The organism is Pseudomonas sp. FR229a, assembly GCF_030209115.1.
Lineage (GTDB): Bacteria > Pseudomonadota > Gammaproteobacteria > Pseudomonadales > Pseudomonadaceae > Aquipseudomonas > Aquipseudomonas moraviensis_A.
The window spans coordinates 1-49864 of sequence record NZ_JARVSP010000019.1 but is presented as its reverse complement, the minus strand read 5'-3'; the positions used below and the strand labels follow the sequence as shown (position 1 = coordinate 49864).

At 61.7% G+C, this 49864-nt stretch carries 45 protein-coding genes; 30 read left to right on the top strand and 15 right to left on the bottom strand.

The genetic code is table 11. The annotated features are described in order from the left end of the window. Window positions 1–166: 166 nt before the first annotated feature. Complete coding sequence (locus QRN33_RS14980) at window positions 167–1660, bottom strand: CoA-acylating methylmalonate-semialdehyde dehydrogenase (protein ID WP_285409213.1); 1494 nt, start codon at window positions 1658–1660, stop codon at window positions 167–169. 75 nt (window positions 1661–1735) lie between these two features. Then, window positions 1736–3085, bottom strand: a complete 1350-nt coding sequence (aptA, locus tag QRN33_RS14975) for an omega-aminotransferase AptA (RefSeq protein WP_042609779.1) — start codon at window positions 3083–3085, stop codon at window positions 1736–1738. 137 nt (window positions 3086–3222) lie between these two features. On the opposite strand from aptA, the gene QRN33_RS14970 reads away from it, so the two are divergent. From QRN33_RS14970 to QRN33_RS14940, 7 genes are all read left to right on the top strand, one after another. Next, entirely contained in the window at window positions 3223–4143 is a 921-nt protein-coding gene (locus QRN33_RS14970; protein ID WP_042609778.1) for a LysR family transcriptional regulator, read from the top strand. A 140-nt stretch (window positions 4144–4283) separates the two neighbouring features. Further along, window positions 4284–5672, top strand: a complete 1389-nt coding sequence (locus QRN33_RS14965) for a uracil-xanthine permease family protein (protein ID WP_285409210.1) — start codon at window positions 4284–4286, stop codon at window positions 5670–5672. A gap of 88 nt (window positions 5673–5760) precedes the next feature. Continuing rightward, window positions 5761–6411 (top strand): TetR/AcrR family transcriptional regulator, encoded by a 651-nt coding sequence (locus QRN33_RS14960; protein ID WP_024011475.1) that lies wholly within the window; start codon window positions 5761–5763, stop codon window positions 6409–6411. A gap of 7 nt (window positions 6412–6418) precedes the next feature. Beyond that, on the top strand, window positions 6419–7000 hold the full coding sequence (locus QRN33_RS14955) for an IMPACT family protein (protein ID WP_252881252.1): 582 nt from the start codon (window positions 6419–6421) through the stop codon (window positions 6998–7000). Window positions 7001–7596: 596 nt separating this feature from the next. Then, a complete protein-coding gene (locus QRN33_RS14950) occupies window positions 7597–9144 on the top strand; it encodes an ABC transporter ATP-binding protein (protein ID WP_285409206.1) in 1548 nt (515 codons plus the stop codon). A 13-nt stretch (window positions 9145–9157) separates the two neighbouring features. Then, window positions 9158–10264, top strand: a complete 1107-nt coding sequence (locus tag QRN33_RS14945; RefSeq protein ID WP_285409204.1) for an ABC transporter permease — start codon at window positions 9158–9160, stop codon at window positions 10262–10264. Then, window positions 10264–11190: an ABC transporter permease gene (locus QRN33_RS14940; RefSeq protein ID WP_285409202.1), complete on the top strand. Its 927-nt coding sequence runs from the start codon at window positions 10264–10266 to the stop codon at window positions 11188–11190. The genes QRN33_RS14945 and QRN33_RS14940 overlap by 1 nt, the downstream gene beginning before the upstream one ends. A 91-nt stretch (window positions 11191–11281) precedes the next feature. Here the strand turns inward: QRN33_RS14940 and QRN33_RS14935 are convergent, their stop codons facing one another. Then, window positions 11282–11701, bottom strand: coding sequence for a hypothetical protein (locus QRN33_RS14935; RefSeq protein ID WP_116659176.1), 420 nt, complete (start codon window positions 11699–11701; stop codon window positions 11282–11284). A gap of 83 nt (window positions 11702–11784) precedes the next feature. On the opposite strand from QRN33_RS14935, the gene QRN33_RS14930 reads away from it, so the two are divergent. From QRN33_RS14930 to QRN33_RS14920, 3 genes are all read left to right on the top strand, one after another. After that, entirely contained in the window at window positions 11785–12141 is a 357-nt protein-coding gene (locus QRN33_RS14930) for a MerR family transcriptional regulator (protein ID WP_083354145.1), read from the top strand. Window positions 12142–12160: 19 nt separating this feature from the next. Then, window positions 12161–12847, top strand: coding sequence for an SDR family oxidoreductase (locus QRN33_RS14925; protein WP_016771812.1), 687 nt, complete (start codon window positions 12161–12163; stop codon window positions 12845–12847). 252 nt (window positions 12848–13099) lie between these two features. Beyond that, window positions 13100–14458, top strand: coding sequence for an 8-oxoguanine deaminase (locus QRN33_RS14920; protein ID WP_016771813.1), 1359 nt, complete (start codon window positions 13100–13102; stop codon window positions 14456–14458). 124 nt (window positions 14459–14582) lie between these two features. On the opposite strand, the gene QRN33_RS14915 is transcribed toward QRN33_RS14920, so the two are convergent. Continuing rightward, complete coding sequence (locus QRN33_RS14915; protein ID WP_042609771.1) at window positions 14583–15674, bottom strand: calcium:cation antiporter; 1092 nt, start codon at window positions 15672–15674, stop codon at window positions 14583–14585. Between the two features lie 287 nt (window positions 15675–15961). On the opposite strand from QRN33_RS14915, the gene QRN33_RS14910 reads away from it, so the two are divergent. The 3 genes from QRN33_RS14910 (at window position 15962) to QRN33_RS14900 (ending at window position 19177) form a co-directional block, all read left to right on the top strand. Further along, window positions 15962–17035 (top strand): BMP family ABC transporter substrate-binding protein, encoded by a 1074-nt coding sequence (locus tag QRN33_RS14910; protein ID WP_285409197.1) that lies wholly within the window; start codon window positions 15962–15964, stop codon window positions 17033–17035. A 142-nt stretch (window positions 17036–17177) separates the two neighbouring features. Continuing rightward, window positions 17178–18143, top strand: coding sequence for a 2-oxoglutarate and iron-dependent oxygenase domain-containing protein (locus tag QRN33_RS14905; RefSeq protein ID WP_285409195.1), 966 nt, complete (start codon window positions 17178–17180; stop codon window positions 18141–18143). Between the two features lie 80 nt (window positions 18144–18223). After that, window positions 18224–19177, top strand: coding sequence for an adenosine deaminase (locus QRN33_RS14900; RefSeq protein WP_065615564.1), 954 nt, complete (start codon window positions 18224–18226; stop codon window positions 19175–19177). Between the two features lie 119 nt (window positions 19178–19296). On the opposite strand, the gene QRN33_RS14895 is transcribed toward QRN33_RS14900, so the two are convergent. From QRN33_RS14895 to vimR, 3 genes are all read right to left on the bottom strand, one after another. Beyond that, window positions 19297–20679, bottom strand: coding sequence for an MFS transporter (locus QRN33_RS14895; RefSeq protein WP_064362919.1), 1383 nt, complete (start codon window positions 20677–20679; stop codon window positions 19297–19299). Window positions 20680–20806: 127 nt separating this feature from the next. Continuing rightward, window positions 20807–21541: an ArsR/SmtB family transcription factor gene (locus QRN33_RS14890; RefSeq protein ID WP_285409193.1), complete on the bottom strand. Its 735-nt coding sequence runs from the start codon at window positions 21539–21541 to the stop codon at window positions 20807–20809. 316 nt (window positions 21542–21857) lie between these two features. Then, the gene (gene vimR / locus QRN33_RS14885; RefSeq protein WP_042609767.1) at window positions 21858–22787 is read right to left on the bottom strand and encodes a transcription regulator VimR; all 930 of its coding nucleotides are present in this window, start codon (window positions 22785–22787) and stop codon (window positions 21858–21860) included. A gap of 137 nt (window positions 22788–22924) precedes the next feature. On the opposite strand from vimR, the gene QRN33_RS14880 reads away from it, so the two are divergent. Beyond that, window positions 22925–23938 (top strand): zinc-binding alcohol dehydrogenase family protein, encoded by a 1014-nt coding sequence (locus tag QRN33_RS14880; protein ID WP_227973618.1) that lies wholly within the window; start codon window positions 22925–22927, stop codon window positions 23936–23938. A gap of 152 nt (window positions 23939–24090) precedes the next feature. Further along, window positions 24091–24264, top strand: coding sequence for a hypothetical protein (locus QRN33_RS14875; protein ID WP_285409190.1), 174 nt, complete (start codon window positions 24091–24093; stop codon window positions 24262–24264). A 12-nt stretch (window positions 24265–24276) separates the two neighbouring features. On the opposite strand, the gene QRN33_RS14870 is transcribed toward QRN33_RS14875, so the two are convergent. Together QRN33_RS14870 and QRN33_RS14865 are read right to left on the bottom strand one after the other, a co-directional pair. Further along, window positions 24277–25479 carry a multidrug effflux MFS transporter gene (locus QRN33_RS14870; protein WP_065615561.1) on the bottom strand — a complete coding sequence of 401 codons (1203 nt, stop codon included), beginning with the start codon at window positions 25477–25479 and terminating at the stop codon, window positions 24277–24279. Between the two features lie 87 nt (window positions 25480–25566). Further along, window positions 25567–25764, bottom strand: coding sequence for a cation transporter (locus QRN33_RS14865; protein ID WP_285409187.1), 198 nt, complete (start codon window positions 25762–25764; stop codon window positions 25567–25569). A 148-nt stretch (window positions 25765–25912) separates the two neighbouring features. On the opposite strand from QRN33_RS14865, the gene QRN33_RS14860 reads away from it, so the two are divergent. From QRN33_RS14860 to cueR, 3 genes are all read left to right on the top strand, one after another. Then, the gene (locus QRN33_RS14860; protein WP_042609763.1) at window positions 25913–26296 is read left to right on the top strand and encodes a hypothetical protein; all 384 of its coding nucleotides are present in this window, start codon (window positions 25913–25915) and stop codon (window positions 26294–26296) included. A 174-nt stretch (window positions 26297–26470) separates the two neighbouring features. After that, window positions 26471–28864, top strand: a complete 2394-nt coding sequence (gene cueA / locus QRN33_RS14855) for a copper resistance metal-translocating P1-type ATPase CueA (RefSeq protein WP_285409185.1) — start codon at window positions 26471–26473, stop codon at window positions 28862–28864. Continuing rightward, a complete protein-coding gene (gene cueR / locus QRN33_RS14850; protein WP_016771827.1) occupies window positions 28861–29274 on the top strand; it encodes a Cu(I)-responsive transcriptional regulator in 414 nt (137 codons plus the stop codon). The genes cueA and cueR overlap by 4 nt, the downstream gene beginning before the upstream one ends. Here the strand turns inward: cueR and QRN33_RS14845 are convergent. From QRN33_RS14845 to QRN33_RS14835, 3 genes are all read right to left on the bottom strand, one after another. Further along, on the bottom strand, window positions 29228–30436 hold the full coding sequence (locus QRN33_RS14845) for an MFS transporter (protein ID WP_285409181.1): 1209 nt from the start codon (window positions 30434–30436) through the stop codon (window positions 29228–29230). The genes cueR and QRN33_RS14845 overlap by 47 nt on opposite strands. Window positions 30437–30602: 166 nt before the next feature. After that, complete coding sequence (locus QRN33_RS14840; protein ID WP_016771829.1) at window positions 30603–31499, bottom strand: PA4780 family RIO1-like protein kinase; 897 nt, start codon at window positions 31497–31499, stop codon at window positions 30603–30605. Between the two features lie 430 nt (window positions 31500–31929). Further along, complete coding sequence (locus QRN33_RS14835) at window positions 31930–33207, bottom strand: acetyl-CoA C-acetyltransferase (protein ID WP_285409178.1); 1278 nt, start codon at window positions 33205–33207, stop codon at window positions 31930–31932. Window positions 33208–33488: 281 nt separating this feature from the next. On the opposite strand from QRN33_RS14835, the gene QRN33_RS14830 reads away from it, so the two are divergent. From QRN33_RS14830 to QRN33_RS14815, 4 genes are all read left to right on the top strand, one after another. Then, a complete protein-coding gene (locus QRN33_RS14830; protein ID WP_285409176.1) occupies window positions 33489–34841 on the top strand; it encodes a 3-oxoacyl-ACP reductase in 1353 nt (450 codons plus the stop codon). A 2-nt stretch (window positions 34842–34843) separates the two neighbouring features. Next, window positions 34844–35698, top strand: coding sequence for a MaoC family dehydratase (locus tag QRN33_RS14825; protein ID WP_285409175.1), 855 nt, complete (start codon window positions 34844–34846; stop codon window positions 35696–35698). A 303-nt stretch (window positions 35699–36001) separates the two neighbouring features. After that, window positions 36002–37594 carry a collagen-like triple helix repeat-containing protein gene (locus tag QRN33_RS14820; protein WP_285409173.1) on the top strand — a complete coding sequence of 531 codons (1593 nt, stop codon included), beginning with the start codon at window positions 36002–36004 and terminating at the stop codon, window positions 37592–37594. 134 nt (window positions 37595–37728) lie between these two features. Continuing rightward, window positions 37729–39399, top strand: coding sequence for a ShlB/FhaC/HecB family hemolysin secretion/activation protein (locus tag QRN33_RS14815; protein WP_285409171.1), 1671 nt, complete (start codon window positions 37729–37731; stop codon window positions 39397–39399). Between the two features lie 834 nt (window positions 39400–40233). On the opposite strand, the gene QRN33_RS14810 is transcribed toward QRN33_RS14815, so the two are convergent. Both QRN33_RS14810 and QRN33_RS14805 read right to left on the bottom strand, forming a co-directional pair. After that, window positions 40234–40641: a response regulator gene (locus QRN33_RS14810; protein ID WP_285409169.1), complete on the bottom strand. Its 408-nt coding sequence runs from the start codon at window positions 40639–40641 to the stop codon at window positions 40234–40236. A gap of 71 nt (window positions 40642–40712) precedes the next feature. Next, a complete protein-coding gene (locus QRN33_RS14805) occupies window positions 40713–40919 on the bottom strand; it encodes a Flp family type IVb pilin (RefSeq protein WP_042609780.1) in 207 nt (68 codons plus the stop codon). A gap of 338 nt (window positions 40920–41257) precedes the next feature. Here QRN33_RS14805 and cpaB point away from each other — a divergent pair, with 338 nt between their 5' ends. The 8 genes from cpaB to QRN33_RS14765 are packed head-to-tail and all read left to right on the top strand — an operon-like array spanning window position 41258 to window position 48706. Next, the gene (gene cpaB, locus QRN33_RS14800) at window positions 41258–42199 is read left to right on the top strand and encodes a Flp pilus assembly protein CpaB (RefSeq protein WP_285409167.1); all 942 of its coding nucleotides are present in this window, start codon (window positions 41258–41260) and stop codon (window positions 42197–42199) included. A gap of 20 nt (window positions 42200–42219) precedes the next feature. Beyond that, window positions 42220–43437: a type II and III secretion system protein family protein gene (locus QRN33_RS14795; RefSeq protein ID WP_123419954.1), complete on the top strand. Its 1218-nt coding sequence runs from the start codon at window positions 42220–42222 to the stop codon at window positions 43435–43437. After that, on the top strand, window positions 43434–44624 hold the full coding sequence (locus QRN33_RS14790; protein WP_083354129.1) for a CpaE/TadZ family protein: 1191 nt from the start codon (window positions 43434–43436) through the stop codon (window positions 44622–44624). The genes QRN33_RS14795 and QRN33_RS14790 overlap by 4 nt, the downstream gene beginning before the upstream one ends. Further along, on the top strand, window positions 44621–45889 hold the full coding sequence (locus tag QRN33_RS14785; protein ID WP_042609751.1) for a TadA family conjugal transfer-associated ATPase: 1269 nt from the start codon (window positions 44621–44623) through the stop codon (window positions 45887–45889). The genes QRN33_RS14790 and QRN33_RS14785 overlap by 4 nt, the downstream gene beginning before the upstream one ends. A gap of 17 nt (window positions 45890–45906) precedes the next feature. Beyond that, a complete protein-coding gene (locus QRN33_RS14780) occupies window positions 45907–46791 on the top strand; it encodes a type II secretion system F family protein (protein ID WP_285409165.1) in 885 nt (294 codons plus the stop codon). 1 nt (window position 46792) lies between these two features. Then, on the top strand, window positions 46793–47677 hold the full coding sequence (locus tag QRN33_RS14775; protein WP_227973614.1) for a type II secretion system F family protein: 885 nt from the start codon (window positions 46793–46795) through the stop codon (window positions 47675–47677). A 23-nt stretch (window positions 47678–47700) separates the two neighbouring features. Further along, window positions 47701–48423 carry a tetratricopeptide repeat protein gene (locus QRN33_RS14770; protein WP_064362957.1) on the top strand — a complete coding sequence of 241 codons (723 nt, stop codon included), beginning with the start codon at window positions 47701–47703 and terminating at the stop codon, window positions 48421–48423. A 10-nt stretch (window positions 48424–48433) separates the two neighbouring features. Beyond that, complete coding sequence (locus QRN33_RS14765) at window positions 48434–48706, top strand: DUF3613 domain-containing protein (RefSeq protein ID WP_083354125.1); 273 nt, start codon at window positions 48434–48436, stop codon at window positions 48704–48706. Window positions 48707–48811: 105 nt separating this feature from the next. Here the strand turns inward: QRN33_RS14765 and QRN33_RS14760 are convergent, their stop codons facing one another. Beyond that, window positions 48812–49174, bottom strand: a complete 363-nt coding sequence (locus QRN33_RS14760) for a DUF6124 family protein (protein WP_064362961.1) — start codon at window positions 49172–49174, stop codon at window positions 48812–48814. Between the last annotated feature and the right edge of the window lie 690 nt (window positions 49175–49864).

Here is a 49864-nt window from a genome sequence, read left to right as displayed (position 1 = left end):
GAATCTCAAGGAGTTTTCCGTTTCGACTGCGCCGGAAGTGGGGCGAATTATAGACTTCTGGAATCTGCCGTCAACACCTATTTTCATATTTCTGTCATATCAGTCAAAAAAGCCCCGTAAACGCGAAGGCCGACCTGCGAGGTCGGCCTTCTGCACTTCCAGCTACTTATAAGCTAGGGAATGCAAACTGCGACGCCTCATGGCTCGCACGCTGTGGCCAGCGCTGGGTGATCGCCTTGCGACGGGTATAGAAGCGTACGCCATCCGGACCATACGCATGCAGGTCGCCAAACAGCGAACGCTTCCAGCCGCCGAAACTGTGATACGCCACCGGCACCGGTAGCGGTACGTTGACGCCGACCATACCGACTTCGATCTCGTCGCAGAATAGCCGCGCCGCTTCGCCGTCGCGGGTGAAGATGCAGGTGCCGTTGCCGTATTCGTGATCGTTGATCAGTTGCATCGCCTCTTCCAGGCTGTTGACGCGAACGACGCACAGTACCGGTCCGAAGATTTCTTCTTTATAGATGCGCATCTCAGGGGTGACGTTATCGAACAGGCAGCCGCCGAGGAAGAAGCCTTCTTCATGACCGGCCACGCTCAGACCACGACCATCGACCACCAGGGTCGCGCCCGCCGCCACACCGTCGTCCACGTACCCGCTGACCTTGTCACGCGCCTGACCGGTAACCAACGGCCCCATGTCCAGGCCGCACGACGTACCGGCACCGATTTTCAGCGCCTTGATCTGTGGGACCAGTTTCGCCACCAGCGCGTCCGCGACCTGGTCGCCAACACACACGGCTACCGAAATCGCCATGCAGCGTTCGCCGCAGGAGCCGTAAGCCGCGCCCATCAGTGCGCTCACCGCGTTGTCCAGATCGGCGTCCGGCATCAGCACCGCATGGTTCTTCGCGCCGCCCAGTGCCTGCACGCGCTTGCCGCGCTTGGTGCCTTCGGCGTAGATGTATTCGGCAATCGGTGTCGAACCGACGAAACTCAGCGCTTTGACTTCCGGCGCTTCGATCAGCGCGTCCACCGCAGTCTTGTCGCCATGGACCACGCTCATCACGCCTTTCGGCAACCCGGCTTCCAGCAGCAACTGAGCAATCAGCAGCGTCGAGCTTGGATCGCGCTCGGATGGCTTGAGGATGAAGCAGTTGCCGCAGACGATCGCCAGCGGATACATCCACAGCGGCACCATGGCCGGGAAGTTGAACGGAGTGATACCGGCAACAATCCCCAACGGCTGGAAGTCCGACCAGGCGTCGATGTTCGGGCCGACGTTGCGGCTGTACTCGCCCTTGAGGATTTCCGGGGCGGCGCAGGCGAACTCGACGTTCTCGATACCGCGCTTCAATTCACCGGCCGCATCTTCCAGGGTCTTGCCATGCTCTTCGCTGATCAGTTGCGAGATGCGTGCTTCGTTCTGCTCCAGCAGTTGCTTGAAACGGAACATCACTTGCGCGCGCTTGACCGGTGGCGTGTTGCGCCATGCCGGAAACGCGGCTTTGGCGGCATCGATGGCTTTCTGAATGGTGGCCTGGCTGGCCAATGGCAGTTTGTGGATCGCCTGGCCGGTCGACGGGTTGAAGACATCCACCGCGCGACCGGTTTCGGTCACCAGTTCGCCATTGATCAAATGCGGGATAACGCTCATCGAACACTCCTGAATTCTGGTCCACGGGCACCCGTAAAGGAGCGCCCGGTTGTGTAGGTATATATAGAAGGAAAATCAGTCGAGCTTGTTCAGCACTTCGCCGACCGCGTCGAACAGACGATCGAGGTCTTGCGGCTTGCTGTTGAAGGTTGGGCCGAACTGCAGGGTGTCGCCGCCGAAGCGTACGTAGAACCCGGCTTTCCACAAGGCCATGCCCGCTTCGAAAGGACGCACGATCGCGTCGCCGTCGCGCCCGGCAATCTGGATCGCGCCGGCCAGACCGTAGTTACGGATGTCGATGACGTTCTTCGAGCCTTTCAGGCCATGCAGCGCGTTTTCAAAATGCGGCGCGACTTCGGCGACGCTCTGCACGAGGTTTTCCTTCTGCAGCAGGTCGAGTGCCGCCAGGCCAGCGGCACACGCCACCGGGTGCGCCGAGTAGGTATAGCCGTGAGGGAATTCCACCGCGTATTCCGGCGTCGGCTGGTTCATGAAGGTCTGGTAGATCTCGGAGCTGGCGATCACCGCGCCCATTGGAATCGCGCCGTTGGTGACTTGCTTGGCGATGCACATCAGGTCCGGGGTCACGCCGAAGCTGTCGGCGCCGAACATCGAGCCGGTACGACCGAAACCGGTGATCACTTCATCGAACACCAGCAGGATGTTGTGCTGATCGCAGATCTCGCGCAGACGCTTGAGGTAACCCTGCGGCGGAACCAGTACGCCAGCCGACCCGGCCATCGGCTCAACGAACACCGCAGCGATGTTGGAAGCGTCGTGCAGTTCGATCAACTTCAGCAGTTCATCGGCGAGGGCGATACCGCCCTGCTCCGGCATGCCACGGGAAAAGGCATTGCTCGCCAGCAGTGTGTGCGGCAGGTGATCGACATCCATCATCGCCTGACCGAACAGTTTGCGGTTGCCGTTGACGCCCCCGAGGCTGGTGCCGGCGATGTTCACGCCGTGGTAGCCACGGGCACGGCCGATCATTTTGGTCTTGGTCGCCTGACCTTTCAGACGCCAGTAGGCACGGACCATTTTCACCGCAGTGTCGGCGCACTCGGAGCCCGAATCGGTGAAGAACACATGGTTCAAGTTGCCCGGGGTCAGCTCGGTGATCTTCTCAGCCAGCTGGAACGACAACGGATGACCGTACTGGAAACCCGGCGAGTAATCGAGGGTGCCCAGTTGTTTCGAAACGGCTTCCTGAATTTCCTTGCGGGTGTGCCCGGCGCCGCAGGTCCACAGACCGGACAAGGAGTCGTAGATCTTGCGGCCCTTGTCGTCGAACAGCCAGCTGCCTTCAGCGCCGACGATCAGACGCGGGTCGCGCTGAAAGTTGCGGTTGGCGGTGTACGGCATCCAGTGCGCGTCCAGCTTCAGTTGGCTGGCCAGTGGCGACGGCGCGTTTTCAGGCATGTTCATCGGGCAAAACCTCGCAGGGCATAAGCGTCAGGGAGAGGGAAAGCGTTGTTGCAGCTAAATTGCCACGGCGATAAAGTCGGTGAAATTCAACTCTTCTAACCTTCAGTTAGATCTTTGCTAAACAAAGAGAACAATAAATGAGCAGCCGCCGCCCCGATCCGCTGGCCCAGGTCAGTGATTTTGATATACGCCTGCTGCGGATTTTTCGCAGCGTCGTGGAATGTGGCGGCTTCTCAGCAGCGGAAACCGTGCTCGGCATAGGACGCTCGGCGATCAGCCAGCAGATGAGCGATCTGGAACAGCGCCTTGGCCTGCGCTTGTGCCAACGCGGGCGGGCCGGGTTTTCCCTGACCGAGGAAGGTCGCGAGGTGTATCAGTCGGCACTGCAGCTTTTGAGTGCGCTGGAAAGTTTCCGCACCGAGGTCAACGGCCTGCACCAACACCTGCGGGGTGAATTGATCATTGGCCTGACCGACAACCTCGTCACCCTGCCGCACATGCGCATCACCCACGCCCTCGCGCAACTGAAGGAGCGTGGGCCGGATGTACAGATCCAGATTCGCATGATTGCGCCAAACGAAGTCGAACAAGGTGTGCTCGACGGACGTTTGCACGTCGGCGTGGTGCCGCAGGCCAGTGCGCTGTCGGGACTGGAATATCAGCCGTTGTACAGCGAGCGTTCGCTGCTTTATTGCGCGGTGGGGCATCCGCTGTTTTATGTCGACGATAAACAGCTCGAGGATCAACGTCTCGACAGCCAGGACGCGATTGCGCCGACCTTCCGGTTGCCAGCAGAAATTCAGGCGCATTATCAGGCGCTCAATTGCACCGCCAGTGCGTCGGATCGAGAGGGCATGGCGTTTCTGATTCTGACCGGGCGCTATATCGGTTATCTGCCGGATCACTACGCCAGCCTTTGGGTGCAGCAAGGGCGGTTGCGTGCGCTCAAGGCTGACACGCGTTTTTATGATTTGAGTCTGGCATCGGTCACGCGCAAGGGGCGGCGCCCTCATTTGGTGCTGGAAAGCTTTTTGGAGAGTCTGGCGGCTACGCGTTGATAGGGACCGCAACATTGGTGAAGTACAGCAAGATCAAGGGATCGCAGCCTTCGGCAGCTCCTACAGAGAGAATAAGTTGAGCAAGTGGACAGCTTTTTGCAGAGCAGGATCAAATCCGATCCTTGAAGAAGCCCAGCGCCATGCAGCCAGATTCCGATTCGTCCAGTGAACTGATCTACGGCCTCAACGACCGTCCCAAACCACTCGCCGCGATCCTCGCCGCGTTGCAACACGTGCTCGCCAGTTTCGTCGGCATCATCACCCCGCCGCTGGTCATCGGCTCGGCGCTCGGGCTGACGGCGCATCTGCCGTATCTGATCAGCATGGCGCTGATGGTTTCGGGTGCCGGCACCTTTATCCAGGCGCGGCGGCCATTCGGCATTGGCGCGGGGATGATCTGCCTGCAAGGCACCAGTTTCGCTTTTCTCGGCGCGGTGCTATCCGCCGGGTTTCTGGTCAAGCAACGCGGCGGCAGCCCTGAAGATATTCTGGCGATGATTTTCGGCGTGTGCTTTTTCGGCGCGATCGTACAAATCGTGCTCAGCCGTTTCATCGGCCAGTTGCGCCGAGTGGTGACCCCCCTGGTGACCGGTATTGTGATCACGCTGATCGGCATAAGCCTGATCAAGGTCGGCATTACCGATCTGGGTGGCGGCTTCAATGCGCCGGACTTCGGCGCGCCGGGCAATCTCGCCCTGGGCGTATTTGTGCTGCTGACGATCATTCTGCTCAACCGCTCGAACACGCCGTGGGTAAGGCTGTCGGCGATCATCATCGGACTGGTGCTCGGCAGTCTCGCGGCGTGGCTCAGCGGGAAATTGCTGCCGCAGCCATTGCCTGACTTGCCGCTGGTGAGTTTTCCTACGCCGTTCAAGTTCGGATTCAACTTCGACTGGACAGCTTTCCTGCCGGTCGCGCTGATTTATCTGATAAGCACCCTCGAAACCGTCGGTGACCTCACCGCCAATTGCATGCTCGCCCGCCAGCCCATCAGCGGCCCTTCTTATATAAGTCGCCTGCGTGGCGGCGTGCTCGGTGACGGTGTGAGCTGCATGATCGCGGCGACCTTCAGCGCGTTCCCCAACACGACCTTCGCCCAGAACAACGGTGTGATTCAGCTGACGGGCGTCGCCAGCCGCTACGTCGGCCTGTACATCGGCGCGATCCTGTTCTGCCTCGGCCTGTTCCCGATGATCGGCGCGGTGCTGCAACAGATACCGAAACCGGTGCTGGGCGGTGCGACGCTGGTGATGTTCGGCGCGGTGGCGGCGGCGGGCGTGCGCATTCTCGCGCAGTCACCGCTGGACCGGCGCAGCATGCTGATCATCGCCACTTCGTTCGGCGTTGGCCTCGGCATCGCTGCGCAACCGAACCTGCTGCACCTGCTGCCGAAACTGGTGCAGAACCTGTTCGACTCGGCGATCACCAGCGGCGGGCTGACGGCAATCTTCCTGTGTCTGCTGTTGCCGGAAGGCAAAACTGCGGCGGCCAAAAGCCCCGCGCCATTGAACAAGATCGAACAGGCGTAACTGTTTTTCCGCGCAAGGACTTGTCGGATGCCTGTGGGTGCGCTATCAACGCAACTGGTTGCACCCACAGACAATCCCGGAAGTGCCTATGACCTTTGAAGTCCCAGCCCACGGCGGCAAACCCGCCAGCCGCATTCGTCAGAAGAACGAAGAGACCATTCTCAAAGCCGCCGAAGACGAGTTCGCCCGTCACGGGTTCAAAGGCACCAGCATGAACACCATCGCGCAGAATGCCGGGTTGCCCAAGGCCAACCTGCATTACTACTTCACCAACAAACTCGGTTTGTATGTGGCGGTGCTGAGCAACATCATCGAGTTGTGGGACAGCACCTTCAACACCCTCACCGCCGAGGATGATCCGGCCGAAGCGCTGACCCGCTACATCCGCGCGAAGATGGAGTTCTCCCGGCGCCAGCCCCAGGCCTCGCGGATATTCGCCATGGAAGTGATCAGTGGCGGCGAATGCCTGAGTGAATATTTCAATCAGGATTACCGCGCCTGGTTCACCGGGCGCGCGGCGGTGTTTCAGGCGTGGATCGATGCAGGCAAAATGGACCCGGTCGATCCGGTGCATCTGATCTTCCTGCTGTGGGGCAGCACGCAGCACTATGCCGACTTCGCCACGCAGATCTGCCGGGTCACCGGGCGCAGCAAGTTGACCAAGCAGGACATGGAAGACGCCGGCAACAACCTGATCCGCATCATTCTCAAAGGCTGCGGCCTCACTCCTTCTCTATAAGACGTTTATGCCTTTCACCCTCAGCGGTCTTTGCGAGTACCGCGAAGAGATTCGCAAAAGCCGCTTCATCACCCTGGCGACGCCGATCGGCAGCCCCGCCGACGCGCAGGCATTTTTCGAGCAGCACAGCGATTTGAACGCCACGCACAATTGCTGGGCGTGGAAACTCGGGGCGCAGTATCGCAGCACTGACGACGGCGAACCGGGCGGCACCGCCGGGCGCCCTATTCTGGCAGCGATCGAAGCCCAGGACTGCGATCAGGTCGCAGTCCTGGTGATCCGCTGGTACGGCGGCATCCAATTGGGCACTGGCGGCCTGGCCCGAGCCTATGGCGGCGGCGCCAACAAGTGCCTGCAAGCGGCGGAAAAAGTCGAATTGATCAGCCGCGTGCCCCTGAGCTGCGCCTGCGGATTTGCCGAATTGGCACTGGTGAAGTTGCGCGTGGCGGACCTGGGTGGGTTGGTGGTGGAGGAAAACTTTACCGCCAATGGCGTTGAGTTGAGGTTGGCGGTGGGTGAGGCGCAGATTGAATTGCTGCAGAGCCAGTTGGCTGATCTGAGTCGTGGGCGGATTCTGTTGCAGCGTTGAGAAGATCAAAAGATCGCAGCCTTCGGCAGCTCCTACGGGGGTCCCGCATTCCAACTGTAGGAGCTGCCGAAGGCTGCGATCTTTTAGGGCATTCCCCAATTAGCAAGTTGCCCACACCTGCTGTGCACCCGACTGTGGATAACCTGAGTACATACCGCTGTAACCCTTCTGTCATGCGGCTTTGCGCGATTTGTTCACTTTTCGTTCAATTGATCCGACGAAACGGAAATCCACCGTAAAAACAAACAGTTACTGTCGTTTATCACCATTAGAAGAAAGCAGTGCAGTGCTTATGCCCGGCCTCAACGCTTGCGCACAATTACTGTGGAGCAACCTGTGGATAAGCCGTTCATGACCGCCGCAGGCGCTGGATTTGCCTAGCCCAGGGACAATTGCTCGTTTTTTAACCAACCTGACGCGAGCAAAACTGGAGCCTGATCAACGGCTTTGCGCTGAATTGGTGCCTCGGAGCATGTCAAAAAGAGCGCCGATGCGCTGTCATCGGTGCCTGCGGGCGGATGCGCAAAGCGTTCCTGACTCAATGGCCAGGAAATTGCTTTATCCACAGGCACAAGTCCAAGTCAGTCGAGCCTGCCATGTCCATCGCCCCTTCCCCACCGCGCCTGCAGCTGCGCCAGATCAGCAAACGCTACCCCGGTTGCCTGGCCAACGATGCCATCGACCTGAGCATCGCGCCGGGTGAAATCCATGCCCTGCTCGGGGAAAACGGCGCGGGCAAAAGTACGTTGATGAAGATCATTTACGGTGTCACCCAGTGCGATAGCGGTGAAATGCTCTGGCAGGGGCAGCGCGTGCAGATCCGCAATCCGGCGCAGGCGCGGCAGTTGGGCATTGGCATGGTGTTCCAGCATTTCTCGCTGTTCGAAACCCTCAGCGTCGCGCAGAACATTGCCTTGGCGATGGGCGCGGCGGCGGGCACGCCCAAGCAACTGGAGCCGAAGATTCGCGAAGTATCACGGCGTTATGGCATGGCGCTGGAACCGGAGCGACTTGTCCACAGCCTGTCGATTGGCGAGCGGCAGCGGGTAGAAATCATTCGTTGCCTGATGCAGGACATCCGCCTGTTGATTCTCGATGAGCCGACCTCGGTGCTGACGCCGCAAGAGGCTGACGAATTGTTCATCACCCTGCGTCGCCTGGCCGCCGAGGGCTGCAGCATTCTGTTTATCAGCCACAAGCTCGGTGAAGTGCGCGCCTTGTGCCACAACGCCACGGTGCTGCGCGGCGGTCGGGTTGCCGGGCATTGCCTGCCGGCGCAATGTTCGGATCAGCAATTGGCGCAACTGATGGTCGGCGAAGCGGCGGCGTTGATTGGCGACTATCCGAAGGTCAGCGGTGGCGCGACTTTTCTACAGGTTGACGGGTTGAGTTGGCACAATCCGGATCCGTTTGGTTGCTCGCTGCACGACATCGACTTGCAAGTACGCAGCGGTGAAATCGTCGGCATCGCCGGGGTCGCTGGCAATGGGCAGGACGAGTTGCTCGCCCTGCTCAGCGGCGAACAGCCCTTGCCTCGTGCGCAAGCGGCGACCCTTCGCTTCGCTGAGCGCAACGTCGCTGATCTGCGCCCGGATGCGCGGCGCAAACTGGGCCTGGCCTTCGTCCCCGCCGACCGACTCGGCCACGGCGCGGTGCCGGAGTTGAGTCTGGCCGATAACGCCCTGCTCAGCGCTTTCCAGCAAGGCCTGGTCAGCCACGGGCTGATTCAACGCGGCAAAGTCGAAGCCCTCGCGCAACAGATCATCCAGCGTTTCGGCGTTAAAACTCCAGGCACGCAAACCGCCGCGCGCAGCCTCTCCGGCGGCAACCTGCAGAAATTCATCCTTGGTCGGGAGATCCTTCAGCAGCCGAAATTACTGATCGCCGCGCACCCGACCTGGGGCGTCGACGTCGGCGCCGCCGCGACCATCCATCGCGCCTTGATCGCCCTGCGCGATGCCGGCGCGGCGATCCTGGTGATTTCCGAAGACCTCGATGAACTGCTCCAGATCAGCGATCGCCTCGGCGCGCTGTGCAGCGGGCGTCTGTCGGCGCTGCAAGACACCTGCGCGACACAACTGAGCGATGTCGGCGCGTGGATGGCTGGCCAGTTCGATCACTCACCCTGCGCCGCCTCGGTTTAACGGAGTTTCAACCATGCTGCTTTCTCTCGAACCCCGTGGTCAGCAATCGCGCCTGATGCTGTGGTGCTCGCCGTTATTGGCGGCGGTGCTGACTCTCGGCTGCGGCTCGCTGTTGTTCATCGCGCTGGGCCACGATCCATTGCAAACCTTGCACACGCTGCTGATTGCACCGCTCAGCGATCTGTATGGTGTGTCCGAATTACTGGTCAAGGCGCTGCCGATTCTGCTCTGCGCACTGGGACTGGCCGTGGCCTATCAGGCACGGATCTGGAACATCGGCGCCGAAGGCCAGTTGCTCCTCGGCGCGCTGGCCGGCAGTGCTGTGGCGGTGAACATTATCGATGTGCAAAGTCGTTGGGCGCTGGTGCTGATTCTGCTGACCGGCACCTTTGCCGGTGCCGCATGGGCCGGGCTTACCGCGTGGCTGCGCACACGCTTCAACGCCAACGAAATCCTCACCAGCATCATGCTCAACTACATCGCATTGAACCTGCTGCTGTTCTGCGTGCACGGGCCTTTGAAGGATCCGGCGGGCTTCAATTTCCCCGAGTCGGCGATGTTCGGCGATGCCAGTCGTTTGCCGCTGCTGCTGGAGGACGGGCGGGTTCATGCCGGGGTGTATTTCGCCCTGCTCGCGCTGGTCGCGGTGTGGGTGTTGCTGCAGAAAAGCTTTATCGGTTTCCAGATCAAAGTGCTGGGTCTGGACAAGCGTGCGGCAGGCTTCGTCGGCTTTCGCGAGAAGCGTCTGATCTGGCTGGCGTTGTTGATCAGCGGTGGTCTGGCCGGGCTTGCGGGTGTCTGCGAAGTGACCGGGCCGATCGGCCAACTGGTGCCGCAGGTGTCGCCGGGTTATGGCTACGCGGCGATCACCGTGGCGTTTCTCGGGCGCCTCAATCCGCTCGGCATTCTGTGCTCGAGCCTGCTGATGGCACTGCTGTACATCGGCGGCGAGAGTGCGCAGATGTCGCTCAATCTGCCGCAGGCAATCACCCAGTTGTTCCAGGGCATGATGCTGTTTTTCCTGCTCGCCTGTGACGTGCTGATTCTCTATCGGCCACGCCTGAAACTGCGCTGGACCCGGCGCGCCTCGACCCCTGCCGTAACCGCCGGAGCGCTGTGATGGACATCGATCTGTTGAGCAATATTTTCTACGCCATGGTCCGCTGCGGCACGCCGCTGCTGCTGGTGGCATTGGGTGAATTGATCTGCGAGAAGAGCGGCGTCCTCAATCTGGGTCAGGAAGGCATGATGCTGTTTGGCGCGGTGATCGGATTCATCGTCGCGCTGAACAGCGGCAACCTGTGGCTCGGCGTGCTGTTGGCGATGTTGGCCGGGATGTTGTTGTCGTCACTGTTTGCTCTGGTCGCGCTGGTGTTCAACGCCAATCAGGTGGCGACCGGGTTGGCGTTGACGATTTTCGGTGTCGGACTTTCGACCTTCGTCGGCGCGGCCTGGGTCGGTAAACCGCTGGCGGGTTTCGAGCCTTTGGCGATTCCGTATCTGAGTGAGATTCCGCTGATCGGGCGGATGCTGTTTGCTCAGGACTTGCTGGTGTATCTGTCGTTCGCGCTGTTTGCGCTGGTGGCGTGGGTGATCATCAGAAGTCGTGTCGGGCTGATCATTCAAGCGGTCGGTGAAAACCCCGATGCAGCGAGTGCGATGGGCTTGCCGGTGCTGACCGTGCGCACGTTGGCGGTGTTGTTTGGCGGAGCCATGGCCGGGCTGGCCGGGGCGTATCTGTCGCTGGCCTACACACCGATGTGGGCAGAAAACATGACCGCCGGACGCGGCTGGATCGCCCTGGCGCTCGTGGTATTTGCCAGTTGGCGGGTCTGGCGTTTGTTGCTCGGGGCGTATCTGTTCGGCCTCGCCAGCATCCTGCACCTGGTGGCACAGGGGTTGGGGCTGGCGATTCCGTCGAGCCTGCTGGCGATGCTGCCGTATGTGGCGACGATTGTGGTGCTGGTGTTGTTGTCCCGCGATGCCGTGCGGACGCGGTTGTATGCGCCGGTTTCGTTGGGGCAGCCTTGGCAGGCGGGGCATTAGGCATACACAGGAACTGTGGCGAGGGTGCTTGCTCCCGCTGGGGCGCGAAGCGGCCATCAACAGTGAGCCTGGACGATCTCGCACTCAGGCTTTACGACTGCTGCGCAGCCGAGCGGGAGCAGGCTCCCTCGCCACATATGGGGAGTGCCTGAACCACACCCCACGCCAGTTCAAAGACAAGAAAAACCACAAGAATCGAACTGGCCCCATGCAACAGGGCATACCCCTGCCACGCCGCAAACAGAAACCGCGCCACCGCGTCATAACGTCCATACAGCGCCTGCGGATCACGAATCCGCAGCACCGCCCAAACGCACACCACCGAGCCCAACAGATTCGCCATCAACATATGCAGCGGTTGAAACGCCGGTAGTTCTCCCGGCCAGTTCAGTGCCGTCAGCAACTGATGCACAAGCGCAAAACTCCACGGCGTGACAAACGCTGCCGTGACGATCAGGTCATACCAGGCGCTGCCGCGCACCACGTTGCGATATTGCGTTGCCGTCCACATCGTTCCAGCTCCAAAAATTCGGGGAGCACGCACGGTAAAGCCTGGGGTATGCTCCAAGGTCAATACCTCCTTTGAGATCCAGCATGCGCATCGGTGAATTAGCCCGGGCCAGCGCCGTCAGTCGTGACACCTTGCGCTTCTACGAGCAGCGCGGGCTGATCGCGGCACAACGCAGCGCCAACGGCTATCGCGACTATCCGCCGGAGATGCTGCAACTGGTGCTCTATATCAAAACCGCGCAACGCCTTGGCTTTAGCTTGGGCGAGATCGGCAACAGTGTCGCCGCCCTCTGGCATGCCCCCGACCCGGGAAATGCCGTGGCGCAATTGCTGCGCGACAAACTGCAATTGATTGAAACCCGCATGAGCGAACTCGACACCCTGCGCCAGGAGCTGAAACTCCGGCTCGGTCAGGCGTGTCCATTGAATCCTGAACGCTGACTTTCAAGGAAACCCCATCATGTCTCAGGCAAAAAACGCACTGATCATCGGCGCCTCTCGGGGCTTGGGCCTCGGGCTGGTGAAGACGTTGCTGGGCGACGGCTGGCAAGTGACCGCCACCGTGCGCAATCCGCAGAAGGCCGAGGCGCTGCAAGCGCTGGGTGATGTGCGCATCGAGAAGCTCGACATGGACGATCAGCAAGCGGTGATCGCCTTGAGCCAGAAACTCAAGGGCGAAACATTCGATCTGTTGTTCGTCAACGCCGGGGTCAAAGGCCCGGACGTGCAGACCCCGGGCGGCGCGACCCTGGCCGAGGTCGGCCAGCTGTTTTTCACCAACGCAGTGGCGCCGATCAATCTGGCTCAGCGCTTCGTCGGGCAGATCCGCGACGGCAGCGGCGTGCTGGCGTTCATGAGTTCGGTGCTCGGCAGCGTGACCATGCCCGACGCGCCGGAACTTGCGCTGTACAAGGCGAGCAAGGCAGCTCTCAATTCGATGACCAACAGTTTCGTCACGCAACTGGGCGAGCAGAAACTCACCGTGCTGTCGCTGCACCCGGGCTGGGTGAAGACCGACATGGGCGGCGAAGGCGCCGATCTCGATGTCGAGACCAGCACACGCGGGCTGATCGATCAGGTCAATGCGTTTACCGGCAAGGGCGGGCATCACTTCGTCAATTACAAGGGTGAAACCATTCCCTGGTAAGTCTACAAATCTCCTGTGTAGGAGCTGCCGAAGGCTGCGATCTTTTGATTTTCAAGATCAAGATCAAGATCAAAAGATCGCAGCCTTCGGCAGCTCCTACACGGGACCGTGGTGTCCGGTCGGGTTGGGCTTGCCCGATGCGGCGATTTGTTTGAAACTGCGCGCCTCGTCCTTCGCGGCGACCCTGGATCAGCAGACAGGGCAACACTGAGCTGGCAACCCTGAACCCAACTTTCAGAGGAGCCGGCCACAATGCCTGCGACCCGTACCTGGTTAAAAAATCCCCTCGCCATTTTCACCTCCAACGAACTCGACGCCCGTGGCGGTCTTGTCGTGCAAGATGGTGTCATCGTCGAAGTGCTCGCTGCCGGTCAGCAGCCGTCGGCGCCGTGCAATGAAGTGTTCGATGCCCGCGAGCATGTGATCCTGCCGGGCCTGATCAACACTCACCATCATTTCTATCAAACCCTGACCCGCGCCTGGGCGCCGGTGGTCAATCAGCCGTTGTTTCCGTGGCTGAAAACCCTGTACCCGGTATGGGCGCGTCTGACGCCGGAAAAACTCGCCCTCGCAACCAAAGTGGCGCTGGCCGAATTGCTGCTCTCAGGCTGCACCACTGCTGCCGACCATCACTATCTGTTCCCGGACGGTCTGGAAAACGCCATCGACGTGCAGGTCGAAACGGTGCGCGAACTGGGCATGCGCGCCATGCTCACGCGCGGTTCGATGAGCCTCGGCGAGAAGGACGGCGGCCTGCCTCCGCAACAAACGGTGCAGGAAGGTCAGGTGATTCTCGACGACAGTCAGCGGCTGATTCACGAGTACCACGAGCGTGGCGACGGCGCGCAGATCCAGATCGCCCTGGCGCCGTGTTCGCCATTTTCGGTGACCCCGGAAATCATGTCGGCCAGCGCTGATCTGGCGAACAAGCTCGACGTGCGTCTGCACACCCACCTGGCAGAAACCCTCGATGAAGAAGACTTCTGCCTGCAGCGCTTCGGCCTGCGCACCGTCGATTATCTGGACAGCGTCGGCTGGCTCGGCCCGCGTACCTGGCTGGCCCACGGCATCCATTTCAACCCCGACGAAATCGCCCGCCTCGGCCAGGCCGGCACCGGTATCTGCCATTGCCCAAGCTCGAACATGCGCCTGGCTTCCGGCATCTGCCCGAGCATCGAGCTGACCGACGCCGGCGCGCTGTTCGGTCTCGGTGTGGACGGTTCAGCGTCCAACGATGCTTCGAACATGATCCTCGAAGCGCGTCAGGCTCTGTACATCCAGCGCCTGCGTTACGGCGCCGAAAAAATCACCCCGGAGCGCGTGCTGGGCTGGGCGACCAAAGGTTCGGCGAGCCTGCTCGGCCGTAGCGACATCGGCGAAATCGCCGTGGGCAAACAGGCGGATCTGGCGTTGTTCAAGCTCGATGAACTGCGCTTCTCCGGTAGCCATGATCCGATTTCAGCGTTGCTGCTGTGCGGTGCCGATCGGGCCGATCGAGTGATGATCGGGGGCAAGTGGCGTGTGGTCGATGGCCAGGTTGAAGGGCTGGACCTGAAAGGTCTGATTGCCGATCACAGTCAGGCGGCTCGCCAGTTGATCGCCGGGACCTGACTCACCGTCGTTCAAAACTGTGGGAGCGAGCCTGCTCGCGAAGAGGGAGTGTCAGACAACATGTTTGTTGGATGACACACCGCTTTCGCGAGCAGGCTCGCTCCCACGTGGGTATCTGCCAGCCCTAAAGGCCTAGTAGCGACAGCATGATAAAGGTCGCAAACAGCACAAAGTGCGTCATGCCCTCGATGGCATTGGTCTCGCCGTCATTGAGGTTGATCGCGCTGACGATCAGGGTAATGAAGATCATCACTGTCTGCACCGGGGTCATCGCCATTTGAAATGGCTGGCCGGTGTACAGCGCCATTGCTTCCATGACCGGCACGGTGAGGATTACTGTCGACAGTGACGCACCCATCGCGATGTTGACCACCGACTGCATACGGTTCGCCAGTGCGGCACGCAATGCGGTCAGAATCTCCGGCGCTGCCGAAATCGCCGCCACCAGAATCGCCGTGATCACCGGCGGCGCGCCCGTGCCTTCCAGACCCAGATCAAGCGTCTTCGACATGACCTCGGCCAGCGCGCCGATGATCACCACTCCCGACACCAGAATGCCGATCGACAACGCCAGGCTGACCGGTTTCGGCTCCTGCTCGACCGGCTCCTTGCGGCGGCGTTTGTCCGGGTAGCTGTAGCTGAAAAAGTAACTGTGCGGGCCGACCTGCATGCGCAGGAACAACGCATAGAGCACCACCATCGCGCCGATGGTGAACGCCGAATAAATCTTCCAGTTGGCCTGGGGAATGAACTCCGGCACCACCATCGACACGCCCATCGCAGTGAGGATCATCACACTGTAACTGCGCGCCGAATCGTCGTTGTAGGACTGCTCGCCGTGTTTGATCCCGCCCATCAATGCGGCAAGGCCGAGGATGCCGTTGATGTCGAGCATCACCGCCGAATAAATCGTGTCGCGCACCAGGGTCGCCGAGGCTTCGTTGCTCATCATGATCGCCAGGATCACCACTTCGACCAGCACCGCCGAGAGCGTGAGGATCATCGTGCCGTAGGGATCGCCAACCTTTTCCGCGAGCAGTTCGGCGTGATGAGCGACGCGCATCGAAGCGGCGACGATGAAGGCGATCAGCAGCAGACCGCCGACCAGCGCGACGATCTGGCCGCTGTGCAGCAGCCAGTGTTCCAGTGGATAAGCGACGCAGGCGGCAAGGACTGCCAGCAGCAGGAAGCTTTCTTGTTTGAGGATCGAGAGCATGACGGGCCTTTTGCCGAAAAGAGCTGATGAAGCTACTGACTGCCAGGCGGCGCTAACGTTTCGTTACATCTTCGCGCACCAACCCATGGCGGTGCTTCGTCAGGTGCACCTTTATTGGCCTTGAGGGCCCTATCGCGAGCAGGCTCACTCCTACAGTTGAAATGCATTCCCCTGTAGGAGTGAGCCTGCTCGCGATAGCCATCACGCGGTTCTCGAAAGTTTGTTGTCCTGTTGGTCAGCAATTTGCATTGACCCCGAACACACACAACAAAACGGGGTTCGGGTTCATGCCAATACGTCTGCTGCACAAACTGCTGTACGCCGCCATCGGTCTGGGAATCAGCCTGAGCGCCAGCGCTGCCGATCCGCTGAAGGTCGGTTTCGTCTACATCGGCCCGATCGGTGACCACGGCTGGACGTATCAGCACGAACAGGGGCGCAAGGCGCTGGCGGAGAAATTCGGCACGCAGATCACCACCAACTACGTGGAAAACGTCGCCGAAGGCGCCGACGCCGAGCGGGTGATCCGCAACATGGCCAAGGACAAATACGATCTGATCTTCACCACGTCATTTGGCTACATGAACCCGACGGTGAAAGTCGCCAAGCAATTTCCCAAGGTGACGTTCGAACACGCCACCGGCTACAAGCAGGACAAGAATCTCGGCACCTATCTCGCGCGCACTTACGAGGGCCGTTACGTCAGCGGATTCCTCGCGGCGAAGATGACCAAGACCAGGAAGATCGGCTACGTCGCCTCGTTCCCGATTCCGGAAGTGATCCGCGACATCAACGCCATTCAGCTGGCGTTGAACAAGTACAACCCTGGCACCGAAATCAAAGTGGTCTGGGTCAACTCGTGGTTCGATCCGGGCAAGGAAGCCGATGCCGCCAACGCGCTGATCGACCAGGGCGTCGACGTGGTGTTCCAGCACACCGACAGCCCGGCGCCGATCCAGGCTGCCGAGCGACGCGGCGTGTATGCCGTGGGTTACGCCTCGGACATGGCCCACTTCGGACCGAAAGCAGTGCTGACCTCAATCGTCAACGACTGGGCGCCGCACTACATTCAGGCAACGCAAGGGGTGATCGATCACACCTGGAAATCCCAGGATTACTGGGGCGGGTTGAAGGAAGGCACGGTGGAACTGCCGATCAGCGACCTGGTGCCGGCGCCGGTAAAAGCCGAGGCCGAGCAGTTGATTGCCGACATCAAGAGCGGCGCATTGCAGCCGTTTACCGGGCCGATCAAGGATCAGGCCGGCGCCGAAAAAATCCCCGCAGGCGTGAGTGCCACCAACGCGGAACTGGCGTCGATGAATTACTACGTTGAAGGCATGAAGGCCGAAATGCCGAAGTAGTCCCAGCCCCACCACCATCCCCTGTAGGAGTGAGCCTGCTCGCGATAGCGGTGTTTCATTCAGCAAATGTGTTGCCTGGTACACCGCTATCGCGAGCAGGCTCACTCCTACATTTGATCTTCTGTGTCCTCAAGGATTGTGTATGGATCAGCTCCCCATCATCGACATCAGCCCGCTCTACAGCACCGACGAAAACGCTTGGCCCGCCGTGGCCGAGCAGATCGACCACGCCTGTCGCGAGTGGGGCTTTTTCTATATCAAGGGCCATCCGGTTTCCCCACGGCGCATCGACGCCCTGCTCGATCACGCCCAGCGTTTCTTCGCCCTGCCCGCCGCGGAAAAACTCCAGATCGATATCACCCAGACCCGCCACCATCGCGGGTACGGTGCGATTGCCACCGAGCAACTGGACCCGGACAAACCCAGCGATCTCAAAGAAACCTTCGACATGGGCCTGCACCTGCCGGCCGAGCATCCCGAGGTGCTCGCGGAAAAACCCTTGCGCGGCCCCAATCGCCATCCGACGCAACCCGGCTGGGAATCGCTGATGGAGCAGCATTACCTCGACATGCAGGCGCTGGCGCAAACCCTGTTGCGGGCGATGACCATTGCGCTGGGCATCGAGCGCGATTTCTTCGACACGCGCTTCGTCGAGCCGGTCAGCGTGTTGCGCATGATCCATTACCCGCCGCGCCACACCGCCAGTTCCGCCGAGCAGCAAGGTGCCGGCGCCCACACCGATTACGGCTGCATCACTTTGCTCTACCAGGACAGCGCCGGTGGCTTGCAGGTGAAGAACGTCAACGGTAAATGGATCGACGCGCCACCGATTGACGGCACGTTCGTGGTCAACCTCGGCGACATGATGGCGCGCTGGAGCAACGACCGTTATCGCTCGACCCCGCACCGGGTGATCAGCCCGCTGGGCGTGGATCGCTATTCGATGCCGTTCTTCGCCGAACCGCACCCGGACACGCGCATCGAATGCCTGCCCGGTTGTCAGGACGCGCAGCATCCGGCGAAATATCCGACGACCACCTGTGCTGAATTCCTGCTATCGCGCTTCGCCGATACCTACGCCTATCGCCGCGAGCAAGAGGCTGTCTGATCGATCACCTGGTCAGGTTTTGCCAATTGTTGCGGCCAGCCTCTGTAGAATGCCGGCATTGCACCTGATGAGAAAAGACTATGTACGACTGGCTCAACGCCCTGCCCAAAGCCGAACTGCACCTGCATCTGGAAGGTTCGCTGGAGCCTGAATTGCTGTTCGCCCTGGCCGAGCGCAACAAGATCGCCCTGCCGTGGAGCGACGTGGAAACCCTGCGCAAGGCGTACGCCTTCAACAATCTGCAGGAATTTCTCGACCTGTATTACCAGGGCGCCGATGTGCTGCGCACCTCGCAGGATTTCTACGACCTGACCTGGGCCTACCTGCTGCGCTGCAAGGCGCAGAACGTGATTCATACCGAACCGTTCTTCGATCCGCAGACCCACACCGATCGGGGTATCCCGTTTGAGGTGGTGCTCAATGGCATCGCCGCTGCCCTCAAGGATGGCGAGACGCAACTGGGCATCAGCAGCGGTCTGATCCTCAGCTTCCTGCGCCATCTCAGCGAAGACGAAGCACAGAAAACCCTCGATCAGGCGCTGCCGTTCCGTGATGCGTTTGTCGCAGTCGGTCTCGACAGTTCAGAGATGGGCCACCCGCCGAGCAAATTCAAGCGCGTCTTTGATCGCGCCCGCGACGAAGGCTTCCTCACCGTTGCCCACGCCGGCGAAGAAGGCCCGCCGGAGTACATCTGGGAAGCCATCGATCTGCTGAAAATCCAGCGCATCGACCATGGCGTACGCGCCATCGAAGATGAGCGTCTGATGCAGCGGATCATTGACGAGCAGATCCCGCTGACGGTGTGCCCGCTGTCGAACACCAAGCTCTGCGTATTCGATCACATGTCGCAGCACAACATCCTCGACATGCTCGAGCGCGGCGTGAAGGTCACGGTGAACTCCGACGACCCGGCGTATTTCGGCGGGTACGTGACCGAGAATTTCCACGCGTTGCACGAACATCTGGGCATGACCCAGGATCAGGCCAGGCGCCTGGCGCAGAACAGCCTGGATGCGCGGTTGGTAAAACCATAAGCAACACCGCAAAACCAATGTAGGAGTGAGCCTGCTCGCGATAGCGGAGTGTCAGTTGGAAAATCCATATCTGACACTCCGCTATCGCGAGCAGGCTCACTCCTACAATTTGACTGTGTTCAGCCAGTAATTTCTGCTTCGGTCAGCTCCTCAAGGGTCTTGCCCCGCGTCTCCATCCCGAACAGCCACACCACCCCCGCCGCTATCGCAAAGCACGCCGCGCCCAGCGCGAACACTCCGCCCTGCCCGGTAATCGGGAATACCAGTCCGGTCACCAGTGGCCCGAGCAACGAACCGACGCGGCCGATCGCCGAGGCGAATCCCGAGCCGGTTGCCCGTGCCGACGTCGGGTACAGCTCCGGCGTGTAGGTATAGAGCACCGCCCACATGCCGAACAGAAAGAACTGCATCAACAGCCCGGTGCCGATCAGCAACGCCACGTTGCCGCCGAACACCGCGCTCTGCCCATACAGAAACGCCATCACCCCGCCGCCAAGCAAGGTGACGATGCACACCGGTTTGCGCCCCCAACGCTCAACCAGCCACGCCGCCATGAGGAACCCGGGAATCCCGCCCAGCGAGATCAGCACCGTGTAGTAGACCGACTGCGTCACGGCGAAACCCGACTGCTGCAACAATGCGCTGAGCCATGAAGTCAGCCCGTAGAAACCCAGCAATGCAAAGAACCACAGGCTCCAGATCATCGTCGTGCGCTGGCGATATTGCGGCGACCAGATCTGCTTGAGTGCCGAGAAGAAATTGCCCGGTGGCGTCACCGTGCGCGGCAGACGAACCGGTTCCGGCAACGCTGCACCGCCCATGGAAGCACGCACACGCGCTTCGATGCCGTCCAGCACCTTGTCCGCGTCGGCGTCGCGGCCGGCCTGTTCCAGCCAGCGCGGTGACTCGGGAATGAAAAAGCGGATCGCCAGAACGAACACCGCCGGCACTGCCAGCACCAGAAAGATATCGCGCCAGCCAATCAGCGGCAGCAGGAAGTACGAGAGCACGCCAGCCGCGACAAACCCCAGCGGCCAGAAGCCGTCCATCAGGGCGATGTAGCGCCCGCGCCGCTGCGCCGGAATCAGCTCAGACAGCATCGATTGCGCGATGGGAAACTCCATGCCCATGCCGATTCCCAGCAGGATGCGGAACAGCGTCAGCGTCTCCACCGTCTGCGCTGTTGAACACAGGTAACTGGCCACGCCCCACAGCACGATGCTCCACTGAAACACCGGTTTGCGTCCGAAGCGGTCGGCGAGCATCCCCGACAACGACGCCCCCAGCACCATGCCGAAAAAGCTCGAACTGGCCAGCAGCCCCGCCTGTGCACTGCTCAGGCCGAACTCGGCTTTGATCGAGCCGAGCAGGAAGGTCATCATCGCCAGATCCATGGAATCGAAGAAAAATGCCAAGGCGATGATGATGAAAATGACGCGGTGATAACCACTGACCGGCAGCCGTTCCAGGCGCTCAGCCGCGCTAAAGCGTTGTGTATTCATGTTGCGCTCCCCCATCCGGAAAATCCCCGGATCGAGTGTGCGTGATGGTCATTCGGAGGCCGTACTGGATACGACCTGTTCACAGCCGTAGACGACGTTGCGCTTCAGCTCATTGCAGGGCAATGCTCTAGAACGCTCCTTCCAGCTCGGTTTCCTTGGCAAAGCGATGGATTTCGCGCTGGCCGGTGGCGGTCAACTGCAAGGCGCGGGAGTCGTTGGGCAAGGTCAGCCAGCCAGACTGCATGAACAACTGCAACAGCGCCGCGCCGAGTGAGCCACCCATGTGCGGACGGCGCTCGCTCCAGTCCGGGCAGGCACAGGCCACCTGCACGTTGCGGTGCGCCAGGGCCTGAATGAACACGCCGCGCTGGGCCAGTCGGGTCGAGCCCTTGTGCGTCACTACCACCCGCTGCTCAAGCTGTTCGATCCAGCCGGCATCGAGCAGGCGCTGATACAGGTCGGCTGCCAGGGTGCCGCCCAGATGATCGTCGCAGAACCGCGCGCGCAACAGCGAAGACGGCGCCGCCTGCGGCCTGACCATGGTCGAGGTGCGTTTCAGCGCAGCGGGGATTTGCCGTGGCGCGCTGGCAATGGTTGCGCTGGCCAATGCCTCGATCGCCGCCCCGACTTCCGGAGCCGCCAGGCGAAAGAAGCGTTTGCGCCCACGCATTTCGACGTTCAACAGACCACCTGCGGACAGTCGCCCCAGATGCGCACTGGCCGACGACGGCGAGAGCCCGGCCAGCAGCGCCAGCTCTTCGGCTTGCCGCGCCGAGCCATCCATCAACGCCCACATCATCGCGCTGCGCTTGGGGTCGGCCAGCAATGTCGCGATCTGGCTGATGCACGGTGCATGTTCCATATGTTCACTCCCTGTTGAATCGTATCGTCTACCGCTCGGAGACATCTTGGCCGCTAACGGATGATCGGCCAACACGCGAAAATCGCCCTGGATCGGGGCAAGGGATGCCACCGACACCAGCTGCTCCGGCACACAACCTGGCAGCAGAAGTTGCAACCGTCACCAAAAGCCGGCAACGCGTTACGGGGTCTGCGCGCCGGGTGTCAGTGCAGGCATGAGGCGGGCGCTAGTATAAGCGGGTTACGCCAGACGTCCTGCGCCCGGGCCTGCGCAGGTGGCGATTGTTCCTGACAGAAATTTCTCTATTTGCCTGCGACTAATGATCAACTTTGTGGAAAGCGGGAAATTGACTACTCAATTCGGCGCATCGACTGGCGAGCATCTCCCTCAGCAGGTTCACCGGCTTACTCAATTGTGCGCGATGGGCGCACAACAGATTCAGCGGTGCGCGCTCACACAGCAGTTCCGGCATCAGGACCTTGAGGCGCCCGGCGAGCACATCGGTACCCACGTCGAGCCAGGATTTATAGGCAACCCCGGCACCGGCCAGCGCCCATAACCGCACCACGTCGGCATCATCGCTGAAGCGATCGCCGCTGACGGTCAGGCTGACGTCGCGCCTGCCATCGTGAAAACTCCAGTGGTCGTGAACGCGGCTGCCGAGCATGTACAACAGGCAGTTGTGCTGGGCCAGTTGCTCGAGCTGGCGCGGCTCGCCGTGTCGGGCCACATAATCGGGCGATGCGCACAACACCCGGCGATTGTGTGGCGCGATGGGCAAGGCAATCAGGCTGGAATCTTCCGGCTCGCCATAGCGCAAGGCGATGTCCACCGGTTGCCGGAACAGATCGGCGATGCGGTCACCCAGCAGCAGGCGCACCGTCAGTTTCGGGTGTTCCCGCTGGAACGCGTCGAGCCACGGCAGCAGCAGATTGCGACCGAAGTCCGAGGGCGCCGAAAGCTGCAGGATCCCGCTGACCTGATCCTGCCCGCTGGCCAGCAGGCGGCGGCCTTCGTCGAGATTGCTCAGGGCGGCGCGGGCGTATTCGAGGAAGCCTTCACCTTCGGCGGTCAGACGCAGGCTGCGGGTCGAACGCGCCAGCAGGCGTGCGCCCAGTTGCTGCTCGATGCGCTTCAACGCCGCACTGGCCACCGCCGCCGACATGTCCATCCCCCGCGCCGCCGCCGACAGGCTGCCCAGATCCGCCGCGCGGACAAACAACTGCAAGTCATCAAAACGCAGCATGCACAGCCTCGATTATCAAAAAAATATTGAAAGAGCCTGCTCTTTTAGCCGCTTTTATCGCGCAGAGAAATAGCCAATGATGGCCTCCATCGAATTCATCCCGATTTTCTTCTTCTATCACCTGTACGGAGCCATCCATGAAAGCCATCGCCTATTACGCGTCCCTGCCGATCAGCGACACCAAGTCTCTGCAGGACATTGAACTGCCAGAGCCGGTCGCCGGCCCGCGCGACCTGTTGGTGGAGGTCAAAGCCATCTCGGTCAACCCGGTCGACACCAAAGTGCGGCAGAACGCGGCGCCGGAAAACGGCGCGGCGAAAGTGCTGGGCTGGGACGTTGCCGGTGTGGTCAAGGCGGTCGGCAGCGACGTCACCCTGTTCAAGGCCGGTGACAAGGTGTTCTACGCAGGTTCGATTGCCCGGGCCGGTGGCAACAGCGAACTGCACGTGGTCGATGAGCGCATCGTCGGCCATATGCCAAAGTCCCTCGGTTTTGCCGAAGCCGCCGCGCTGCCGCTGACCGCGATCACTGCTTGGGAATTGCTCTTCGAGCGCCTGCAGATCAGCGAAGGCAACACCGATCAAGGCCAGAGCCTGCTGATCGTCGGTGCGGCGGGGGGCGTCGGCTCGATCCTTACTCAACTGGCCAGGCAGTTGACCGGCCTGAAAGTCATCGGCACCGCTTCCCGCCCACAAACCCGTGAGTGGGTCAGTGAACTCGGTGCCGATCTGGTCATCGATCACAGCCAGCCCCTGAGCGAAGAGTTGAAACGCGCCGGCATCGACAGCGTGACCCATGTCGCCAGCCTGACCCAGACCGATCAGCATCTCGCGCAACTGGTCGAAGCCCTCGCGCCGCAAGGCAAACTGGCGCTGATCGACGATCCGAAGTCGCTCGACATCAGCCTCCTCAAGCGCAAGAGCCTGTCGCTGCACTGGGAGTTCATGTACACCCGTTCGCTGTTCGAAACGCCAGACATGATCGAACAGCACAAGCTGCTCAACCGCGTCGCCGAGCTGATTGACGCCGGGACTTTGAAAACCACCCTGGGCGAGCACTTCGGCGTGATCAACGCGGCCAACCTGCGGCGCGCCCATGAGCTGCTGGAAAGCGGCAAGGCCAAGGGGAAAATTGTTTTAGAAGGTTTCTAAACAATAAAAGCCCCGCAGTCGCTCGTGATCCCAGAGCGGTTGCGGGGCTTTTTGCCGTCAGTCAGTTGCCTGACCCTTGTCACAATTGCGCGGATATAGGGGTCTACAATCGAAGCCTCTGCGATACATCTTTTACGCAAGGGAGGTCAGCAATGAAGATCCTGATAAAAGAAGTGGCGAAGTGTCAGTGGCAGGTACGTCTGGACCAGCATGTCGTGACCTTTCGCAGTGAAGCCGAAGCTTTGGCCTTCACGCGCACCCTCGAAGCGCGGCTCTGCGCGCCCCACCGGATCCCCGAACCCAGCCAGCAGCGTGCCGCTGGCTGAGTTTTCAAGCCTCTAGGCTTGGGCTTGGGCTTGCGCCAGCGCCCGGGCATTCTGCAGACGCCGGGTGAGCAGCGCGACGCTCACCACCAGCAAACCACACAGGCTGATGACCATGGCCATCGGCACGGCGCTGCCATCGTGCAACACACCCACCAATGCAGCTGCCCCGGCGGCGATGCTGAATTGCAGGCAACCGAGCATCGCCGAAGCGCTGCCGGCACGGGCGCCCTGACCGTTCATCGCGCAGGCCGAAGCGTTGGGAATGATGCAACCGAGGCTGGCGATGCAGATGAACAGCGGAATCAGCAGCGGCCACAGGGCATCAGGACGCATTGCGCTGACCGCCAGCAAGGTCAGTCCGGCGAGGAAGTACACCCACACGGCGCGCACCAGCAAAAACGCCGGGCCACGTTTGGCCAGCAGCCGCGCATTGACCTGCGCCACCAGAATGAAGCCTGCCGCGTTGGTGCCGAACAGCCAGCCGAAATGCTCGGCCGGTACGCCGTAGAGCTTGATGAACACAAATGGTGAGCCGGCGATGTAGGCGAACATCCCGGCGATGGCGATGCCACCGGTCAGGGCATGGCCGAGGTAGACCGAATCCTTGACCAGTCGCGCGTACTGGCGCAATGCGCCGGACAGCGGCTGGCGCGGCACGTGGGCCGGCATGCTTTCCGGCAGCCCCAACGCCACCGCCAGGCCCGCCGCCGCACTGAACCCGGTGAGCACCAGAAAGATCGACTGCCAACCCGTGGTGTTGACCAGCAGACCGCCAAGCATCGGCGCCAGAATCGGCGCCAGGCCCATCACCAGCATCAGTTGGGAAAAGACCTTCGCCGAGCCCACTGCGTCGCACTTGTCGGCAACCACCGCACGGGAAATCACCATGCCTGCGCAACCGCCCAATGCCTGGACGAAACGCGCGCCGATCAGCCATTCCAGACTCGGCGCGTAGGCGCAGGCCAATGACGCCAGGGTGAACAGGGCGACGCCGCTGAGCAGTGGAAGCCGCCGGCCGAAACGATCGGAAATCGGCCCGTACGCCAGTTGGCCGAGTGACAGGCCGAGGAAGTACGCCGCCAGCGTCAGCTGAACATGCTGCTCATCGGTGCCGAACGCCAGGGCCATCGCCGGAAACGCGGGTAAATAGAAGTCGATCGCCAAAGGACCGAAGGCGCTCAAGGCGCCGAGTATCAAAATGGTACGGAAATTCATCAGGCATCCAGGTGGGCAAGTCGCAGCCCGACAGTCTAGCCGTGCCCGGACGCCTTGAACATTCCGATAGCTCGCTAACGATCAATTTCAGACGAGCTTCACCTCATAACCTTCTTCGCGAATCGCTTCGATGACCTGATCGGTATTCAGCGCGCTTTCGACGCCGACTTCTTTGGCTGCCAAGTCGACCCGCACGCTGGCCGCCGGATCCATGGCCTGCACCGCTTGGGTGATAGCTTTGACGCAATGACCGCAGGACATGCCTTGAACGTTGAACACTTGCATGGGAAGACTCCTTTGAGTGAGGTTGCCGGCAGTTTCAAGCTTGCCACGATGGCAAGGTCAAGTTCTGCGGAAAACTGCCGGGCTGGCAATCGGCGCCGCGCTCGGCCAAGCTGCGTGCATCAATGACTGAAATTCAGGAGATTCAGCCATGCGCTGGTCATCTTTGAGCCTGTTTGGCTTGCTCAGCCTTTTCACCGCCGTCCCGCAGGTGCAAGCCGCCGGCGAGGATTACGCGGTACTGATCATTTCCCGCGAGCGCCTCGAAGTCGCGACCTCGTGCGAGATCGGCGTGTACATCCAGGACCAGCTCTCGGCGCGACTGTTTCAGGAGCAGAGCACTTCGTTCAACCTGCCGCCGGGCAAGGTTTCGCTGCGCTTGAAGCTGCTACCGGGGCAGGCACCGGGTTGCAATCCCGGCATGCTGGCGCCGGGTTCGCAGGAGGTCGTGCTGCATGCCGGGGATGTGCTGAAGTTCCGCCTGGCGATGAATGCTGAAGGCGTGTACCTGAAGCCGGCGGGCCTGGGTTACTGAGCCAATACCCGACCTGTGGGAGCGCGCCTGCTCGCGAAAGCGCCGGGTCAGTCAACATGATTGCTGAATGATGCACCGCATTCGCGAGCAGGCGCGCTCCCTCAAGAATGGTGCTTGACCTTGCCCGCATGGCAAGGTTGATCCTGTAGGCATCCACTACAGGGAGCGCGACCGATGTCCGAATCCATCACTTTCGATCTGCCGATTGCCGGCATGACCTGCGCCAGTTGCGCCGGGCGTGTCGAGCGGGCTCTGCGCAAAGTCAGCGGCGCCAGCGCCGTCAGCGTCAACCTCGCCACCGAGCAGGCTCGAGTGCAGGCGCCCGGCGACAGCCTGCCGGCGCTGATGCAAGCCGTGGAGCGCGCCGGTTACAGCGTGCCCCGGCAAACCCTTGAGCTAAGCATCGTCGGCATGACCTGCGCGTCCTGCGTCGGTCGCGTCGAGCGAGCCCTGAGCAAAGTCCCCGGCGTGAACAGTGTCAGCGTCAATCTGGCCAACGAACGTGCGCATATCGAACTGCTCGGTCAGGTCGATGCGCAGCCCCTGCTCGATGCGGTGAGCAGGGCCGGTTATTCGGCCAGCGTCTGGCGAGCCGAAGGGCCGCGATCCGACGACCAGCAAAAACGCCTGCACCGCGAGCGCTGGGCACTGATCTGTGCGATCGCCCTCGCGCTGCCGCTGGTGTTGCCGATGTTGCTGCAGCCGTTCGGCATTCACTGGATGCTTCCGGCCTGGGCGCAATTCGCCCTCGCCACACCCGTGCAATTCGTCTTCGGCGCACGCTTTTATGTCGCGGCGTGGAAAGCCGTGCGCGCCGGTGCCGGCAATATGGATCTGCTCGTCGCCCTCGGTACCAGCGCCGGTTATGGGCTGAGCGTGTATGAATGGGCGACGGCCGCCGGACGCATGCCGCATCTGTACTTCGAAGCCTCGGCCGTGGTCATCGCCCTGGTGCTGCTCGGCAAATACCTCGAGAGCCGCGCCAAACGCCAGACCGCCAGCGCCATTCGCGCTCTTGAAGCACTGCGGCCGGAGCGGGCGATTCAAGTGGTCGATGGCCGTGAGCAGGACGTTGCCATCAGCGCCCTGCGCCTCGACGATCTGGTGCTGGTCAAACCCGGCGAACGCTTCCCGGTGGATGGCGAAGTCGTCGACGGCCAGAGCCACGCCGACGAAGCGCTGATCAGCGGCGAAAGCCTGCCGGTGCCGAAACAGCCGGGCGACAAGGTCACCGGCGGCGCGATCAATGGCGAGGGTCGTTTGCTGGTGCGCACCCAGGCGCTCGGTGCGGAAACCGTGCTGGCGCGGATCATTCGTCTGGTCGAAGACGCACAAGCGGCGAAAGCGCCGATCCAGAAACTGGTGGACAAGGTCAGCCGGATTTTCGTGCCGACCGTGTTGCTGATCGCCCTGGCCACGGTGATCGGCTGGTGGCTGTATGGCGCCCCGCTGGAAACCGCATTGATCAATGCCGTCGCCGTGCTGGTGATCGCCTGCCCGTGCGCCCTCGGCCTTGCCACCCCGACGGCGATCATGGCCGGCACCGGCGTCGCCGCGCGCCACGGCATTCTGATCAAGGACGCCGAAGCGCTGGAGCGCGCCCATGAAGTCAGCACTGTGGTGTTCGACAAGACCGGCACGCTGACCTCGGGGACACCGCAGATCGCCCACTTCAATGCGATCGATGGAGACGAAAACAACCTGCTGAGACTGGCCGGCGCGTTGCAGCGCGGCAGCGAGCACCCCTTGGCCAAAGCGGTGCTGGATGCCGCCGCCGAACGCGGCTTGAACGTGCCCGATGTCAGCGACAGCCAGTCGCTGACCGGACGCGGCATTGCCGGCACGCTGGATGGCCGGCGCTTGGCGCTGGGTAATCGGCGGATGCTCGATGAAAGCGCTTTGAATGCCGGTGAATTGAGCGCATCCGCCGAGGCTTGGGAAAGTGAAGGCCGCACATTGTCGTGGTTGATCGAGCAAAGTCCTGAAACACGTGTCCTCGGTCTGTTCGCCTTCGGTGACACGCTGAAACCCGGCTCCCTGCAAGCGGTGCAACAACTCGCCGCCAGAGATATCCACAGCCATCTGCTGACCGGCGACAACCGTGGCAGCGCGCGCGTGGTGGCCGAAGCGCTGGGCATCCGCAATGTTCACGCCGAAGTGCTGCCGGCGGACAAGGCCGCGACCGTCGCCGAGCTGAAGAAAACCGGTGTGGTCGCCATGGTCGGCGACGGCATCAACGACGCCCCGGCGCTCGCCGCCGCAGACATCGGCATCGCCATGGGCGGCGGCACCGACGTCGCCATGCATGCGGCCGGCATCACCCTGATGCGCGGCGACCCGCGACTGGTGCCCGCGGCACTGGAGATCAGCCGCAAGACCTACGCGAAGATTCGTCAGAACCTGTTCTGGGCCTTTGTCTACAACCTGATCGGCATTCCGCTGGCGGTGTTCGGCTTCCTCAATCCGGTGCTGGCGGGTGCAGCGATGGCGCTGTCCAGCGTCAGTGTGGTGAGCAATGCGCTACTGTTGAAAACCTGGAAACCCAAGGACCTGGAGGAACACCGATGAACATCGGCCAAGCGGCCCGGCAGAGTGGCCTGAGTGCAAAAATGATTCGCTATTACGAGTCGATCGGCCTGCTCAAGGCGGCCAATCGCACCGACAGCGGTTACCGCGTATACGGCAGCGATGACCTGCACACGCTGGCGTTTATCAAGCGCTCGCGGGATCTGGGCTTTTCCCTGGAGGAGGTCGGCAAGCTGCTGACCCTCTGGCAGGATCGCCAGCGCGCGAGCGCCGATGTGAAGGCACTGGCGCGTCAGCACATCGACGAGTTGAACCAGAAGATCCGCGAGCTCGGCGAGTTGCGCGACACCCTGCAGGATCTGGTCGAGCACTGCAGCGGTGATCACCGCCCGGATTGCCCGATCCTCAAGGAACTGGCGTCGGGCTGCTGCGCGCAACCCGCTCGCGCCTGATCCGCAACAGCGTCACCACGCACAGGGTGCCGAGGGGAATGCCGTGGAACAGCATGACCACGGCCCCTGGCGTCCACCACGCATAGAACGGCGCGGCAACCAGCATGCCGATGCCGAAACCGGTCATCTGCAGCAAGGTCAGCACACTGAAAATCGGCAGGCGCAAAGCCGCAGGTTCCCGTTGCAGCCGTGACAGCAGGCTCACTTCGGAAACGCCATCGCCCAGTCCCGCCGGCAAGGCGAACAGCAGCAGTCCCAAGAGACTGTGTTGCTGGAACATCAGAATGAAGCCGCAGGACATCAGCGCCACGCCGCAGAAAAACCTGCGTTCGAGATGGCGATTCTCCGAGCCCTTCAGACGACTGGCGATGCGCGCGCCGAGCAGTTTGCCGCTGGCCCATACCGCAAGCGCCAGGCCCAACGTCGTGCTGGCCGCGTCCGGGGTGAGCAGTTTCGCAATGATCGGGAAGCCAACGTTATGCGCAGCACTGCCCAAGGTGTCGGCCATGGTCACCGCGAGCATCGCCGCGACCACCGGCGCCGAGCGCAAGCCCTGCCGAAGCGCAAACCATTCGCCGTGTTCCGGCTGTTCGCTGATATCTGCCTTCTCGAAATGCAGTGGCACGATCAGCAGCGCCGCGAGCACATAGGTCAGCGCATTGAGGGCGAAGACCGTTTCAAAACCGAAAGCGGCCACCAGCAACCCCGACACCAGACTGCCGCCGACCATGGCTGCTGAGGACGCCGAGGTGATCCAGGCGTTGGCCTTGAGCAGGTGCGCCGGGTCGATCAAGCGCGGCAACTGGCTGTTGAGGCCGATGGCGAACATTGAATTGCCCAGGCCAAGGCCGAAGGCGATGACTGGCAACAGCCATGCCTGCTGATTCGCCGGTGTGACCAACAGCAGCCCCAGCAGTGCAGCGCGCAACAGATCGAAAGCAATCAGCGGCGCGCGACCCTGCCAGCGCCGGTAGAAGCGTGTGCCAAGCAGACTGGCAAAAATCCCGCCACCGACGCGGCTGGCGAGGAAGATGCCGACACTCATGGCGCTGTTGCTCAGCAGATAAACGTAAGTGGCCAGCGCGACCATGTTGAGGAAGGCGCCGAAATCGGAGATCAGCCGGGCGCTGACGATCAGGTGGGTGTTGCGCGGGGTACTCACATACGGTCCTTGTAGGAGCTGCCGAAGGCTGCGATCTTTTGATCTTGTCCTTGAAGCAAAGGCAAAAGATCGCAGCCTTCGGCAGCTCCTACAAGGGCACGCTCGCGTTTGCGGAAAGTGCGCGGGCACAAAAAACCCGGCCGAAGCCGGGTTTCTCGTCAAGCGATCACTGCATCCACGGCGGTGGAGGCGGTTCTTCAGGTTTGCCTTTCGGTGCGTCGTCTGCCGCGCGAATGGCCTGCTTGCGTTCCTCGTCGAGGCGCGCCGCTTCGATCTCTCGCAGCACCCCGCCGACATCCGCCAGGTCTTCCGGATCGTCGAACTCGCCGGTCAGCACACTGTTCGGGTGCAAGGTGCCGGCTTCGTACAACGCCCACATTTCCTTGGCGTACTTGGTCTTCTTCAACTCCGGCGCGAAACGGCCGAAGTACGAAGCCATGTTGCCAACGTCGCGCTCAAGCATGCTGAAAGCATGGTTGTTGCCCGCAGCGTCGACTGCCTGAGGCAGGTCAATAATGACCGGACCGGTCGGGGTCAGCAGCACGTTGAACTCGGAGAGGTCACCGTGCACCAGACCGGTACACAACATCAGCACGATCTGCGAAATCAGGAAGGCGTGATACTCGCGCGCCTGATCCGGCTCCAGCACCACGTCGTTCAGCCGCGGCGCAGCATCGCCGAATTCATCCGCCACCAACTCCATCAACAGCACGCCGTCGAGGAAGTCATAGGGCTTCGGCACCCGCACACCCGCACCGGCCAGACGGAACAGCGCCGCCACTTCGGCGTTCTGCCAGGCGTCTTCGGTCTCTTTGCGACCGAACTTGGACCCCTTCGCCATGGCCCGCGCCTGGCGACTGTTGCGTACCTTGCGGCCTTCCTGATACTCGGCCGCCTGGCGGAAACTGCGTTTATTCGCCTCCTTGTAGACCTTGGCGCAACGCAACTGATTGCCGCAGCGCACTACATAAACAGCTGCCTCTTTGCCACTCATCAGTGGGCGCAGCACTTCGTCGACCAGACCGTCCTCGATCAGGGGTTCAATGCGTTTTGGAGTCTTCATCAGCTTTTATTGTGGGTCCTTTATTACCAAACACGCGAATGTCACTCGTTATACGGCAATCCTCGTCCGACGGGGAGGGGTTGCCGACCTGTGAACCTTGAGGATGCACACACTGTGCCGGATCAATCGCAGCGACCCGGGCGAATCATAGCCGAGACCGTGGCATTGATTGGTATCGGCCGGCAAGGGCATTTGCGACAGAATCTGACATGAATGGTGTGACCTGATGGCCCTCACCCCAGCCCTCTCCCAGAGGGAGAGGGGGCCGACCGAGATGTCTCCCGTAATACATCGACCTGAGAGACCGCAGCGATTATGGCTTTAATCGCAACTTTGGATTCGGTGAAGGACGCTCAGGTCGGCGTCGATTTCAAACATCCCCCAATCAGTCCCCTCTCCCTTTGGGAGAGCGTTAGGGTGAGGGGCTTTTTCAGCGTTCGATAATCGCAGTGACACCCTGCCCGCCCGCCGCGCAGATCGAGATCAACCCCCGCCCCTTGCCGGCCGCATCCAGCAGCTTGGCCAGGTTCGCCACAATCCGCCCGCCGGTCGCGGCAAACGGATGCCCCGCCGCCAAGGAGCTGCCTTTGACGTTAAGCCGACTGCGATCAATCGCACCCAACGGCGCGTCGAGTCCCAGGCGGGTTTTGCAATATTCGGGATCTTCCCAGGCCTTGAGCGTGCACAACACCTGCGCGGCGAACGCTTCGTGAATCTCGTAGTAATCGAAATCCTGCAAGGTCAGGCCGTTGCGCGCCAGCAAGCGTGGCACGGCATACACCGGCGCCATCAGCAGGCCCTCGGCACCGTTGACGAAATCCACAGCCGCCGCTTCGCCGTCGCGCAGATAAGCAAGGATCGGCAAGCCGCGCTCGTTGGCCCATTCTTCACTGCCGAGCAACACCACCGAAGCACCATCGGTGAGCGGCGTGGAGTTGCCCGCAGTCAGCGTGCCCTTGGCGCTTTTCTCGAACGCCGGCTTCAGCGTGGCGAGTTTTTCCAGGGTCAGGTCAGGACGCAGGTTGTTGTCGCGGGTCAGGCCAAGAAACGGTGTCATCAGATCGTTATGCCAGCCTTCGCTGTAGGAAGCGGCGAGTTTGTGATGACTTTCGAAGGCGAGTTGATCCTGTTCTTCGCGGGGAATATTCCACGTCTGCGCCATCAATTCACAGTGCTCGCCCATCGACAGGCCAGTGCGCGGCTCGCCGTTGCGCGGGAATTCGGGGATCAGATGCCGGGGGCGCAATTGCAGCAGGGTTTTCAGTTTGTCAGCGGTGCTCTTCGCGCGGTTGGCCTGCAGAAGAATCCTGCGCAGGCCTTCGCTGACACTGATCGGCGCGTCGGAGGTGGTGTCGACGCCGCCGGCAATGCCGCAATCGATCTGGCCGAGGGCGATCTTGTTGGCCACCAGCAGCGCCGCTTCCAGACCCGTGCCGCAGGCTTGCTGAATGTCATAGGCTGGCGTCGCTGGAGACAGGCGCGAACCGAGCACGCACTCGCGGGTCAGGTTCATATCCCGTGACAATTTAAGCACCGCGCCCGTTACCACCTCGCCGATGCGCTGGCCGTGCAGGTTGTAGCGCTCGATCAGGCCTTCCAGCGCGGCGGTGAGCATCGCCTGATTGCTGGCCGTGGCATACGGCCCGTTGGAGCGGGCGAAGGGGATGCGGTTACCGCCGATGATCGCGACGCGGCGCAGCTGGGTCATAAAAGCTCCTGTCAGACTTGCGAATTCACATAGATCCTTTGTAGGAGTGAGCCTGCTCGCGATAGCGGTGTATCAGGCTAATGACACGTTTCTGACCCACCGCTATCGCGAGCAGGCTCACTCCTACAAGGGGCCGGTGTTGTTTCTGGATTTGTGTCTGGCTACAAAACCACCGCGGCCAAACTACTCTGCTAAACCAGCGTAGGCCTTAATGCGCCGATCGAACGATTGATTGCCGTGGACAGTCCACACTTTGAACCCCAACTTCTGGAGAGCGTTCCATGTCTGACCGCTATATCGACTTCGCCAACTCATCCTTCGGCCATCGCCTGGTCGGGGCCTTGGGCCTGCCGTCGCCGGTGCGGCTGGAACGCTGGCAAGCGGGGCGTCTGCGGCCGATCGAGGGTGCGCTGTTGATCGGTGGCGGGCCACTGGCCGAACGGATCAGTGTGTTTGCCAATCGCCTGACCGATGCAATCTACAGCTACGGCACCGAGGCCGCGCTGGCCACCGCGTGGATTCCCGGCCACGGGCCGAAGCTCAAAGCGGTGGTGTTCGACGCCAGCGATTTGCAGCACACCGACCAGCTCAAGCAACTGCGCGAATTCTTCCAGCCATTGATGAAGAACCTTGACCATAGCGCGCATCTGGTGATCCTTGGTCGCGCGTCGGAAACCCTCCGTGATCCGTTCGCCTCCAGCGCGCAGCGCGCACTCGAAGGCTTCTCGCGCTCGCTGGCCAAAGAGCTGCGCGGCGGTGGCACCTTGCAGCTGATCTACGTCGGCGAGGGTGCCGAAGATCAACTGGAAGGTCCGCTGCGATTCTTCCTCTCGCCGAAAAGTGCGTTCGTTTCCGGCCAAGTGATTCGTCTGACCGCGTGCGCCACGCCGGTGACCGACTGGACCCGACCGCTGGCGGGGCGCAAGACGTTGGTCACGGGTGCTGCACGCGGGATCGGCGCGTCGATTGCCGAAACCCTCGCCCGCGATGGCGCCGAGGTGATTCTCCTCGATGTACCTCCGGCCAAGACCGACCTCGAAGCTCTCGCCGCCCGCCTCGGCGGCCGCGCGATCACCCTGGATATCTGCGCCGATGATGCCGCCACCCAATTGATCGAACACCTGCCCGACGGGCTCGACATCCTCGTGCACAACGCCGGCATCACCCGCGACAAGACCCTGGCCAACATGACCCCGGAATTCTGGGACGCGGTGCTGGCCGTCAACCTCAATGCGCCGCAAGTGCTGACCAAGGCCCTGCTCGACAGCGGCACCCTGCGCGACAACGCACGGGTGGTCCTGCTCGCCTCGATCAGCGGCATCGCCGGCAATCGCGGGCAGACCAACTACGCAGCAAGCAAGGCTGGCCTGATCGGTCTGGCCCAGGCCTGGGCGCCGACACTGCTGGAACGCGGGATCAGCATCAACGCCGTCGCCCCCGGTTTTATCGAGACGCAAATGACTGCGCACATTCCGTTCGGCCTGCGCGAGGCCGGGCGGCGCATGAGTTCACTGGGCCAGGGCGGCTTGCCGCAAGACGTCGCCGAGGCTGTGGCGTGGCTGGCGCAACCGGGCACGGGCGCGTTCACCGGCCAAGCGCTGCGGGTGTGTGGCCAAAGTGTGCTGGGGGCTTGAGCATGAGCATCGAATGGCAAACGCTGGACCGCGAACCGAATCTGCCGGGGCTTTATTCGCGCGCGGCGACACGGCGCAAAATCACCGGCACGCAACTGCCCGACAGCGGTCTGCGCTGCTGGGTTGATATCGACGGCATGCGGCTGGCGGCTTATCGCAAGGTCTGCGGTTTCGTCGATGATGGCCTGCTGCCGCCGACCTATCCACATATCCTCGCCTTCGCCTTGCAGATGCAATTGCTCACGGCAAAGGACTTTCCGTTCCCGCTGCTCGGGCTGATTCACCTGAGCAACCGCATTCGCGTGTTGCGCCCGATGGGGGCTATCAGTCGCGCGCAAGTCAGCGTGCGCGTGCACAACCTGCAACCGCATGCCAAAGGCGCGACATTCGATCTGCTCACCACCCTGGACGATCAGCTCGGGCCGCTGTGGGAAGCCGAGAGCCGGATGCTCTGTCGCGGCGTGAAACTCGAGGGCGAGGCGCAGGCACATGACTGGGAGCCGTCGCAGGATTTGCTCGAGGTGACACGCTGGACGGCGCCCGCCGATATTGGTCGCCAGTATGCGAAAGTCTCCGGCGACTACAACCCGATTCACCTGAGTGCAGCGAGCGCCAAGCTGTTCGGTTTTCCCACGGCGATCGCGCATGGTTTGTGGAATAAGGCACGCACGCTGGCGGCGCTCTCTGATCACCTGCCCAAAGCCAACCTGGAAATCGCCGTGCACTTTCGCAAACCGGTGCGCCTGCCCAGTGAAGTGACGTTGCTGGCGAGCGCAGCAGGTTCCAGCGGCGAATTGCGCCTGGTCGGTGCCGGCGACCTGGAACATATGGTCGGCCAATGGCAACCGATCGCCTGATCTGACGGGGCGGAAAAACCCGTTAATTGTGTATATATCACTTAAGTTTTTCCGCGCCCTGCCCGGCGCTGTGCAAAAAACCGAGCCTTGAATTTCAAGGCTTTTTTTTGCGCGTTTATCACCTGCGTATTAGTCCTTCGGCATTGCGCCGGGCCTTGTATATAAAGGGGTTAATACCAACTTGAGAATGGTGCAAAACCTGCGATCGACTGAGATTACCAGCACGGACGAGGCATCGCCGACGACAGATCAGCGGGCCATCGAAGGCAACGTAACGTTGTGACAGGTGCAGGAATCTCAATCATGAAAACTCAAGTGATGTGGTCCAAATCGGCAATCGCGCTGGCACTGATTCTTTCTGTAGGACTCGTCGGCTGCAGCAGCGGCGGTGGCGGTCATCGCAGCAGTTCGGGCGGCTCGGGCAGCTCGACTGCAGATGGTACGGCGGGTACCGATGGCAGCGGCGGCGCAGGTGGTGGAACCGGCGGCGATGCTGCTGGCACAGGCGGGACCGGCGGCACTGGCGACGGAACAGCGGGCACGGGTGGTACCGGTGGCACTGGCGGAACCGGCGGCGGTACCGATCCAACCAATCCGACCAACCCGACAGACCCCACCGATCCCACCACCCCGACCAATCCGGCCGCGCCTTCGCTGGTGACCACCACTCTGGTGCAGGATGTCGGCAAAACCGTCAGCGGTGTCGGCGATGGTGTGGGCCAGGTGGGTGATGCCTTGAGCAACGTTCCGCTGGCCGGCGGCATTGTGCAGAGCGTCGCCAATACCGCTGGCAATGTGGTCAGCACCTTGGGCGATGGCGTGAGCAATGGCATCGGCAAACTGGCCACCGATCCGAAGGGCTTGACCACCACCGTGGCCTCGGTTGGCGGTGTGGTCTCGGATGTCGGTGATGGCGTATCTGATCTCAGCGCCAAACTGAACACAGCGACCAGCCGCGTTCCCGTGGTCGGTGGCGTCGTGACCAAAGTAGTGCCGCTGGTCGATGGCGTAGGTGAAAAAGTCACCATGCTCGGCGACACCCTCAACACCACCCTCAGCAACGGCCCGACCAGCCAGTTGACCAACAAGGTCGGCAGCGGCCTGGTGCCGGTGATCGCCATGGTCGAAAGCACAACCGATAAACTTGGCGATGCCACCGGCCTGGGTGATCCGCTCAAAGGCGTGATCTCGAAGGTGGGCGGCACGGTGAACAGCCTTGGCGGCAAAGTCACCGATGCAGGCAACGGCAGTGCCCTGACCAACACCCTCGGCGGCGCCTTGAGCAACGCCGGCACGGCGGTCGGCAAAGCGGGCGGTCTGGTGTCCAACGGCACTGGCTCAGGTACTGGTGGCGTCGGTGGTGGTCTGGGCGGCACCGGCCTGCTGCAAACCGTCGGTGGCGCAGTGGTCAATGTTGGCACCGGTCTGAATGCCGGCAGCACCAGCGGCGTGGTCAGTGCCGGTGGCGTTACCGCGAGTGGCCTGGGCAACGCAGTTGCTTCGCTCAACACCGTACTCGGTGGCTCGGGCACACCGATCACCGCTCCCACTTCGCCGCTGGCAAGCGTTGGCGCCGCAGTGGGAGCAGGTCTCAACCCTGTGACCAGCGCGGTCACCACTGTCACTCAACAGGTCGGCGCAGCCACCGGTCTCGGCACTCCGGTTGCCGGTATCACCGGGCAGGTGGGCGCAGCGGTGGGCGGCCTCGGCGGTGCGATCGCCGCGACCAACACCCCGGTGACCACGGCAGTCGGTGGGCTGGTTACCAATGTCGGCGGCACCGTGGCGGCCGTCGGTGGGCTGGTCAACAACGGCACTGCCACTGGCGGTACAACTGGCGGTCTGGGCGGGGTGCTCGGCGGGCTGACCGGCGCGCTTGGGGGCAACAAACGCTAAATTGCACCTGGCCGATTCGACGGCCTTACCTACAGCGCCTACGCTTGGTTGAGGGCGGAAGATTCCCACGAGTCTTCCGCCTTTTTTCTAAGGAAAAACCTGCCCTGTGCTGTGTTCTGACCATGGAGTGTCCTATGCGCGTACTGGCATCCCTGCTGTGCCTGAGCCTCAGTTCCGCTGCCCTCGCCGACACCTTGCCCAGTTTTCTCAACAGCAACGAAACCACGCGCAACCTGCCCGTCCCCAACCTTCCTGCCGACGCCTATCGCCCGAGCGCGGCGCCGCTGCAAGTGCCGGATCCCGGCGCGACCGCCGCACAACCACTGCTGATGGAAACCAGGATCAACCTGAAGACCGTGCAGATCGAAGGCGGCACGATTTATCCACTCAACGAACTGGCCGAAGTCTACAAACCATTGATCGGCCGTGAGGCCAGCCTTGCCGAACTGATTGAAGCGACGCGCAACATCACCCGTCGCTACCAGCAGGACGGCTACCTGTTGTCCTACGCGTTTCTGCCGCGACAGGACTTCGATGAGGGCGTGGCGCGGGTGGTGCTGGTTGAAGGCTACGTGCGCGATATCCAGATGCAGGGCGACATCGGCCGGGTCAAAGGCCTGCTCGACAGACTCGCCGCGAAAATCCAGGCCGAACGCCCGCTGACGCGCAAGACGTTCGAGCGCTACACCACGCTGATGAGCCGCATTCCCGGCGTAACGATTCAAGCGCAAGTGCCGCCACCGGGCACCACCGATGGCGCCACCACCCTGGTCGCCCAGGCCAGCCGCAAACCGTTCACCAGCACCCTGAGCACCACCGAAGACAACCGCAACGGCCCGCAGGCGTTGCTCGGCGTCAGCAGCAACTCGCAGACGTCGATGGGCGAACAGTTGAGCCTCAGCGGCCTGTTCCCACCGGGCGATGACAAAGAGCATTACTACCGTCTCGACTACAGCCAGTTCCTCGACGCCGAAGGCACGCAACTCAACCTCTCGGCTTCGCGTTACCGCGCCGACCCGGACACCGAAGTGCTGGTCGGCGGCGGTGGGCGCCTGAGTACCCACCGCGAGAATGATCGCTACTCGATCGGCTTCAGCATGCCCCTGATCGCCTCCGCCAACGAACTGCTGACCGCCGGCTCGCGCCTCTACGCAGTCGACGACAAGACGCGCTACGACGGCGTCAACTTCCCCTTCAGCACCGAGCTGCGCACCGACGTCCGCGCCCTCGCCTTCGAAGGCGACTGGCGCAAGGCCGACGCCCGCCAACTGCGCATCCTCAGCGCCGGCGTCTACCAGGGTTTCGACAGCCTCGGTGCAAACACCAACTACGACGACATCGATCTGGATTTCTTCCGCGTGAGACTGTCCGGCGTGCAGAGCGACAAGTTTCTCGACAACTGGCAAGGCGTGCTCTCGGCAGCGCTGTACTGGAGCGACGACACCCTGCCCGACAGCGAGCGCGCGGTGTTCGGCGGACAGAATTTCGGCCGTGGCTACCCCGACGACCAGGCCTCGGGCGACAAGGGCTGGGGCGTGGCCTACGAGGTCAACTACAGCTTCAACCGCGACGGCAACTGGGTGCGCATCCTGCAACCCTACGTAGTACTCGACCGCTCGCGCAGCTGGTTCAACCAACTACCGGTGCAGGCCAACAACCTGTCATCCACCGCCGTCGGGCTGAGATTTGGCGATGCCAGGTACTACAACATCGCCCTGGAAGTGGCGAAGGCCATGTCCGATGAAGCGCTGGACACGTTCAATCGCAAGCCGCGGTACAGCATCAGTTTCAGTTATCAGTTGTGAGGGGCGAGCGGTGTGTCAGTCAGGATTTTTTCAGCTGACACACCGCTTTCGCGAGCAGGCTCGCTCCTACAGTTTTGATCGTGGGTGTTCAGTGAGAGACAGGTCGGCTGGCCGAGAGCCTTCGCGAGCAGGCTCGCTCCCACAGTTTTGACCGTGGGCGTTCAGTGAGAAACAGGTCGGCTGGCAGGCCGCCTTCGCTGGCAAGCCAGTTCCCACAGTTTGACCGTGGGCGTTCAGTGAGAAACAGGTCGGCTGTCAGGCCGCCTTCGCGAGCAGGCTCACTCCTACAGTTTTGATCGTGGGTATTCAGTGAGAAACAGGTCGGCTGTCAGGCCGCCATCGCGAGCAGGCTCACTCCTACAGTTTTGATCGTGGGTGTTCAGTGAGAAACAGGTCGGCTGGCAGGCCGCCTTTCGCGAGCAGGCTCACTCCTACAAAAGCCAAAACAAAGCAGCGCAGCTGCCCGCGGCGAAGCCGCACCACTCAACAATGAGCGCAAGCTCGAGTGCTTTTGATCTTGATCCACCGGCGACGTCGGAAGGCTGAGTGGAGGGATTGATCCGGGCGTGGGAGCGCAGCGACCGTCTGGCGCAGCCAGACACAGCGGAAGGAGGTGCAGCGAAGCAAACCGGAGCCGCTGCGCCCGGATCAGTCCCGGAGCGAAGGAACCCGAGCCTGCGAGGGCCGAACGTAGGAGCAAGCCTTTTGGGTTACCTTTTTGGCGTTTGAAAAAGGTGACCCGCCGTAAGGGCGGAACCGTAATCAGCAACACCCGCAGCAACGGATATTCACCCAACCCCCCAAACAACACGGTCGGCCCAAAGGCCGCCGAGTTCACCCAGCCCCAACCCGAGCCTTGGGAAACAGATTATCGAGAGTCTCCAACAACCGAACGTGATAAATCGGCTTGCGAAACAGATCCAGCACCTGCAACCGCAACATATCGCTGACATCCTCCATGTCCGCATGCCCCGACATCACAATCACCGGCAAATGCTCCCGCGACGTATGCTCACGCAGCCGCCTGATCAACGACATGCCCGACTCTTCCGGCATGCGCAGATCAGTAATCACCAAGGCAATATCCGGATGCCGGGTCAACAGATGCAACGCCAGCCTCACCGACGTCGCGGTATGACAGGTAAACCCCTCGCCCTCCAGCAACTCCGCCAACTCCAGCAACGCGTCCTCTTCATCGTCAACCAGAAGCAACTGTTGGCGGGACGGCGAAGGCGCGTTCATAGGCAATACCTGAATGCTGAAAGGTAAATCCAGTGTAGTGCGATATCAGCCAGGTGCAGTGTTCAAAAGCCTCAAGGTGTTGGCCGAGTAACCGCCGTACCGTCGAGCGACGTCAGAACATTGTTGAAAATCGCCAGCACCCTGTCTCCAAGCGGGCTAACGAATGCAACCACCACCACCGCAACCATCGCCACCACGATTGCATACTCAATCGCCGAAGCACCCTCTTCGCTGCTGGCAAACGCCCGAGCCTTGGCCATCAGATAATCGAAAGTCATACGAAACATAGCTCCACTCCTTCGCGCCCCTGGCGCCCACATCACGACCGCGGCATGGTTCCACCGTGCCACTTGAGCATTGTCAACAAACCCCCGCCCAACAACTGTAAGAACGCATTAATCACAAAGCATTAATCCCAACGTGTCGCCGCCGTTTCCCACTGTCAATTGGCCAAAACTCATACTTTGGTAGGTTATTTGCCTGTCACTAATGGCGCTTTTGCTTGGATCAGCTAGCTTGGAAATAGCGAAATAGTTGCATGTTCATAGCTGCCAGATCAGTACGCCTCTCAAGAGCAATTGCAGTTGGCTTGTGCAGCAGGAAAAGGAGAGCCGTCATGAACAGTCGCGTCACCATGGGCCTTGCCGCGTTGTTGTTGCTCGGCGCGGTTGTTGTCGGTTACTGGGGGCTGGTGCTCAGTCGTCAGCCGGCCCCGGTCGCGGAGGCGCCCGTCGTACCCGCGGTCAGCGTTGGACAGACTGTCGCGATTGCCGAAGACCAGACCCGCCAACCAGTGGTGGTGCTGCTCCACGATGTACCGCCGTTCACACCGTTGACCGCCGCCGATGTGGCCGTGGAAAAACTGCGCAGTGCACCGGCCGGCAGTCTGACCAGCATTGAACAAGCCGTGGGCCGCACACCTTGGCGGCACCTCAGCGCTGGCACCTGGCTCAACGACGAAAGCTTTCAGGCCGGTGGCGCGCTGGCGCGGATGATTCGCCGCGACGAACGCGCACTGACCGTGGCCGTCGACGAAGTGATCGGTGGCGCCGGGCAATTGCTGCCGGGAGATTACGTCGATGTGCTGCTGTACTTGCGCGAAGACGCGAGCAATCTGCAGCAGTCGGCGCAGATCGCCGTTCCGGCCTTGCGCGTGCTCGGGATCGGCGAACAGTACGGCCTGACCAACGACGGCCAACCGGCATCGCCCAGCCTCAGCGCCGAAGAAAAAATCAAACAGGACCAGCGCCGCATCGCCGCGCGCACCGTGGTGCTGGCGGTGCCGGAACAATTGCTCAGCCGTCTGATGCTCGCGACCCAGGTCGGCACGTTGCGTCTCGCGGTGCGCAGCAGCGAAGAACAACGGTTGGCCAGATATTGGGCCGGCGAAACGCAATCGCCCGCGCATCTGGATCGCGCCAACAGCCAGCTTTTCCAGTTCACTCAACTCGCTTTGGGCAACGCCCAACGAGCGCCCTCAGCCGCCAGTGTCGGCGCGGCCCCCAGGCCCGCGGTGGAGATCATTCGCGGCAACCAGATCAGCCAACAAACCCCATGACTGCGCAAGGATTCACGTGCATGCAGAGTCGACTCAGACCGACATTGAAACCGGCGCTCCGGGCCTTGCTGTTGTTGGGATTGTCGATGGACACCGCTCTCGCGGCGGTCGGCAATTGTTCGGCACTGCCGCGTCTGCCTTCGGTGATCGAGATCGGTGAAGGCTTCCAGCAGGACATGCAGTCTCCGGTGGCGATCACCCGCCTGGCGGTCGGCGACCCGAAAATTGCCGACGTGCATGCCAACGGCGGTTCGTCCTTTTTGCTCACTGGCGTCGGTCCCGGCGCGACCAGCCTGATGGTCTGGACGGCGTGTTCCGCGCAGCCGCAACAAGCCATGGTTTTCGTCCAGGGCGCGGCGACCACGGCGCTGACCAGCAGCGTGCCGTCCGACGATCCGACCCTGCCGTCGCAGGTGCAGACCGACATTCGTTTCGTCGAAGTCAGCCGCACCAAACTCAAGGAAGCCACCGCCTCGCTGATCGGCACCCGCGGCAATTTCCTGTTCGGCTCGCCCGGCACACTGCCGCCGATTGACGGCGTGCCGCAGCCGCGCCTGCCGGTGGATAACTCGCTGTTCAATTTTTCCTGGGTCGGCGGCAAGACCATGGCGATCATCAACGCCCTGGAAACCAGCGGGTTCGCCTACACCCTGGCACGGCCAAGCCTGGTGGCGCTAAACGGGCAGAGCGCGAGTTTCCTTGCCGGTGGCGAAATCCCGATCCCGGTGCCCAGTTCCGGCAGTGACAGCGTGTCGATCGAGTACAAGGAATTCGGCATCCGCCTGACCCTGACGCCGACCATCATCGGCCGCGACCGCATCGCCTTGAAGGTCGCACCGGAAGTCAGCGAACTGGATTTTGCCAACGCGGTAAACATCGCCGGCACCACCGTTCCGGCGCTGACCATCCGCCGCACTGACACCAGCGTGTCGCTGGGCGATGGCGAAAGTTTTGTCATCAGCGGTTTGATCAGCACTACCAACAGTTCACAGGTGAACAAGTTTCCGGGCCTTGGCGACATCCCCATATTGGGCGCATTTTTCAAGGGTTCGCAGATCAAACGCGAAGAGCGCGAATTGCTGATGATCGTCACCCCGCATCTGGTCCAGCCATTGGCGGCGGACGCGCGACTGCCGTCGTTGCCGGGGGAGAAACTGCGCAACTACGACCCGAATTTCTACCGCATGTTTTTCCTTGAGAACGGTAACTTCGACAAGCGCAGCGGGTTGTCGCAATGAACCAGAACCTCAGTCAGACCTTCCTCGCCATCACCCGCAACAGCACCGATCTGGAATGGCTGCAAAGCGCCCTCGCCCCGCTCGGCCAAGTGGTCAGCGCCGGTGCCGGCAGCCTCGATGAACTGCTCGCACTGGTCGATGTAACGTTCGCCAATCTGGTTTTCGTCGGCCTCGATCGCGAGCATGTCGTGGCGCAAAGTGCGCTGATCGAAGGTGCGCTGGAGGCCAAGCCAATGCTGGCGATCGTTGCCCTCGGCGACGGCATGGACAATCAGCTCGTACTCAATGCGATGCGCGCCGGTGCGCGGGATTTTGTCGCCTATGGCTCACGCTCCAGCGAAGTCGCCGGACTGGTACGGCGCCTGAGCAAACGCCTGCCGGCCGTCGCGCCCAACACCCAGCTCGGCGGGCTAACGGTGATGTACGGCGTGCAGAGCAGTTCCGACGGTGCCTTGCTCGCCAATCACATGGCCATGGTGGTTCAGAAGAGCGGCCAGCAAACCCTGTTGCTCGACCTCGGCCTGCCCCGTGGCGACAGCCTCGCGTTGTTGGGCCTGGAAAGCTCGTTTCACTTCGGCGATGCCCTGCGCCACCTGCGCCGTCTCGACGCCACGCTGATCGACAGTGCCTTCACCAGCGCCGACCACGGCCTGCGCATTCTTGCCTACGCCAACACCGACGAGCCGCTGGAAACCACCAGTGCCGCCGAGCTGTACATGCTGCTCAGCGCCCTGCGTCAGCACTTCCAGCACATCGTCGTCAACCTCACCGGGCAGGCCGACAGTGAAGCGTTGCGTACCTTCGTCAGCCATTGCGACAAACTGCTCTGGTACACCGACCAGAACGTCCTCAACTGCCGACGCAACCTCGCCGTGCTCAACCAGTGGCGCGAGAAAGGCATGAAACTCGAGCACGGGCGCTTGCTGATCGATCGCTACCTGAACAACGTCGCGCCGGATTCCGAGACCCTGGGCAAGACCTTCAATCTGGAAGTGATCGCCGTGTTGGCCTTCAGTCCCGATGTGCGTCTGAACGCGAAAAACCAGGGCGTGAGTCTGTTCGAACTGGCGCCACGGGAGAAACTCACCCAGAGCCTGCGCGCCCTCGGCGAACGTCTGGCCAAGCGTTCCGAGGGCCTGAACAAGCCGAAAGTCACTTGGTTCGACCGTCTGCGAGGCAGCTCATGAGCGCAGAAAAACTCTTTGGCGCGACGCCGCGCGGAGCGATCGGCAACAGCGATCACGAAGGCCTGAAACTGGTCCTGCACCGCTACATCATCGACGCCATCGAGGAGTCGGGGCAAAACCTGCTGGAAGGTTCGCGCCAGCAACTGGCGCAGTTCGTCACCGACAAGGTCGCCGAATACATCGCCCGTTTGCATCTGGCAATCTCGCGCTACGAGATGGAGCGTCTCGGCGAAGAAATCGTCGACGAACTCACCGGTTTCGGCCCACTGGAAGTCCTGCTGCGCGACCCGTCGGTGACGGAGATTCTGGTCAACGGCCCGCACCGGGTGTTCATCGAGCGCGACGGCGTACTGCATCAGAGCGATCTGCGTTTTATCGATGCGCATCACGTCGAGCGGGTCATGCAGCGCATCCTTGCGCCACTCGGCCGACGCCTCGACGAGTCCTCGCCGATGGTCGATGCGCGCCTGCCCGATGGCAGCCGGGTCAACGCGATCATCCCGCCGATCGCCCTCGACGGCCCGTGCCTGTCGATCCGCAAGTTTCGCAAGGACATGCTCAAGAGCACCGATCTGATGGCGATGCAGACCATCGATCTGGCGATTTTCGAATTCCTGCAGAACGCCGTGGGCAAGCGCTGCAACATCCTGATCAGTGGCGGCACCGGCACCGGCAAGACCACGCTGTTGAACATCCTCAGCCAACTGATCAACCCCCACGAACGGCTGGTGACCATCGAAGACGTCGCCGAACTGCAACTCGGCCACCCGCACGTGGTGCGCCTGGAAACCCGCCCGCCCAATGCCGAGGGCCACGGCGAGGTCAAGGCCAGCGACCTGATTCGCAACGCCCTGCGCATGCGTCCCGACCGGATCATTCTCGGCGAGATCCGGGGCGTCGAAGTGGTCGACGTGCTCACCGCGATGAACACCGGCCACGACGGTTCGATGAGCACCGTGCACGCCAACAATGCCCAGGATGCGCTGCTGCGGCTGGAGACTTTGGTCGGGCTGACCGGGCGCTCGATTGCCGAACGCACCCTGCGTCAGATGATCTGCGCCGCCCTCGACGTGATCATTCAGCTGACACGCATGCCCGATGGTCGACGCTGCGTCAGTGAAGTGGTGGAAGTGGTCGGCATTCGCGAGGACGTCTACGTCACCAACACCCTGTTCCGCCTCGACCGCCGCACCGGTTTCGGCTTTGTGCGCGAAGCGGTCAACCCGGCCGGCGACAAGCTGCGCCACGACGCTCACCCGGGCTGACGGCGAGGAGCACGCAGATGCTGGCACCGATCATTCTTATCGTCATTTGCCTGATGCTGCTCGGGCTGTCGATTTATCTGTTCCTGCAAGGCCTGCGCAAAACCGCGACAGAAAAAGTCCTCAACCGGCTCGCCGCCGGGCAACCGCAAAAGGCCGTGGAACAGACGAAATGGGTGGGATTGGAACGCATGTTTCTGCGTGCCGGACTGGGTCAGCCGAGCGAGCGTTTCGGCCTGTGGCTGAGCCTGTGGGCGGCGGTCGTGGCTTTGGGATTTCTGCTCGCCAGCTGGGTCGGACTGGTGCTGATGCTGATCGCGCCGCCCGTGGCGTTGCGGCTGTACATCGCCATTCGCTACCGACGCCGAATCCGCCGGATGATCGAACAACTGCCGCAATTGCTTGACCATACGGTGCGCAGCCTGAAGTCAGGGCGCACCCTCAGCGATGCAGTGCTGGGCGGTATCGAAGCCAGCGAGGATCCGCTGAAAACCGCCATGGGCCGAGTGCAGCGTAACGTGCAACTGGGGGTGAATCTGCCTGATGCAGTCAGCGATTTTGCCGAACTCTACGAGCAGGACGAACTGCGCATGTTCGCCCTCGGCCTGAAGGTCAATCACCGCTACGGCGGCAATGCCAGTGAGCTGCTGGAGAACCTGATCAAACTGATCCGCGAGCGCGACCAGGGCGCGCGGCAGTTGCGCGCCCTGACCGGGGAAACGCGCATGACCGCTTGGGTGCTCGGTTTGCTGCCGTTGATTCTGGTGAGCTACTTCATGCTGACCAACCCCGGCTACGTGCTTGGCATGTGGCACGACGAAAGCGGCCAGACCATGTTGCTCACTGCCGCCGCGTTGCAGGTGCTGGGCAGTCTGGCGCTGTGGCGCATGTTGCGGAGCGTTTGAGATGGTCTGGCTCGCGGCGTTGTTGTTGCTGCTCGGTTCGCTGTTATTGGTGGGCAATCACCTGCTCACCGAGCGCCGCCGCGTGCGTCAGGTGCATCAGCGCTTGCAGGGCCAGTTGGTGCGGGAGAACCGTTTCGGCCACTGGCTGCGTGCGCTGGGCAACAGCCGCTTCGGCCGGCGCTCGGTGAGCATCGACAGCGAAACCCAGACCCTGCTCGGCCGCCTCGGCTGGCGCCGTGCCAATGAACGCGCCCTTTTCGCCGCCTGCCAGATCGGTACACCCCTGCTCGCTCTGGGGCTGGCGATCTTTCTGCAGGAAGTGTTTTTCCCGCAGACCAGCCACCGCTGGATGGCGCCGATGTTCGCTGCTGGCGGCGGCTATCTGCTGCCCAAACGCCTGCTCGCCTACGCCGCCGCCCGCCGGCAGAAAACCATCGCCGTGGAAGTCTCCACATTCATTCCACTGCTGCGCATCCTCTTCGAATCCGGCATGGCGGTGGAACAAGCCCTGCGCGTGCTCAGCATCGAAGCGCAAAAACTGCTGCCGGAACTGACCAGCGAACTGCGCCTGATCCTCAACCGCGTCGACTCCGGTCTGGAGCTGGGTCAGGAGCTGAACAAGACCGCGGTGATGCTCGCGGTGGACGAATTCACCGACACCTGCGTGATCCTCCAGCAACTGATCCACCAGGGCGGCGGCGCGATGAAATCGCTGCTGGCGCTCAAGCAATTACTGGATGACCGACGCCTGACCCGGCTGCAGGAATACATCTCGAAAATGTCGGCGAAGATGTCGGTGGTGATGATGCTGTTTTTGTTTCCGGCCCTGCTGATCGTACTGGCCGGCCCGGGCTTCACCGCCATTGCCCGCGCCTTCGCAAACTGACCTTGGCTCATGGAGAGCGTTTGATGAAAGTACTGATAGTCATGGCAAGCCTGTTGCTGCTCAGCGGTTGCGCCACGGACGGCCAGGCGCCGTGGACCTCGCTGCTGTCGCCGTCCAGCTGCAGCAAACTCACGTCGGAGCAGGAACTGTCGCTGAACCTCGCCGATGATCTGGCCAGCGACGGCAAGCTCCACGCCAGCCTGGCCAACCTGCAAAGCCTGCCGGACAACCTCAGCGAAGTGCGCCTGCGCAAAGCCAAAGTCTATCGCCTGCTCGGTCGCAGCGAGGCCGAGCCGCTCTACCGCAGCCTGCTCGGCGGCTGCCTCACCGCCCAGGCCGAACACGGCCTCGGCCAGGTCTACGCCGCCCGTGGCGACAATGGCCAGGCCCAGGCCCACCTGCAACGCGCCGCACGCCTGGCACCCACCGACGAGAAAATCCGCAACGACCTCGGCGTGGTCTACCTCAACCAACTGCGCCTCAACGAAGCGAAATTCGAATTCCTCACCGCCATCGAACTGAGCCAGAACAATCAACTGGCGACGCTGAACATGGTCACCCTGCTCCTCTACCAGAACGACTGGCCACAAGCCGCCGAAATCGTCAGCCGCTCGAAACTGACCCCGGAGCAATTTTCCGAAGCGCAGCAACGGGCGGAAAAACTCAAAGCGCCAACTCACGCCAAAGCCACACCCGGCGACCGCGTCGCCGCCTTCATCGACCCGCTACCGCCGACGCTCAAGTAAGGAGACAGCCATGAACATCCGCAAAGGCCTGTGCTACCTGACCCTGCTCACCCTGCCCCTCAGCGCGCACGCCATCGATGCAGGCCCCGCTTCAGCGCAGCAGCAGGAAACTGAAGGTTGGCTGGTCCTGCAAAGCCGCAACAAAGCTGCCTCACCCAAACCCCAAAGCGCCACCGCCACCGAACGCGAACTGGCGATGCAGCGCTGGCTGAAGAAATACCAGTACGAGATTCCGGATTTTTACGATCCGGATGCGGGCGGGAAGATCGAGAGCAAGAATTAGTTTGGTGGTGACCTTGAGGGCCCCTTCGCGAGCAGGCTCGCTCCCACAGTCGACCGTGTGCTTTCTGTGGGAGCGAGCCTGCTCGCGAAGAACGATAACGCGGTTTCAGGTCTGCGGATCAACCCGATCCAGCGCTCGATTCACGGCCAGCTCGGCCAGCATGACAATCTGCTGAATCGCCAACGCCGTGGAGCGCTGAAAACCACTCAACTCACCAGCGAAATTGCTCGCCATCGCACTGGCCGACGCCAGCGACTCACAGGCATGCGCCAACAGACTTTCGGTATCGACATTGGGCACCACCATGAACAGCGTGCTGGGCGGGTGTGGTTTTGCGGGTTCGGGACAGAGGTAGAAATCGAGCGCGCGTTTTATCGCTTCGCGGTTTTTCACAAGATCGTCGGCGCGCAGGGCGTCTTCGAGTGGCGTGGTGGGGGATGGGGGTGGGTCTGGGATCAGTTTGTCCATTGAAACGGCTCTCCAAAATCTGCGGTGCGACCCAATGCCATTCTCACGGGGCAAAAGGTGGCAACTGTATGCGGGGTGAGAATACCGGTTATGGACACCCGGCCAGACCGAAGTCTGCCCGCACACAGCCGCCATGACGCATTGCAGACAGCGGACAAGCTGGCGGCGATTATGCGTGCACAGATACTGGATGACCATAAGTAGCAGGGTTCTCACACCCGATCGCCGAAGGTTCGACGACAGCCAGAGACTAGTGACCCGACGTCCGACGGACAACCTGAAAACCTTGTGGGAAGGTTCTGGTTATCTCGCGTCAGATTTAAACGACTTCAAGTTATCGGCGGACCCACTGGCCTCATTGCGAGCAGGCTCGCTCCCACAGAACAGCAAAAGCAAAGCAAAAGCAAAATCAAAAGATCGCAGCCTTCGGCAGCTCCTACAGTTAGATCGCGTAAGACTCAAAAACAGGTCGGCTGTCAGGCCGCCTTCGCGAGCAGGCTCACTCCTACAGAACAGCAACAGCAAAATCAAAAGATCGCAGCCTTCGGCAGCTCCTACAGTTGGATCACGTACCAATTAAGAACAGGTCGGCTGTCAGGCCGCCTTCGCGAGCAGGCTCGCTCCCACAGAAAGCAAAAGCAGCGCAGCTGCCCGCGGCGAAGCCGCACCACTCAACAATGAGCGCAAGCT

Excerpts from the sequence above, each read along its gene's own strand:
- QRN33_RS14960 (WP_024011475.1), top strand. The coding sequence starts at position 5,761 with ATGACCTTTGAAGTCCCAGCCCACGGCGGCAAACCCGCCAGCCGCATT.
- QRN33_RS14865 (WP_285409187.1), bottom strand. The coding sequence starts at position 25,764 with ATGCAAGTGTTCAACGTTCAAGGCATGTCCTGCGGTCATTGCGTCAAA.
- QRN33_RS14790 (WP_083354129.1), top strand. The coding sequence starts at position 43,434 with ATGAACCAGAACCTCAGTCAGACCTTCCTCGCCATCACCCGCAACAGC.
- QRN33_RS14770 (WP_064362957.1), top strand. The coding sequence starts at position 47,701 with ATGAAAGTACTGATAGTCATGGCAAGCCTGTTGCTGCTCAGCGGTTGC.
- QRN33_RS14875 (WP_285409190.1), top strand. The coding sequence starts at position 24,091 with ATGAAGATCCTGATAAAAGAAGTGGCGAAGTGTCAGTGGCAGGTACGT.
- QRN33_RS14810 (WP_285409169.1), bottom strand. The coding sequence starts at position 40,641 with ATGAACGCGCCTTCGCCGTCCCGCCAACAGTTGCTTCTGGTTGACGAT.
- QRN33_RS14890 (WP_285409193.1), bottom strand. The coding sequence starts at position 21,541 with ATGGAACATGCACCGTGCATCAGCCAGATCGCGACATTGCTGGCCGAC.
- QRN33_RS14880 (WP_227973618.1), top strand. The coding sequence starts at position 22,925 with ATGAAAGCCATCGCCTATTACGCGTCCCTGCCGATCAGCGACACCAAG.
- QRN33_RS14785 (WP_042609751.1), top strand. The coding sequence starts at position 44,621 with ATGAGCGCAGAAAAACTCTTTGGCGCGACGCCGCGCGGAGCGATCGGC.
- QRN33_RS14950 (WP_285409206.1), top strand. The coding sequence starts at position 7,597 with ATGTCCATCGCCCCTTCCCCACCGCGCCTGCAGCTGCGCCAGATCAGC.
- QRN33_RS14980 (WP_285409213.1), bottom strand. The coding sequence starts at position 1,660 with ATGAGCGTTATCCCGCATTTGATCAATGGCGAACTGGTGACCGAAACC.
- QRN33_RS14870 (WP_065615561.1), bottom strand. The coding sequence starts at position 25,479 with ATGAATTTCCGTACCATTTTGATACTCGGCGCCTTGAGCGCCTTCGGT.
- QRN33_RS14970 (WP_042609778.1), top strand. The coding sequence starts at position 3,223 with ATGAGCAGCCGCCGCCCCGATCCGCTGGCCCAGGTCAGTGATTTTGAT.
- QRN33_RS14945 (WP_285409204.1), top strand. The coding sequence starts at position 9,158 with ATGCTGCTTTCTCTCGAACCCCGTGGTCAGCAATCGCGCCTGATGCTG.
- QRN33_RS14820 (WP_285409173.1), top strand. The coding sequence starts at position 36,002 with ATGAAAACTCAAGTGATGTGGTCCAAATCGGCAATCGCGCTGGCACTG.
- cueA (WP_285409185.1), top strand. The coding sequence starts at position 26,471 with ATGTCCGAATCCATCACTTTCGATCTGCCGATTGCCGGCATGACCTGC.
- QRN33_RS14805 (WP_042609780.1), bottom strand. The coding sequence starts at position 40,919 with ATGACTTTCGATTATCTGATGGCCAAGGCTCGGGCGTTTGCCAGCAGC.
- QRN33_RS14905 (WP_285409195.1), top strand. The coding sequence starts at position 17,178 with ATGGATCAGCTCCCCATCATCGACATCAGCCCGCTCTACAGCACCGAC.
- vimR (WP_042609767.1), bottom strand. The coding sequence starts at position 22,787 with ATGCTGCGTTTTGATGACTTGCAGTTGTTTGTCCGCGCGGCGGATCTG.
- QRN33_RS14815 (WP_285409171.1), top strand. The coding sequence starts at position 37,729 with ATGCGCGTACTGGCATCCCTGCTGTGCCTGAGCCTCAGTTCCGCTGCC.
- QRN33_RS14915 (WP_042609771.1), bottom strand. The coding sequence starts at position 15,674 with ATGCTCTCGATCCTCAAACAAGAAAGCTTCCTGCTGCTGGCAGTCCTT.
- aptA (WP_042609779.1), bottom strand. The coding sequence starts at position 3,085 with ATGAACATGCCTGAAAACGCGCCGTCGCCACTGGCCAGCCAACTGAAG.
- QRN33_RS14760 (WP_064362961.1), bottom strand. The coding sequence starts at position 49,174 with ATGGACAAACTGATCCCAGACCCACCCCCATCCCCCACCACGCCACTC.
- QRN33_RS14780 (WP_285409165.1), top strand. The coding sequence starts at position 45,907 with ATGCTGGCACCGATCATTCTTATCGTCATTTGCCTGATGCTGCTCGGG.
- QRN33_RS14765 (WP_083354125.1), top strand. The coding sequence starts at position 48,434 with ATGAACATCCGCAAAGGCCTGTGCTACCTGACCCTGCTCACCCTGCCC.
- QRN33_RS14955 (WP_252881252.1), top strand. The coding sequence starts at position 6,419 with ATGCCTTTCACCCTCAGCGGTCTTTGCGAGTACCGCGAAGAGATTCGC.
- QRN33_RS14920 (WP_016771813.1), top strand. The coding sequence starts at position 13,100 with ATGCCTGCGACCCGTACCTGGTTAAAAAATCCCCTCGCCATTTTCACC.
- QRN33_RS14835 (WP_285409178.1), bottom strand. The coding sequence starts at position 33,207 with ATGACCCAGCTGCGCCGCGTCGCGATCATCGGCGGTAACCGCATCCCC.
- QRN33_RS14860 (WP_042609763.1), top strand. The coding sequence starts at position 25,913 with ATGCGCTGGTCATCTTTGAGCCTGTTTGGCTTGCTCAGCCTTTTCACC.
- QRN33_RS14925 (WP_016771812.1), top strand. The coding sequence starts at position 12,161 with ATGTCTCAGGCAAAAAACGCACTGATCATCGGCGCCTCTCGGGGCTTG.
- QRN33_RS14830 (WP_285409176.1), top strand. The coding sequence starts at position 33,489 with ATGTCTGACCGCTATATCGACTTCGCCAACTCATCCTTCGGCCATCGC.
- QRN33_RS14965 (WP_285409210.1), top strand. The coding sequence starts at position 4,284 with ATGCAGCCAGATTCCGATTCGTCCAGTGAACTGATCTACGGCCTCAAC.
- cpaB (WP_285409167.1), top strand. The coding sequence starts at position 41,258 with ATGAACAGTCGCGTCACCATGGGCCTTGCCGCGTTGTTGTTGCTCGGC.
- QRN33_RS14930 (WP_083354145.1), top strand. The coding sequence starts at position 11,785 with ATGCGCATCGGTGAATTAGCCCGGGCCAGCGCCGTCAGTCGTGACACC.
- QRN33_RS14825 (WP_285409175.1), top strand. The coding sequence starts at position 34,844 with ATGAGCATCGAATGGCAAACGCTGGACCGCGAACCGAATCTGCCGGGG.
- QRN33_RS14900 (WP_065615564.1), top strand. The coding sequence starts at position 18,224 with ATGTACGACTGGCTCAACGCCCTGCCCAAAGCCGAACTGCACCTGCAT.
- QRN33_RS14895 (WP_064362919.1), bottom strand. The coding sequence starts at position 20,679 with ATGAATACACAACGCTTTAGCGCGGCTGAGCGCCTGGAACGGCTGCCG.
- QRN33_RS14940 (WP_285409202.1), top strand. The coding sequence starts at position 10,264 with ATGGACATCGATCTGTTGAGCAATATTTTCTACGCCATGGTCCGCTGC.
- QRN33_RS14795 (WP_123419954.1), top strand. The coding sequence starts at position 42,220 with ATGCAGAGTCGACTCAGACCGACATTGAAACCGGCGCTCCGGGCCTTG.
- QRN33_RS14775 (WP_227973614.1), top strand. The coding sequence starts at position 46,793 with ATGGTCTGGCTCGCGGCGTTGTTGTTGCTGCTCGGTTCGCTGTTATTG.
- cueR (WP_016771827.1), top strand. The coding sequence starts at position 28,861 with ATGAACATCGGCCAAGCGGCCCGGCAGAGTGGCCTGAGTGCAAAAATG.
- QRN33_RS14935 (WP_116659176.1), bottom strand. The coding sequence starts at position 11,701 with ATGTGGACGGCAACGCAATATCGCAACGTGGTGCGCGGCAGCGCCTGG.
- QRN33_RS14910 (WP_285409197.1), top strand. The coding sequence starts at position 15,962 with ATGCCAATACGTCTGCTGCACAAACTGCTGTACGCCGCCATCGGTCTG.
- QRN33_RS14840 (WP_016771829.1), bottom strand. The coding sequence starts at position 31,499 with ATGAAGACTCCAAAACGCATTGAACCCCTGATCGAGGACGGTCTGGTC.